This is a genomic window from Dehalobacter sp. (genome assembly GCF_030063005.1).
Taxonomy (GTDB): domain Bacteria; phylum Bacillota; class Desulfitobacteriia; order Desulfitobacteriales; family Syntrophobotulaceae; genus Dehalobacter; species Dehalobacter restrictus.
In genome coordinates this window covers 1-41,983 of sequence record NZ_JAPDHR010000043.1, presented here as the reverse complement: position 1 = coordinate 41,983, position 41,983 = coordinate 1, and the positions used below count along the sequence as shown (strand labels likewise).

General features: G+C 44.3%; 41 protein-coding genes and 1 rRNA gene. 29 read left to right on the top strand and 13 right to left on the bottom strand.

The features are described from left to right. A 5S ribosomal RNA gene (rrf, locus tag OKX56_RS11725) occupies positions 1-82 on the top strand; the annotation flags it as partial. 325 nt (positions 83-407) lie between these two features. Continuing rightward, positions 408-1,697: a methyl-accepting chemotaxis protein gene (locus OKX56_RS11720; protein ID WP_019226776.1), complete on the top strand. Its 1,290-nt coding sequence runs from the start codon at positions 408-410 to the stop codon at positions 1,695-1,697. 115 nt (positions 1,698-1,812) lie between these two features. On the opposite strand, the gene OKX56_RS11715 is transcribed toward OKX56_RS11720, so the two are convergent. From OKX56_RS11715 to OKX56_RS11670, 10 genes are all read right to left on the bottom strand, one after another. Beyond that, the gene (locus OKX56_RS11715) at positions 1,813-2,577 is read right to left on the bottom strand and encodes a hypothetical protein (RefSeq protein ID WP_019226775.1); all 765 of its coding nucleotides are present in this window, start codon (positions 2,575-2,577) and stop codon (positions 1,813-1,815) included. A 277-nt stretch (positions 2,578-2,854) separates the two neighbouring features. Then, positions 2,855-3,205 carry a DUF192 domain-containing protein gene (locus OKX56_RS11710; RefSeq protein WP_019226774.1) on the bottom strand — a complete coding sequence of 117 codons (351 nt, stop codon included), beginning with the start codon at positions 3,203-3,205 and terminating at the stop codon, positions 2,855-2,857. Positions 3,206-3,279: 74 nt separating this feature from the next. Then, a complete protein-coding gene (locus OKX56_RS11705) occupies positions 3,280-4,221 on the bottom strand; it encodes a type II secretion system F family protein (RefSeq protein ID WP_019226773.1) in 942 nt (313 codons plus the stop codon). 11 nt (positions 4,222-4,232) lie between these two features. Beyond that, positions 4,233-5,180, bottom strand: coding sequence for a type II secretion system F family protein (locus OKX56_RS11700; protein ID WP_025205431.1), 948 nt, complete (start codon positions 5,178-5,180; stop codon positions 4,233-4,235). Between the two features lie 31 nt (positions 5,181-5,211). Then, positions 5,212-6,582, bottom strand: a complete 1,371-nt coding sequence (locus OKX56_RS11695) for a TadA family conjugal transfer-associated ATPase (RefSeq protein ID WP_019226772.1) — start codon at positions 6,580-6,582, stop codon at positions 5,212-5,214. 4 nt (positions 6,583-6,586) lie between these two features. Further along, a complete protein-coding gene (locus OKX56_RS11690; protein ID WP_019226771.1) occupies positions 6,587-7,807 on the bottom strand; it encodes a CpaE/TadZ family protein in 1,221 nt (406 codons plus the stop codon). A gap of 16 nt (positions 7,808-7,823) precedes the next feature. Next, positions 7,824-8,570, bottom strand: a complete 747-nt coding sequence (cpaB, locus tag OKX56_RS11685; protein WP_019226770.1) for a Flp pilus assembly protein CpaB — start codon at positions 8,568-8,570, stop codon at positions 7,824-7,826. A gap of 10 nt (positions 8,571-8,580) precedes the next feature. After that, positions 8,581-9,525 carry a pilus assembly protein TadG-related protein gene (locus OKX56_RS11680; RefSeq protein WP_019226769.1) on the bottom strand — a complete coding sequence of 315 codons (945 nt, stop codon included), beginning with the start codon at positions 9,523-9,525 and terminating at the stop codon, positions 8,581-8,583. A gap of 11 nt (positions 9,526-9,536) precedes the next feature. Then, entirely contained in the window at positions 9,537-9,932 is a 396-nt protein-coding gene (locus tag OKX56_RS11675; protein ID WP_019226768.1) for a TadE/TadG family type IV pilus assembly protein, read from the bottom strand. A gap of 188 nt (positions 9,933-10,120) precedes the next feature. Next, on the bottom strand, positions 10,121-10,306 hold the full coding sequence (locus OKX56_RS11670) for a Flp family type IVb pilin (protein ID WP_019226767.1): 186 nt from the start codon (positions 10,304-10,306) through the stop codon (positions 10,121-10,123). A gap of 346 nt (positions 10,307-10,652) precedes the next feature. On the opposite strand from OKX56_RS11670, the gene OKX56_RS11665 reads away from it, so the two are divergent. The 17 genes from OKX56_RS11665 (at position 10,653) to OKX56_RS11585 (ending at position 29,974) form a co-directional block, all read left to right on the top strand. Beyond that, positions 10,653-13,070 carry a DNA translocase FtsK gene (locus tag OKX56_RS11665; protein ID WP_051408095.1) on the top strand — a complete coding sequence of 806 codons (2,418 nt, stop codon included), beginning with the start codon at positions 10,653-10,655 and terminating at the stop codon, positions 13,068-13,070. An 87-nt stretch (positions 13,071-13,157) separates the two neighbouring features. Beyond that, entirely contained in the window at positions 13,158-14,201 is a 1,044-nt protein-coding gene (gene mnmH, locus OKX56_RS11660) for a tRNA 2-selenouridine(34) synthase MnmH (RefSeq protein WP_019226766.1), read from the top strand. A gap of 32 nt (positions 14,202-14,233) precedes the next feature. Beyond that, positions 14,234-15,031, top strand: a complete 798-nt coding sequence (locus OKX56_RS11655) for a helix-turn-helix domain-containing protein (protein ID WP_019226765.1) — start codon at positions 14,234-14,236, stop codon at positions 15,029-15,031. A gap of 265 nt (positions 15,032-15,296) precedes the next feature. Next, positions 15,297-17,432: a YgiQ family radical SAM protein gene (locus tag OKX56_RS11650; protein ID WP_345787671.1), complete on the top strand. Its 2,136-nt coding sequence runs from the start codon at positions 15,297-15,299 to the stop codon at positions 17,430-17,432. A gap of 60 nt (positions 17,433-17,492) precedes the next feature. After that, complete coding sequence (rimO, locus tag OKX56_RS11645; protein WP_019226763.1) at positions 17,493-18,818, top strand: 30S ribosomal protein S12 methylthiotransferase RimO; 1,326 nt, start codon at positions 17,493-17,495, stop codon at positions 18,816-18,818. Next, positions 18,815-19,378 carry a CDP-diacylglycerol--glycerol-3-phosphate 3-phosphatidyltransferase gene (gene pgsA, locus OKX56_RS11640; protein ID WP_019226762.1) on the top strand — a complete coding sequence of 188 codons (564 nt, stop codon included), beginning with the start codon at positions 18,815-18,817 and terminating at the stop codon, positions 19,376-19,378. Before rimO ends, pgsA begins: the two co-directional genes overlap by 4 nt. 329 nt (positions 19,379-19,707) lie before the next feature. Then, positions 19,708-20,952: a competence/damage-inducible protein A gene (locus OKX56_RS11635; protein WP_019226693.1), complete on the top strand. Its 1,245-nt coding sequence runs from the start codon at positions 19,708-19,710 to the stop codon at positions 20,950-20,952. A gap of 133 nt (positions 20,953-21,085) precedes the next feature. Then, complete coding sequence (gene recA / locus OKX56_RS11630; RefSeq protein ID WP_019226692.1) at positions 21,086-22,126, top strand: recombinase RecA; 1,041 nt, start codon at positions 21,086-21,088, stop codon at positions 22,124-22,126. Continuing rightward, entirely contained in the window at positions 22,116-22,646 is a 531-nt protein-coding gene (locus tag OKX56_RS11625) for a regulatory protein RecX (protein WP_019226691.1), read from the top strand. Before recA ends, OKX56_RS11625 begins: the two co-directional genes overlap by 11 nt. A 249-nt stretch (positions 22,647-22,895) precedes the next feature. Beyond that, the gene (gene rny / locus OKX56_RS11620; protein WP_176714405.1) at positions 22,896-24,464 is read left to right on the top strand and encodes a ribonuclease Y; all 1,569 of its coding nucleotides are present in this window, start codon (positions 22,896-22,898) and stop codon (positions 24,462-24,464) included. A 286-nt stretch (positions 24,465-24,750) separates the two neighbouring features. Further along, positions 24,751-25,263, top strand: a complete 513-nt coding sequence (locus OKX56_RS11615; protein ID WP_019226690.1) for a hypothetical protein — start codon at positions 24,751-24,753, stop codon at positions 25,261-25,263. Positions 25,264-25,296: 33 nt separating this feature from the next. Beyond that, positions 25,297-26,067: a TIGR00282 family metallophosphoesterase gene (locus OKX56_RS11610; RefSeq protein WP_019226689.1), complete on the top strand. Its 771-nt coding sequence runs from the start codon at positions 25,297-25,299 to the stop codon at positions 26,065-26,067. A gap of 152 nt (positions 26,068-26,219) precedes the next feature. Beyond that, a complete protein-coding gene (locus OKX56_RS11605; protein ID WP_015042391.1) occupies positions 26,220-26,480 on the top strand; it encodes a stage V sporulation protein S in 261 nt (86 codons plus the stop codon). Positions 26,481-26,670: 190 nt separating this feature from the next. Then, complete coding sequence (locus tag OKX56_RS11600; RefSeq protein ID WP_019226688.1) at positions 26,671-27,624, top strand: dipeptidase; 954 nt, start codon at positions 26,671-26,673, stop codon at positions 27,622-27,624. Between the two features lie 23 nt (positions 27,625-27,647). Further along, the gene (locus OKX56_RS11595; protein ID WP_019226687.1) at positions 27,648-28,490 is read left to right on the top strand and encodes a PHP domain-containing protein; all 843 of its coding nucleotides are present in this window, start codon (positions 27,648-27,650) and stop codon (positions 28,488-28,490) included. Further along, complete coding sequence (locus OKX56_RS11590; protein ID WP_019226686.1) at positions 28,487-29,656, top strand: aminotransferase class I/II-fold pyridoxal phosphate-dependent enzyme; 1,170 nt, start codon at positions 28,487-28,489, stop codon at positions 29,654-29,656. The genes OKX56_RS11595 and OKX56_RS11590 overlap by 4 nt, the downstream gene beginning before the upstream one ends. A 63-nt stretch (positions 29,657-29,719) precedes the next feature. Beyond that, complete coding sequence (locus OKX56_RS11585) at positions 29,720-29,974, top strand: hypothetical protein (protein ID WP_015042395.1); 255 nt, start codon at positions 29,720-29,722, stop codon at positions 29,972-29,974. Positions 29,975-30,106: 132 nt separating this feature from the next. On the opposite strand, the gene OKX56_RS11580 is transcribed toward OKX56_RS11585, so the two are convergent. Continuing rightward, entirely contained in the window at positions 30,107-30,622 is a 516-nt protein-coding gene (locus OKX56_RS11580) for an HDOD domain-containing protein (protein WP_242837048.1), read from the bottom strand. 217 nt (positions 30,623-30,839) lie between these two features. On the opposite strand from OKX56_RS11580, the gene phoU reads away from it, so the two are divergent. From phoU to OKX56_RS11530, 10 genes are all read left to right on the top strand, one after another. Further along, positions 30,840-31,493, top strand: coding sequence for a phosphate signaling complex protein PhoU (gene phoU / locus OKX56_RS11575; protein ID WP_019226684.1), 654 nt, complete (start codon positions 30,840-30,842; stop codon positions 31,491-31,493). A 168-nt stretch (positions 31,494-31,661) separates the two neighbouring features. Beyond that, on the top strand, positions 31,662-32,885 hold the full coding sequence (locus OKX56_RS11570) for a hypothetical protein (protein ID WP_019226683.1): 1,224 nt from the start codon (positions 31,662-31,664) through the stop codon (positions 32,883-32,885). A 48-nt stretch (positions 32,886-32,933) separates the two neighbouring features. After that, positions 32,934-33,473: an RNA 2',3'-cyclic phosphodiesterase gene (gene thpR / locus OKX56_RS11565; RefSeq protein WP_019226682.1), complete on the top strand. Its 540-nt coding sequence runs from the start codon at positions 32,934-32,936 to the stop codon at positions 33,471-33,473. 46 nt (positions 33,474-33,519) lie between these two features. Further along, positions 33,520-33,978 (top strand): N-acetyltransferase, encoded by a 459-nt coding sequence (locus OKX56_RS11560; RefSeq protein ID WP_019226681.1) that lies wholly within the window; start codon positions 33,520-33,522, stop codon positions 33,976-33,978. Positions 33,979-33,986: 8 nt separating this feature from the next. Beyond that, entirely contained in the window at positions 33,987-34,433 is a 447-nt protein-coding gene (gene rnhA, locus OKX56_RS11555) for a ribonuclease HI (RefSeq protein WP_019226680.1), read from the top strand. A gap of 239 nt (positions 34,434-34,672) precedes the next feature. Further along, entirely contained in the window at positions 34,673-35,947 is a 1,275-nt protein-coding gene (locus tag OKX56_RS11550) for an ATP-grasp domain-containing protein (protein ID WP_019226679.1), read from the top strand. A gap of 9 nt (positions 35,948-35,956) precedes the next feature. Beyond that, the gene (locus OKX56_RS11545) at positions 35,957-36,247 is read left to right on the top strand and encodes a hypothetical protein (RefSeq protein WP_019226678.1); all 291 of its coding nucleotides are present in this window, start codon (positions 35,957-35,959) and stop codon (positions 36,245-36,247) included. A gap of 105 nt (positions 36,248-36,352) precedes the next feature. Continuing rightward, positions 36,353-37,249, top strand: coding sequence for a succinate--CoA ligase subunit alpha (locus tag OKX56_RS11540; protein ID WP_019226677.1), 897 nt, complete (start codon positions 36,353-36,355; stop codon positions 37,247-37,249). A 128-nt stretch (positions 37,250-37,377) separates the two neighbouring features. After that, complete coding sequence (locus OKX56_RS11535) at positions 37,378-38,259, top strand: HpcH/HpaI aldolase/citrate lyase family protein (protein ID WP_019226676.1); 882 nt, start codon at positions 37,378-37,380, stop codon at positions 38,257-38,259. Between the two features lie 346 nt (positions 38,260-38,605). Continuing rightward, positions 38,606-39,862, top strand: a complete 1,257-nt coding sequence (locus OKX56_RS11530) for an NAD(P)-dependent malic enzyme (protein ID WP_019226675.1) — start codon at positions 38,606-38,608, stop codon at positions 39,860-39,862. Between the two features lie 356 nt (positions 39,863-40,218). Here OKX56_RS11530 and OKX56_RS11525 read toward each other — a convergent pair whose 3' ends face one another. Together OKX56_RS11525 and OKX56_RS11520 are read right to left on the bottom strand one after the other, a co-directional pair. Further along, a complete protein-coding gene (locus tag OKX56_RS11525) occupies positions 40,219-41,775 on the bottom strand; it encodes a PucR family transcriptional regulator (RefSeq protein ID WP_019226674.1) in 1,557 nt (518 codons plus the stop codon). Positions 41,776-41,784: 9 nt separating this feature from the next. Further along, the coding region (locus tag OKX56_RS11520) for a hypothetical protein (protein WP_287896505.1) at positions 41,785-41,983 on the bottom strand (199 nt) is incomplete at its 5' end.

The following is a 41,983-nucleotide window of genomic DNA, read 5'->3' as shown; positions in this document are numbered from 1 at the left end:
ACCACCCGTTCCCATCCCGAACACGGAAGTTAAGACCTCCTGGGGCGACGATACTGCAAGGGAAAATAGCACGTTGCCAGGTAATTAAGAACAGAGCATCTATTTTGGTGCTCTGTTTCTTATTTGCAAAGGGTGTTCAATTAGGAAGTTTGAGTATCCTTCTGGGGCACGATACTGCAAGAAGATAAGACGTTGCGACGGTAAACTAGAGACTACATCGTAGGATGTAGTCTCTTCATAATTAATTCAAAACATTACTTCAAAAAAAGTAATATTTACATTATAATGTAATTGATAGAAAATATAACTATCGCCTGCTCATTGAGATTGTTGCGAAATAACAATAAACGCAGCAAGATTTTCTAGTTTTGGCGACAAAGATTTTTGCTTAAGAGGAGCGCAGATTAATGAAAAAATCAAAGAACCATCAATTTAGCATTAGAAAGAAGATTTCCTTATTTGTTATTATTCTGGCAATTGTTACTTATTCTACAAGTGCATTTTTTATCTATTTTGTTCAACCCAATTTTGTTCCGAATATTAATGAGGTTATATTTACGATTGCGACTTTAGTACTAGGGGTTTTCTGGTCGGGTTTACTTTCCTTCTTTATGGCAAGTTTTATCATTAAACCTTTGCAGAAGTTAGAAAAAGCTGCAAATCAGGCATCTGAAGGGGATATCGGTTGTGATGTTGAAGTATCAAACACTGATGATGAGATTCGTTCATTAGGAATAGCTTTTAACAATATGCTTTATAATCTTAGGGAAATTGTCCAGAGTATTGAAACAAATTGTGCGAAGACCAATGAGAATATGTTTGAAATTTTAAAAGCGTCATCGGCTGCTTCTCACCAAGCCGACTCTATTGTACATACCATCACAGAAATATCTGCAGGTGCAGAAACTTCCTCGATTGCGATTCAATCAACTGCAGAATCAGTTGAAAAGGTCACTCTTATTGCCAAAGAAGTACAAAATTATGCCAAGTCTTCTGAAAAAGTCTCGGCAGAAATGTTAATGGAACTAACAGAAAGTAAAGAAGTAATTCGTTCTTTAGTTGAGGGAATTAATAATCTAGCCAAAGGAAACCAGCAATCACTTGAAATTGTTAAAAGTCTCGAAGATAATGCTAAGAAAGTTGGTCAGATCATCCAGTTAGTAGGAGACATTGGGGAACAAACAAATTTACTTGCATTGAATGCTTCCATTGAAGCTGCTCGAGCAGGACAACATGGCAGAGGATTTGCGGTCGTTGCCGAAGAGGTACGAAAATTAGCCGATGAAAGCGCAAATGCCGTTCAAGGAATTTCAAGTCTTATTGAGAATATCCAGGCTGAAGTGTTAAATGTTGTGAATCAAATTACAATACAAGTTCAAAATGCAGATATGGAAGCGCATAAAGGATCCAGGACGAATGAAGTAATAGAAAAAATGACAAAAACAATTCTTGAAGTGGCACGTAGCGTTGAACAAATATCAAAACTTGTCGATCATCAAATGGAGGGCATTGACAAAAGCGCACATCAGTCTCGCGAAGTAGCCCAGATTGCAGAAAAAACTTCAGAAAGTGCAATGGAACTTGCTATTGCTACAAAGCAACAAGCGGAAATCGTCGATCAGGTTGAAACCCTTGTAGATAATTTAAGAATACAGTCAGAAATTTTGACAACTGCAATTACCCGCTTTCGCAAATAATTGGTAGGTTCTACTAAATTTATAGAGAAATACTCTGTTCCAACTAATCATAGGCGTACATGTACGCCTATGATTATATTATCGTGAGCTTGTTGTTTGAAGAAAACGAGAAGTCCTATTGTATAAGTACGACTTTACCGGAATCAATAAAGTAAAGTTCGGAAATACCATCGATATAACTGATATCCGCTTTGGCTTTGACACTGTCGGTTTCCGCAGGCTGAGTACCTTGCTGTCCTTTATACGAAGGATCGTAGAAAAAGATTTTAAACTTGCGAAGATTGCTGTTTGAAAGCTGATCCCGCTGTTCTCTAATAATACCGGTCAGAACATTTTCATCAATAGAAGGTGGCTGGATATATAAGACCTGAGAGTTCGTTTCAGACTGCGTATACAGGATAGTGTAAGTAAGCTTTGCAGAAGAGTTTACTGTAAAGTCCCCGTCAATCGTAAAATCTGCACGATTTGCATTGGCCATGGCCAATGATGTCAAGCTGGTACTGGATCTCGGTAATAAGCTTTTTATTAAAAGGGTATCTGTACCTTGAATTTTGTTGCCGCTGTCCCGGTACGTAACATACACTTTTCCGGAGAATATATACTCTGAAGAGTTGGAAACAGATATGTTCACTTTTCTTTGATTTTTAGAATTTAAGTACTGAAAGTCTGCAGATGCTGAGATATCTTTGAGATTAGCTGATAATATCAGCTGCTGGCTGTTTTCATTATTGGGCGTTGATGGCTGAGTTTTTGAAGATAAGCTGGAACTACTGGCCACTGCTGAAGAATCAGTCTGTTGAGCAGTTGTTGTCGGCGCGTTTTTAGAACAACCAGATAATAAAAGTAGGAAAAGGCAGGCTAAAATTATCGTATTTTTCATTGAGAGCTCCTTTAGTACCAAGAATTGCTTTTATTAATTCTATTATATAGTAAAATTGATTTTGGAGCGAAATAACAAGTGAATAAATTGTAATTGCATATAGTTAGGACAGAGCATTACGCTGCTCTGTCCTTTTGCGGCAAGGCAAGTGAAACTGGAAAAGCTCTGAATACGAGCTATCATTAATAACACTAATAACACTTTTGCAGACACTTATTTCTTTTGATAAAGCGATATATTCCTAAAGACAATAAGACAAGAGAGAAATACGAGAGAATTAAAACTGCATTTCAAGCTTGTCACCTTCCATGCTTCCAGTGGAATCTGCCCAGTTATGTGGGAACTCTAACACAAAAGCGGCATTCTTGATGCATGGGGAGACCTTTTTCGGAGAGAGATCATCAATGATTTTGACAATTTTCAGATCCTTGCTGACAAACCAGACAGAGAGGGGATAGCGCATCCCGATCATGTGGACCTGGTTGCAGGGATTAATCAACATACCATGAAAATCATCCAATTGCCTGGTTCCCAGCAGACCTCTCAGTCTGGTGAAAAAGGTGTCAGCCACTAGAACCGTCCCAAGATTCTTTTGTGTTCTTTGGTTGATAACAGTTAACTCTTTCATTAGTCGATTTCCTCGTTTTTCTTAGAGAGAATCTTAGATTATTCTTTGAATATTCTTCGTCCACAGACAAAAAATTATTTACCCAAAATATCCATGATATTAATGATTGCCGGGCCAAGTATCACGATGAAAAGGCTTGGAAAAACAAAGAAAACAAGTGGAACCATCATCTTTACGGGGGCTTTTTGCGCAGCTTCTTGTATGCGTTGTTTTCTTCTCAGACGGATTTGTGCCGACTGATTCCTGAGGACATTTCCCATAGAGATACCGAGCTGGTCAGCTTGAACCAATGAGGCAATTACATTGCTTAAATCTTCTACGTCATTTTTTTTGGCCATGTCTCTCAAAGCTTCCCGGCGTGGTTTGCCGATTTTGATTTCCTGCAGAACCAGGTTGAACTCTTCAGCAAGAATGCCTTTTTGTTTTTCTACGACTTTCATCATCGCTGCATCAAAGCCAAGTCCGGCTTCGACACTGACCATAACGAGATCTAGGATGTCAGGAAGCGTACGAAGAATCTCACTTTTACGTTGTTTGATCTTTGATTTAAGCCAGAAATTGGGAGCAATATTTCCAATAACAAAACAAAATAATGGAAATTCAATTTTTGTTAGGATTGGAAAGCTTAATATAAAGCTTAAAGCAGCAGCTGCTATTGCAAAGCATAGGCCAAGGATGAACCTAAGCGCTTTCCATTCAGCTGACGACCACCCTTTTAATCCGGCTGCAATTAATTCCTGGTCGTTCTGGTCCGTTTCTTTGTTATTCTTTGAGAAGACAGTAATTAATCTGCGAAAAAAACTGCTCTCGGATTTTTCTTGCTTGTTTTTATCTTGCTTGCTTTTGTCTTTTTTGGATTTTTCTTTTTGATTTTCTTCATTTTCTGTTGGCACTGAAGATCTTCCAAGGGAACGCATAATCCTGCTCTGGGAAAGAGAAGGCTGTTTCCTGGACAGAATCGCCAGAACTAAGAAGAAAATAAGGCAAAAACCACTGAAAATCAAGATTGACTCCATGACAATCTCCCCTAGAATTTAATATTAACAATCTTTCTGATGGCGATAAAACCGATGATTTCCAGAACAGCGCCACAGCATAATAACATAATTCCGAGTGGATCCTGGAACAGCGGCATCATAAATGAAGGCTGCATCATCGTGATAACCAGGCCAATTAAGATAGGCAAAGCACCAATAATATATCCCGACAATCTGCCTTGAGCAGTAAGTGTTTTGATCTCGCCTTGAATCTGTAAACGTTCCTGAATCGTATCGTGAATATTGATTAAAATTTCGGCTAGATTACCACCAATTTGCCGTTGAATCAGGATGGCAGTTACCATTAATTCCAGGTCTTTGCTTTCAACCCGCTGCGAGAGATTTAACAAAGCATTTTCGGTAGATTCCCCATAGGCCATTTCTTTCAGGGTGATTTTGATTTCGGAGGAGAGCGGATCTGGCATTTCTTGGGCTGCCATTTCCATGGCTTGAAATAAACTAAAACCGGCTTTTAAGGAATTAGCAAGGGTCAGAAGTATATCCGGCAGCTGGTTATTGAATTTTTTTATTTTTTTATTTTTAGCACTGCTGATATATAGCTTGGGAAAGATCAAACTTAACAGTGGCAGAACAATAAAAACAGCACTCAAAGGCAGGAGAATTAAGGCGATAAGGAAAGTAAGAATGAACAAGAAAATTTGCATTACGATGAATTCTCTGCCAGTTAACCCAATGTCACCGCTGTAAAGATCTTTATCAAGTTGTTTGCCCCATTTCCGAGGTGTATATTTGGACAGGGAAGTCAGATACTCTTTCCAGGAAGCAGCCTTTTTGGCTTTAACCGGGGTATCTTCTTTTTCTGCCACCAGTCGCTTAACTTTATCTTCAACGCTTTCATTTTTTGGTTTCAGGGCCATGATCAGTGAGTATATTAGGATAAATCCCATAATCGAGGCCACGACGATGACCTTTGTCATATAAATACCTCCGACGGCCATAGATGGCTAATCAACTAACAAAAATATTGTCCGGCAGGATTTGGCCCGTGGCAGCCAGCGTATCCATAAAGCGGGGGCGGACACCGGTAGCCTTAAAGCCACCGAGGACGTGGACATTGGAATCAACACCTTTTTGTTCAAATTTGTAGATATCCTGGGTGACAATGGTGTCTCCTTCCATACCAAGGACCTCAGTGATATGAGTAATTTTCCGGGTGCCGTCCCTGAGCCGGCTTTGCTGAACAACTAAGTCAATCGCACTGGAAATTTGCTCACGGATGGCCCGGATCGGCAAATCCATGCCTGCCATTAAAACCATGGTTTCGAGACGGGAGAGCATGTCCCTCGGGGTGTTAGCATGACCTGTGGTCAGGGAACCATCGTGTCCAGTATTCATGGCCTGCAACATATCCAAGGCTTCTCCGCCGCGGACTTCACCGACGATGATCCGGTCAGGCCTCATACGCAGCGTGTTTCTGACCAAGTCACGAATGGTGATGGCACCTTTTCCTTCTATGTTTGGCGGCCGGGTTTCAAGCGTTACCAAGTGGCTTTGATCAAGCTGCAGTTCAGCAGCATCTTCAATGGTAATGATCCGCTCGTGGTCCGGAATAAAGGAAGATAGGACGTTTAAGGTTGTGGTCTTACCTGACCCGGTACCGCCGGAAACGACAATATTCAGTCTGGCCTTGACGCAGGCTTCCAAGACAAGTGCCATATCTCTGGTCATTGTGCCAAAATTAATCAGATCTTCGACACGATAGGGGTCACGTGAAAATTTTCGGATCGTGATGGTGGGCCCTTTAAGCGCCAAAGGCGGGATAATTGCATTTACCCTGGAACCATCCGGCAGACGGGCATCTACCATTGGCTGACTTTCATCAATTCTTCGGCCAATCGGCGCGACAATTTTTTCAATAATATGCTGAACATGCTGGTCATCATTAAAAGTTACATTGGATAGTTCGACAATCCCATGACGTTCTACGTAGACCTGACTTGGTCCGTTGACCATAATCTCTGAAATACTGTCGTCATTTAATAGCGGGGAAATGGGGCCAAAACCAAGGATCTCATCTACCACTTCCTGAACGATTCTTTGCCTTTCATTCCGGGGCAGAAGGGCACCGTTGGCTTCAACATACTGGTCTATGACTTTTTGAACGATCGGCTCGACTTCTTGAGGATCAACATCATTGAGTTGAATATTTTTGATGGTTTCCTTATGGATAATGCTTTTGAGCTCCCTCCAGGGATCAACGGGCTGAGAGGAAGGAGAAGAGGTAAAGGCTTGTCTGATTTCAATCAGGCTTTGTTTCTCTGATCCGGTTCTTTCGCGTTCTTTACCTCTTTCCTGTTCTAAACGGCTAAGGAGCGACATGCGATCAACCTCCAAATCTTAAAAAGGAAAGACGGCTGGTTTCTTTGCTGTCCTGACCTTTTTTAGTAATTTCCGAATTAACACCTAGCGTACTCACCATTTTTTTAATTTCCAGAGCGGGAGCCGAACGGGCTAAAGCCTCAACAAACGGTACACCTTTATTAAGCACAGATGTGAGCTGCTCTTCATAAGGAATAAGATAGGTTACATTGAGGCCGAGACTGCTTTCAATATCCTTCATGCTGATACCGATTTTCTTTTCAAATTTATTTAGAATTAACTTGATTTTTGGGGAATACTCAAGCGTGTGCATGATTTCCAGCGCCAGCTTGGTATTTTTGATTGACGGAATGTCCATGCCGGCCACAACCCAGATCTCGTCTGCGGCCTCTAAGCCGGCAAGGCTGATATCATCAAAACGGCTGGTATTGTCAAGAATTACAAAATCATAATGGGGTTTAATTTCTTCCAGGATTTGCTCAATATGTTCTGTGGTTACTTTTTCTGCATATTCAGGGCGATTCGTAGCCGCCAGGATTTCCAGTCCGGAAGAATGGCTAAGGGTATGAAGCCGGATATCTTCTTCTTTGATCGAACCGGCCTGGACCAGATCGGTAATGGTTCTTTTCGGAACAAGATTTAAGAAGGAGGCGATGTCCCCAAATTGCAGGCTCAAGTCTAATAAAAGGACTTTGGATGACTTCGCCAATTCAACACCGAGGTTCACAGCGGTCGTCGTTTTGCCTACCCCTCCCTTGGCGCTGAAAATACTGATTACTTTTGCTGCAGTGTCGGATGTTTTTACAGCGGAATCGGGGGACAGAGGGGAATTGATCATTTCTCTTTTGCGGCTTTCCTTGTGATACACGTTCAGGATTGTACTGGTAAGTTCTTTGCCGGTAAACGGTTTGACGATATAAGATTTGGCTCCGGCCATCATGGCTTTGGTCATATGGTCGGGGTCGTTTTCAACGGACATCATAATAATGGAGGTATTTGGAATGCGGAAAGAAAGCAGTTCTGTTGTTTTTATCCCGTCAATGTCGGGCATGCTGATATCCATTAAAATAATTTCCGGTTTCAACAATTCTGCCAGACGGATTGCTTCAGAACCGCAGCCTGCTTCGCCGATGACTTCAAAGCCGGAATCAAGAGCAAGGATCCGGCGAATGTTTTCGCGGGTATTTCTGATATCATCAACAATGAGAATCCGTATACCTTGCATGCGCTATACCTCCTTTTTATTTATAATGACTGAAATAATCGGCGTTTGTATAGACATTAGGATCAATGGGTGCTTCGGTGTAAGTTTCTTTATTGGCGGGGTTTCTCAGCAGTAAGCGGATGGAACCTTTTTCACTGCCCAGTGTTACGGCCATAGACTGGGAAACACTCATAGCAAGGACATAAGAGCCAGGATTTTCGGCAGTTTCTCCTTCTTTGAGAATGGTATCACCCGTGTTTAAGACCAAAACATCCTGGGCAGCTAAAGAAGTAATTGTTCTTTGATTTCCCTGGCTATCCTTAATATCCATGGTAATCAGGATATCCACATGGTCACCGGGCTTTACCTTATAGCTGACACTGCCCACCAGATCGACAGGAATAGCAACGGCTCTTTTACCTGAAGGAACAGTCAGTGAAAAGCTGTCGGCTGAGGCACCTGAACTGCTGCCGGTTTGGTACGGATCTCCAAGCATAGGACTCAGCAGTACATCACCCTGACTGACGTCAACCAGGAGTACCCGGCCTGTCAATTCTTTCACGGTAGAGGCCCCCCCCTGAGGATAGGCTGAAAGCGGAACTTGTTTGATTTGGAGCTGATCAGCCTTTAGGATACTTCGGGAGGAAATATCCGCTGCTGCAACAACCAGTGGTTTTAAGTCTTGGCTTGATGCTCCCGAACCATAGTTTAGGTAGAAAAAGACAGCCAAGCTAAAAATCAGTCCTGAGATAATCGCCATAAAAACATAGAATTTTCTTTTCACTAGTCATCCCTCAATTCATTAGCAGTTTTATAGAATATAAACCGTAATCCTGTACGGGGTTATTTCCGTCATCAATAATTGAACTTGTTTCTTTGCCGAGTGTGGAACAGGTCTTTAAAAAACGCCCCGTGATAAAACAGTCATTGCCATTTCGGGTCACATTTTCAATAAAAAAGGCTGCAAATCCAAGAATCTTGACTTCCTGGATGGATTCACCTGATCGAGTGAGGACTTCTACGATAGGGATAAAGACAATCTCGGGAGCATTGCTGTCATGATCAGTAAAAGTATTCCCAGGGACACGCGTATCGGAAGCAAGCCGGGTATCAAGACCTTTTCGTGTCGGACCGCTCATATTACCGGTTTCTATCTGCAGGGTCTGGCCGACAGATAGCGGGGTATTATTTCCGTAGGCGAGTGCATCTTCGTAGGTGCTGGCACCTGATCCATCCAACCTGACAGGACCATACCAGCCGGTTTCACCTTCCGGAGGGGCATTTTTCAGTGTATATTCCTGGCCATAGACAAAGTCCTGTATCGTAACACTTAAAGGAGCGGCTCCGGCGATACTGCGGACAGGGTAAACACCTGCCTTGGAACGTGCACTGACTTTTCCTTTGGTAATACCCAGTGCTTTGGCCAAAAACATGGAATGTTCTTCAGAAGCAGATACCTCAATTTCCCGGTTATGATTGGATATCGAAATTGAGGGAAGGGAGACATCATTATTGGCAGCATATTCTGCAGCAGTTAGATAAGCGTCCTGCGGACTATCCGGTAATTTTTGAGCGCCTGCTAACGCTGCTGCATCTACCGCATTCTGTAACCTTGCTTTTTCCACATAGAGAACGGCCATATCTGTACATAGGGCACCAAAGCCCAGAAGAACAACTAAAAGTACTGCCGTAAGAACGGCAATACTGCCTTTTTCATTTTTGAAGGGATGATTCTTCATAGCAAATACTCCTATTCAATGCGCATGGACAGGCTCGCATGGATCACAACCGGATCCGGAAGAATATGATTTAATACCGGAGTCGTAAGAGATACAGGATAAGAGGCAGATACCGTAACATTTGAGCCGGAATGTCTGCTGGACTCAATTGGGGTGATCTGAATGGTCAGCAGGTTGCGGTCTAACAAGGGGGCGGAATCAGCCACTGAAGCCTGGATAGCGCTATCCAATCCGCTTAAGCTGGCTGTCCGGGCACCGCTTCGGACAGCGTTATTGAGAGTCACGTAGGAATAGCCGAGCCGCCCAAACTCAACCACGCCAAAGACAAGGAGCAGAAAGATGGGCAGGACCAGCGCAAATTCGACAAGAGACTGGCCATTGGAGGATTTTATTAATTTTTTTAGCATTTTTCAATACCCTCCCAATGCAGATTCTAATAAACGTTCGCCCCATCAACCCAAATATCACTGAGCAGATATGGGAAAATTAACAATTCAAAGACTGTTTGAATACCTGATAAGAGAGGTAACCTTTCTTAGTTTAAGAAAGCCCTACTGTTCTCTGACAGTAGAGCTTTCTCTGAGAACCCAAAAGATTATGATGCTGGTTTGAGAGCAGTGCCAATTGAATCCAAAATACTATCCAAGTTTGTACCGATAACGGTGACCGCGCCAATTACAACAATTGCAATTAAAGCGATAATAAGACCGTACTCTGTAAGTGCCTGACCCTTTTCATCTTTCTGGAATCTTTGAAGGAATTGAACAAGGTATAACATCATGATAATCTCTCCCTTTAATAATATATTTTCGTTTTTTAGTGTTCTGGTTTGTATTACAAATTTACAACAGTTTGACAATTGAAACAATTCACCGTAAGTCACGATGTGATAGGACTAAAGACTTATTAATATCCTGTGCTTTTTAAGAATCTTATCAAATAAGGGTTGATTGTCCTGAGAATTTCTTGTTTTTGGGTGATAAATACTTTACATTATATATACCATCATATAACCATCATATATAGGTAAAAATGATATCGAGGACTCAACAAGGAATTATTCAAAGGCCTTATATGTTGAATAATTAAAGGAATTAGCTTAGAATTGTGGAAATATTACTGTTGTAATGAAAAGCTGGGGGTTTGGAACGTTGGCGACGAAGACGACAAAAAAGAACCGACGGGGGTCACGTAAAAAAAGACAGTCCGTTCATGATACGATTCGAAATGAGATTATTGGAATCCTGGTGATGGGCTTGGCCTGTCTGGGATTCGTCATGCTCTATTCCAACAGTAAGGGTGCTATTGTCACGCTGATGATTAAAGCACTCAGGATTGCGGCAGGCGATGGCAGTGTCGGGATTTTTATCATCCTCGGAGTTATCGGGATCAGCCTGATGAGCAACAACCGGAGAAGTATGAAATCCAGGATAATCGGTGCGGTTTTATTATGGCTCGTAGCGGAAGGATTCCTGCATCTCGGGTCATCTGCTGCGTATGATACTGCAGGGCTGCTTGAGCTTGGCAAAGCAGGATTAGGAGGTGGCCTTCTTGGCGCGGTGATCAGTATCATGCTGGTCATGCTGGTCGGCGTGACAGGTGGTTATGTGATTCTGGCAGTGCTGGCCTTGATCGGCGCCATCCTGGTAATGAACCGCTCTCTGGTCGGGACGATCAAAGACCTGTTGTCCCTCACAGCAAGTTTCGCACAGATGGTCGATCGTCACATCAGGGATTTTCTGCAAGTACTGGCGGACGGACGCCAAGAAAGACAGAAGCGCAAAGAGGATGACCGGAACAGCATGTTTGCCGCAGCAAAGAAAGGTGAGCCTGTAAAGTCCCCAACCCCGGGTGATTATTTCGATTCAAAGCAGAGTAGCCCGGTGATCGAAATTTTTGGGGAAGAACGGAATCGAGGAGAAGAACGGAATAAAAAAAACAAGCAGGTTCCGCAGTCGGAAACGGATCATTACCTGATTAACACAAGGATGGACGATTCAGCCGAAAGAAGGACTGGAAATTTAGGGGATTCAGCAGGAGGCATGGAGACTGCAGCGGCACCGCCGGGCAAGCTTACCGGGACGCCTATTTCCAGACAGACCGAGAAGAACGAACATTACAGGCTGCCACCTTTGAATCTTGTCCATAAATCAATGAAAAAAGGCCAAAAAAGCGGCAAGGACATTGCCGATAATGTCCGTCTGCTGGAAGATACGCTGGCCAGTTTCGGGGTCAGGGTCAAAGTCACAAGAGTCACACAGGGGCCGACGATTACCCGCTATGAGGTTCAGCCTGCACCTGGTGTCAAAGTCAGTAAAATTACCAGCCTCTCAGATGATATTGCACTGAGCCTGGCAGCCTCCGATGTGCGGATGGAAGCGCCGATCCCGGGAAAGTCTGCAGTTGGGATAGAGGTCCCGAATAAGGAGATTGCCATTGTTCATTTCCGGGAAGTGCTGGAAACGGAAGATTTTCAGGACTCACCAAGCAAGCTTAGTTTGGCGCTCGGCAAAGATATCACTGGCACGCCAATTATCGGCGATCTGACGAGAATGCCACACCTACTGATTGCCGGAGCGACCGGAGCAGGAAAATCGGTTTGCATCAATACGATTATCGGAAGTATCGTTTATAAAGCAAAACCGGATGAAGTAAAACTGTTGCTGATTGATCCCAAAGTTGTTGAACTGGCCAATTACAATGGAATTCCGCATCTGATCTCTCCTGTGGTAACAGAGCCACAGAGAGCCGCCGGAGCTTTGAAGTGGATTGTTACCGAAATGGAGACAAGATATGAACTTTTTGCAGCTTCCGGAGTTCGCGATATCGTCAGATATAATTTCCTGGTTAGTGAAAAAAAGGATACTGAATCGAAGCCGCTGCCGTATGTTGTCGTCATCATCGACGAGTTAGCCGATTTGATGATGGTTGCTCCGGGAGAGGTTGAAGAGTCTATCTGCCGGCTGGCCCAGATGGCCAGGGCAGCAGGTATTCATCTGATTGTTGCGACGCAGAGACCCTCGGTTGATGTCATCACCGGTCTGATCAAAGCCAATATTCCTTCCAGAATCGCTTTTGCGGTTTCTTCCCAGATCGATTCCAGAACTATTTTGGATATGGGCGGTGCAGAAAAACTGCTCGGCCGCGGGGACATGCTCTATCATCCAATCGGGATCAGCAAGCCGATTCGGGTCCAGGGTTGTTTCCTGTCAGACAAGGAAGTCAAAAATATTGTGGATTATCTGCTGGAACAGGCCAAGCCGGAGTATTTTGAAATTCCGGAGGTGAGCTTGAGTTCCGGAAATTCTGAGGAGCCGGAAGATGAACTTTTCTACAAGGCTGCAAATATCTTTATGGAGAGCAATACGGCATCCGTGTCCTTGCTTCAGCGCAGACTAAAGATTGGCTATTCCAGGGCGGCTAGAATCGTTGATATGCTTGAGGAAAAAGGGGTCGTCGGCCAGCATGAAGGCTCGAAACCCAGGGAAGTTTTGATGACCAAAGGCCAATTTGAACAAAAATTCGGGAAAAACTTAAATTCTTAGCCATGATTACCAAATATTTGCGCTTTTTGGTTAATTTCAGGAAGGATTAGTTAAAATACTGTAGAATAAAAAAGATTGGGGAAGATTATGCTGCGTGAAATTTCCATCGATGAATGTTCTGAGCTATCAGATGCATTATATATAGATGTGAGGTCAAAAAACGAATTTGAGGAAGGAACGATTCCCGGAGCGGTAAACATACCAATCTTCAATAATGAAGAGAGAGCCGTCATTGGAACGATATATACCAAAGAGTCTCCCCAAAAAGCCAGAGATATCGGATTAGAGATTGTCAGCCGAAAACTGCCGGATTTATATAAGCAAGTTGAAGAAGCTGCCGGGAAAAGACCGATTCTGCTCTTTTGCTGGCGCGGAGGAATGAGAAGCAAGTCTTTGGCTGCAGTACTCGACCTGATGGGGTTGCCGGTATTTCGGCTGATTGGCGGATACAAGGCCTATAGGCATTCGATTGTTTCCTTTTTTGAGACTGGATTTCATCATCAGGTTGTCGTCCTGAAAGGGAATACCGGAACCGGAAAAACAGAGTTGCTGAAAAAACTCAAGGGAGAGGGTTATCCGGTCATTGATCTTGAGGGGCTATCCAATAATCGCGGTTCAGTTTTTGGCTGCATTGGTCTTGGTGCTCAGCCTACTCAAAAAACGTTTGAATCTTTGCTTTACGAGGAAATTCATCGCTATAATCAAGATCTGTATTTGGTGATGGAATGCGAAAGCCGGCGCATCGGCAAAATCACACTCCCTGACGCAGTTTTTAAGGCCATGCAGCAGGGAACTTCCGTTCTTGTTTATGATTCGCTGGACAACAGAGCCAAACGGTTGATGCTCGAGTATACGGATAACCCGGGAATAACTGAAGAACTTAAAACGGCTCTGGACAGACTGACGAAAAGACTGGGACGAAAGAAGATTGATCAGCTTTATGATTCTCTGCAGAAACAGGCTTACGAAGACTTTGCCCGGTATCTTATTATGGAATACTATGACCAGCTGTATGGTTATCCCAATCAGGAATCTGAAGACTATGCCTTATGTATTTCTCAGGAATCTATGTTATTATCACTGGAAATACTGAAACAATTTTTGAATGACCGGTTTGCTTATGGTAATTGATTTAAATTAAATATTAATAGGGTGGTGTAGAAATGGCTGGTGAAGGGGCCGTTCTTAAGAAGGCCAGAGAAGAAAAAGGTTTAAGTTATCAGGAGGTTGAAGACAGCATTAAGATTAGAGTGCGGTATCTGGAAGCTCTGGAGAATGAGAACTATGGCGTGCTACCCGGAACCACCTATACCAGAGGCTTTTTACGGACGTATGCTAAACATCTTGGCATTAATCCGCAGGAGATTATAGATAGCTATAATGCTTCTTTGGTCAAAGAAGTTGAGCCTGACATTGAGCCACGCTTAAGTCCGATTCCAAGCAATCAGGTATGGTTCAGACCTGTCGTCCTTGCAGGAATGGCCATCCTGGCTGTGATCATTGTCGGCGGGATTATCTTTGTGTCAAACTTGGGCAACAAATCCGGTACTTTTCATTATACACCCACCCCTTTGCCGGCTGCACCGAAGGCGAGCGATCAAAATACTGCCGATTCCGGTACGGGGCAGAATACGAATACTGCCGGGCAGGAACAAAATGCCGGGCAGCCGTCTCAGCAGCCTGAACAATATGAGGGCATTGTCGCCGAGCTTACGTTTACTGCTGATTGCTGGGTCGTGGTCAATGTGGACGGCAAGCAGGCTTTGAGCGGGACGATCCCTTCAGGAACAATACAAACGCTGCAGGCTGACAAGCAAATTGAATTTGTATCGATCGGCAACGCCGGCGGACTGTCACTCAAAGTGAACGGACATAACGTCCCGCCGCTCGGGAAGACCGGTGATGTCCTTCGAAGCTACATCATTGATGAGAATAAAGTGAAAGAGCTTGCAGGAAGTTAGTTTTACACCAAGCTGATAAGATAAGATTGTTAAGAGGGTATACCGGAAGACCAGGATACCCTCTTCCTATGTTTGCGAATCACGTCAAATCGATTTAGAATAAATACGGCTGCAAAGATTAGAATCCAATAGATTAAATGAAGGACAAAAGAATATTTGAATAATCAGTTTGATATTAGATAACTGCATGGCAGTAAGCTAATGCTGATATAGTTAGGAGCAAAATCAAGTGCCTGTAAATTATCTGCCAGTGAACAGAGAAGATATGGAATGCCGGGGATGGGACCAGGTGGACTTCGCCCTGGTCAGCGGGGATGCCTATGTCGATCATCCCAGTTTCGGTCCGGCTATCATTTCCAGGGTCCTTGAAGACGCAGGATACAAGGTTGGAATTATTCCTCAGCCGGACTGGAAAAAGACAGAAGATTTTCAGAGACTTGGGCGTCCCCGGCTCGGATTTTTGGTGTCAGCAGGCAATATGGATTCTATGGTCAATCATTATTCAGTCAATAAAAAAATACGCGAAAAAGACTCCTATTCACCCGGCTGCAAAATGGGTTTACGGCCGGACCGGGCGACGATTGTCTATTGCAATAAAATCCGGGAAGCCTATAAGAACGTTCCGATCATCATTGGCGGTGTAGAAGCCAGTTTGCGGAGATTTGCCCATTATGACTATTGGAGCGATACCGTCAGAAAATCAATTCTGATTGACAGCAGTGCGGACTTGTTGGTCTATGGCATGGCGGAAAAGCAGATTGTGGAGATTGCCGCGTATCTGAATGACGGTTTGGAAGTGAAATATATCCGCCATATCCCCGGAACCTGCTATATGGCGGATTCTCTGGAAGAGGTAAGCAACGGCTATATTGAGATACCTTCCTTCAAAAAGACGGCAGAAGACAAAACAAAGTATGCGGAAGCTTTCAAGATCCAATATCAGGAGCAGGACCCGGTCAGAGGGAAAACCATCGTCCAGCAGCACGGCATAAAATATCTGGTGCAGAATAAACCGGAGATGCCTTTGTCTCAGGCGGAGCTGGATAAAGTCTATGGTCTTTCCTATCTAAAAAACGCACATCCAATGTATGATAGAGACGGGGGAATACCCGCGCTGGAGGAAGTTAAATTCAGTATTGTCAGCTCCCGGGGATGTTTTGGAAGCTGTGCTTTCTGCTCGCTGACCTTTCATCAGGGCAGAATCGTTCAGAGCAGGAGCGAGGAATCGATCTTACACGAAGCTGTGGGAATCACCAATTTGGAAGACTTCAAAGGATATATTCATGACGTTGGCGGACCGACAGCAAACTTTCGTCAGCCAGCCTGTCTTAAGCAATTGAAAACTGGCGCATGTAAGGAAAAACAATGCCTGCATCCCTCGCCATGCAAAAGCCTGCATATCGACCATCAGGAATACCTCGGGATTTTACGGAAACTCAGAAAACTGCCTAAAGTCAAGAAAGTATTTGTGCGCTCGGGGATTCGCTATGACTATATCATGGCGGATAAAAGCGAGCATTTTCTTAAAGAATTGCTCGAACACCATGTCAGCGGTCAACTAAAGGTAGCTCCGGAGCATATCTCACCTAAGGTCCTGCACGATATGCGTAAACCGGCCGGGAAAACCTTTGAACAGTTTAGGGAAAAATTCTTTAAAATTAACGAGCGTCTTGGCAAGAAGCAGTTTATTGTTCCTTACTTTATGTCCAGCCACCCAGGGAGTACGCTGGAAGCAGCCGTTGAACTGGCCGAATACTTGCGGGACATTCATTATCAGCCGGAACAGGTCCAGGACTTTTATCCGACTCCGGGAACGCTGTCTACGGCAATGTTTTATACAGGGCTCGATCCGCTGACTATGCAGAAGGTTTATGTTCCAAAAAGCAAAACGGAAAAAGCAATGCAGAGAGCGTTGCTGCAATTCAGAGAACCAAAAAAATATGCACTGGTCCACGCTGCCCTTGTTGAAGCAGATAGGACGGATTTGATAGGGTTCGGTCCCAAATGTCTGATCAGGCCCAAAGGCAAAACCGCCTATTCCGATCAGAACAAGGAACAAGATTCCGGTTATAACCAAAATAAACAGAAAAATATTGTTAAAGGCAAGCTCAATAAAGAGCAAGTAAATAAAGACCTTTTATCTAAGGCACGAATAAATAAGGAACATAAAAAAAAGATTACAGAGGACAGCAGAAAATCTCGGCGAACCGTAAAAAACGAAAAGATGGAAAAAGAAAGACAACAAAGAAGCCTGGGGAATAAGAAAAGAAATCTCAAAGAAAATCAAAAAGAAAAGCACCAGGGAAGTCGCACAGAGGCGTCAGGCAAGGTGACAGGGAAAGTCAAAAGGATGTCTCCGGGGAAGCCATCAGGGAAGGTAAAGAGAAAGCATTCGTTTTGACAGCAGGTCGGAACCTGATATATACTAAAGTGATAAAAAACGATTTCAGAGGGTTGGAAATTGAAGAAAAAAGTTGCAGTGATTAACCTTGGGTGCCCGAAGAACCAGGTTGACAGTGAAGTAATAACCGGCATGCTGGCGAAAGGCTTCGAGATAACAGCCGAACCGTCTGAAGCCGATATGATTGTTGTAAATACCTGCGGTTTTATTGAAGATGCCAAAGCAGAATCGATTGACACCCTTTGTGAAATGATCAATTTGAAAAATAGCGGTGCTCAGAAGAAGGTCTATGCTGTGGGATGTCTGGCTCAGCGTTATGGTGAAGAGCTGTTTAAAGAACTTCCTGAGCTTGATGGTGTGCTCGGGGACGGGGATCTGGATAAAATCCCCGAGGTCCTGGAAAGCTCCGGCAGCGAGAGAGTATACAGGAAAAAAGAAAAGCAGGACTATCTTTATGACAATGAGATGCCGAGGGTCCGTTTCAGCCCTTCTTTTTTTGCCTATGTCAAAATAGCCGAAGGCTGTGATAACCGCTGCAGCTATTGTGTCATTCCGCAGATCAAAGGCAGCTACCGCAGCAGGACAATGGAGTCAATCGTACAAGAAGTAAGGAAGCTCGCCGGCGAGGGTGTGAAGGAAATTGCGCTGGTAGCCCAGGATACAACCCGTTACGGCATTGACCTGTATCACGCTTACCGGCTGCCGGATCTTCTGGGGGAACTAGTAGAAATAGACGGTATACAATGGATTCGGCTGATGTATTGTTACCCGGAGGCAGTATCTGATGAACTGATTGACCTGATTGCGACGGAACCCAAGATATGCAATTATATCGATTTGCCCCTTCAGCATGCCGATAACGCCATACTTTCAAAAATGAACCGCAGAAATACAGCCGAAGAAGCAGAAACGCTGATCGGAAAGCTCCGTGAGGCTGTACCGGGTATCTTTATTCGTTCAACGTTCATTACCGGATTCCCTGGGGAAACCGAAGAACAGTTCGAGCATTTACTGTTATTTGTTAATAAAATGAAATTAGACCGCATTGGGGTTTTTGCTTATTCTCAGGAGGAAAATACACCTGCTGCGAACATGGCGAGCCAGGTGCCGCCTGAGATCCGGGAAGCCCGCAAAAATGCTGTTATGGCAACCCAAACGGAAATTGCAGATCAGATCCAGCAGCAAAGGGTCGGGCAAATCATCCGGGTCATTCTCGAAGAACAGACTGCCCCCGATGAATGGGTCGGACGGAGCGCGGGGGATGCCCCGGAGATTGACGGTCAGATTTACCTCAAGGTTCAGAAGAAACATTTGGCTGGTGAAATCATACAGATCAGAATTACAGAAGCGGACAGCTATGATATGGGAGGGGAGGAGCTCGAGTGAATCTGCCTAACACGCTGACTCTGATTCGAATTGCCATGATACCTTTGTTTATGGCCTTTTTATTGGTAAAAATGCCTGACGGTACTGCTTATTTTCCTTATCAGGACTTTGTAGCCGCGGGGATATTTAGCCTGGCGTCTGCGACAGACGGTTTGGACGGTTATTTCGCACGCAAGCTGAAACAAGTGACCAATCTCGGTAAATTTCTGGATCCGCTTGCCGACAAGCTTCTGGTTTCAGCCGCGCTGATTGCCCTGGTCGAGTTAAACCTCGTTTCAGCCTGGATTGTCTGGATTATCCTGGCCCGGGAGTTTGCAGTCACAGGGTTAAGAGCGATTGCTGCCGCCGAAGGCGTAGTGATCAGTGCCAGCAAGCTTGGAAAACTGAAGACGGTCACTCAGATCATTGCCATAGCACTGTTGATTCTGAGAGATTGGCCATTATCAACCCTTAACATACATATTGCCCAGCCTATGATCTATCTTGCGCTGATCATGACCATCATCTCCGGCGTGGATTATATCATGAAATCAAAACAGCTGTTTGTGCGTTCCAAATAAAAAGAGTAGTTCTAACTGTTCCGGTTTTGAATTTACCTGTTTAGTTGCCGGCGTAACAGCTAAGGGTGTCAACGGCTGCGATGATCTAGTTAAGTATCTAGGGTTGGTCTGGGTGTCACAATTCCGCTTACGGCAGATAGCGCCCTCCCTGGCGCTAACAGCCGCGCTCCGCATCCATGCTCCGCTTGACGCTGGAACTTGTGGCACCCAGACCTAATATGGGGTAATCAGGCTTGAATGAAATTATTTGAGCCATGAATTGAGAGGTAACAAAGTTCGGGGATAAGATTCTCCCGCGGTGAGATAATGACTGAGGGAGTGTGAAAAAAATGAAGGCCGAAATTATTTCCACGGGAACAGAATTACTGCTCGGAAAAACGCTGAATACGAGTGCCCATTATCTTACAGGACAACTTTCGGATCTCGGGATAGAAGTCCTCTACCATACGACGGTAGGAGACAACAAAGAACGGCTGACCGAAACACTAAAGAATGCGCTGCAGCGTTCCGGACTTGTGCTTGTCAGCGGAGGGCTTGGACCAACGGTAGATGACCTATCCAAAGAAATTGCTGCTGAAGTCTTAGGCCTGAAAATGAGCTATGATCCTGAAAGCATGCAGTCGCTGACGCAGTTTTATATCAATGACCGGATGCCACCAAGTACGGAAAAACAGGCTTATTTTCCGGAAGGTTCGATCCTGCTGCCGAACGATAAAGGAACTGCACAGGGGGCCCTTATCTGCAAAAATGACCAGTTTTGCGCGATCCTTCCCGGACCTCCTTCCGAAATGGAGGTTATGTTCCAAAAATATTTGCTGCCCAAACTGGAGCAGATCATCCTTCAGGATTCCGGACGGATGCAGGTGCGTATTCTAAAAATATTTGGACTCGGGGAACCGGAACTGGAACGGGAACTAACCGTTCTGATGCAGCGTAAATCCCCGTCTCTCACTTTGCTGGACAGGCATACCTACATGGATGTCAGGCTTACGGTCCGAAGCGGGGATGTCAGTCAGGCTGTCCGGCTCCTGGATCAGACGGAAGCAGAGATCCGCAGCAGGCTTGGGGACGGGGTATTCGGAAGCGGTACGGATACCCAGGCCGGTATAGTTGGAAAACTGCTTCTGAAAAACAACCTGACGCTGGCAACAGCTGAATCCTGTACCGGCGGTCTTCTGGGCGGAAGAATCACCGCCGAAGCCGGAAGCTCGGCGTATTATCTTGGCGGCGTTGTGAGTTATGCGAATTCAGCCAAAGAGACTTTGCTCGGGGTGAAAAGCAGCAGTCTGCTGCAGGAAGGTGCGGTCAGTGAACTTGTAGCCGGGGAAATGGCTGAAGGGACGAGGAAGGCCCTCGGCGCAGATCTTGGGATTGCGACGACCGGAGTTGCGGGACCCGGAGGCGGAACTGCGGACAAACCCGTCGGTCTGGTCTATATCGCCCTGGCTCATCCGGAAGGTATCGAGATCACTAAAAACCAGTTTGTCGGGAGCAGGGAATCCGTCAGAAATATGATCGTAGAAACTGCCTTGAATATGCTGCGGCTGTATTTGCTTAGGAAATGTAAGCAGTAGATGCTTGCCAAACGAGACAAGACTAACCGCTATGTAAAAATTTTACTTTTAAACGGATTGACAATAGACAGTCAGAAAAAGTATAATAGAAACCGAACATATGTTTTGTATAATCAAGAGGAGGCACGAAAAAATGGCTACTCCAGATAAACTAAAAGCATTGGATATTGCGCTGAGCCAAATTGAAAAGCAGTTTGGCAAGGGAGCGATTATGAAACTCGGCGAAGCTTCGGACAGAATGGCTGTTGAGACGATTTCAACAGGTTCATTGGCACTGGATTTGGCTTTAGGCGTTGGCGGAGTTCCCAGAGGCCGGGTAATAGAGGTATATGGACCGGAGTCTTCGGGGAAAACCACCGTAACGCTGCATATTATTGCTGAAGCACAAAAAACAGGCGGCGTTGCAGCTTTTATTGATGCAGAGCATGCCCTTGACCCAGTATATGCCCGTGCGCTGGGTGTGAATGTCGACGATCTGCTGGTTTCTCAGCCCGACACCGGCGAGCAGGCGCTGGAAATCTGTGAAGCCCTTGTTCGCAGCGGCGCGGTTGATGTCATTGTTATTGACTCGGTGGCGGCACTCGTGCCACGGGCTGAAATCGAAGGGGAGATGGGCGATTCCCATATGGGGCTGCATGCCCGTCTGATGTCCCAGGCGTTGCGCAAACTTACCGGGTGCATCAGTAAAAGCCATACCTGTGTCATCTTTATTAATCAGATCAGGGAGAAAGTCGGCGTGATGTTCGGCAACCCGGAGACGACGACCGGGGGACGAGCGCTGAAATTTTATGCTTCAGTCCGGCTGGAAGTCAAAAAGCAGGATGTCATCAAGCAGGGGCAGGAAATCATCGGCAACCGGACCCGCGTAAAGGTCGTCAAAAACAAGGTTGCACCGCCGTTTAACTTTGCTGATTTCGACCTGGTTTATGGCGAAGGGATATCCAGGGAAGGCAGTATTGTCGATATGGGATCGGAAACAGGTGTCCTTATGAAATCGGGCGCCTGGTATTCCTACAATGGCGAAAGGCTTGGACAGGGAAGAGAGAATGTCAAGGACTTTCTGCGTCAGCATCCAGATATTGCTGCAGAGATTGAGAGCAAAGTGCGCAATCTGGTTCTGGTCTCGAAAGACAAGACCAAGGGCGCTCAGGACGACAGCATGAATGATGAGTAGAAAGCAGGCCTCATCGAAAAAAAGTGTGCTAGGTGCTGCGCTGGATTTCTTGAGCCGCAGGCGGCTGTCTGCCAGCCAGCTTGCCGGCAGACTGGAGGCTAAAGGCTATTCCGCAGAGGAAAATGCTGAAGCTCTCCGAAAGCTAGAAGAATGGAAATATATTGATGACCGGCAATATGCCTTGTCTTATATTAAAAGTAAGGAAACAAGGTTTTCCCGGACCAGAATATGTATTGAACTGCAAAAAGCTGGTCTGGACGATCGGATGATCTCTTGCGTCATGGATGAATACTTTCCCGAGCAGCAGGAGGTTGAAAACTGCCTGCTGCTTGGCCGTAAAATGTTTGAGCAGGAGTATAGGAAATACCAGAAAAAATCCCTAAACGATCAAAACAGAAGTATCCCTCCAAAAGAGTTATACTTAAGGAAAAAGGTCGGGGACAAGCTTTTAGCGAAGGGCTATCAATTGGATATAGTCAAAAAAGTACTTGGAGAGATTATTATTTTCGATAATCTGTAAGTATTTAGTATACTTTGTTATCCCACCAACTTGACATTATTTGCACATTTCATTAAACTAATATTAAATGGATCTGTTTCTAGTAAATTTTTAACCTTTCAAGGTTTTCTCTTATATTAAACTGAACATCTCAGCTGCACCGGGTATCGGTGTAGCTATATTTAAGGGAAAAATAATCGAACGAGGGTTATAGATTTTACGGAACTGGTCTGACCAGTTTTTTGTTATTTTTACGAAATATTTAATACTATAATTAAAGGAGGTGAAGCTTTGGAAATATCAGGCTTAATTGCAGTTGTTATTGTACTCGCCGGATTGGCGATTGGCAGTCTGATCGGCTGGTTCATACGCAAATCATCTGCGGAAAAAATGATTGGATCTGCTGAAATAGAAGCAAAAAGGCTTTTAAAGAATGCTGAGGCAGAAGCTGAAGCCAAAAAAAGGGAAAAAATCGTTGCAGCTAAAGAAGAGGTTATGCAGCTTCGCAATGATATTGAAAAAGAGACCAGAGAAAGACGTAGCGAGATCCAACGTATGGAAAGACGCAATCTTCAGAAGGAAGAAACCCTTGAAAGAAAAACCGAAGCTCTGGAACGTAAGGAAGAAAATTTACATCGCAGAGAATCAGACGTTGAAAAACAAAAACTTGATTTAAATGAACTCCTGGCTAAACAGGTAGCTGAGCTGGAGAGGCTTTCCGGTCTGACTCCTGAAGAAGCCAAACAATTGCTGCTAAAAAGTGTCGAGGAAGAAGTACGTTACGAATCGGCAATCATGATTAAGGAATATGAGACCCGGACAAAAGAAGAAGCTGAAAAACGCGCTAAAGATATTATTTCTTTGGCTATACATCGTTGTGCGGCAGACCATGTCGTTGAAAGCACAGTTTCAGTGGTTGCCCTGCCGAACGATGAAATGAAAGGCCGTATCATTGGCCGAGAGGGCCGGAATATCAGAGCTCTTGAGACTTTAACGGGCATTGATTTGATTATTGACGATACGCCTGAGGCCGTTATTCTGTCAGGATTTGATCCGATCAGAAGAGAAGTTGCCAGAGTCGCTCTGGAAAAACTGATTTTGGACGGACGTATTCATCCGGCCAGAATTGAAGAGATGGTTGAAAAGGCGCAGAAGGAAGTTGACCAGAAAATCAGGGAAGAAGGGGAACAGGCAACCTTCGAAACCGGGGTTCACGGTATACATCCAGAACTGATTAGACTGCTTGGCCGGCTGCGTTTCAGAACCAGTTACGGACAAAATGTTTTGAGACACTCTATCGAGGTATCCCATCTGGCCGGGTTAATGGCTTCCGAACTTGGTGTTGATGTCCAGACCGCAAAACGCGCCGGACTTTTGCATGACATCGGCAAAGCCGTTGACCATGATACCGAAGGCACGCATGTCGAGATTGGCGTTGATCTCTGCAAAAAGTACAAGGAATCATGGGATATCATTCACGCGATTGAGGCCCATCACGGCGACACTGAACCCAAGACAATTGTCGCAGTACTTGTTGCCGCTGCAGATGCGGTATCAGCTGCCAGACCTGGTGCCAGACGCGAAACTTTGGAATCCTACATTAAAAGGCTTCAGAAGCTTGAGGAAATTGCCGAGACATTTGAAGGCGTTGAAAAATCCTACGCGATTCAGGCCGGCAGAGAGATTCGCATTATTGTGAATCCGGAGAAGATTGATGATGCACTTGCACCAAGGTTCGCGCATGATATTGCAAAGAGAATTGAAGAAGAACTGGAATACCCCGGACAGATCAAGGTTGTCGTAATGCGGGAGACCCGCGCAGTAGATTACGCGAAGTAATCTGTCGCAACGTCGGTGCCACAGAGATACCATGCGTATAAGATGATGATGATGTTAAGATTTTGATACGTTACGTATAACAAAGCAGGTGTTAGGCCTGCTTTGTTTATGTATCAGAAAGTTAAGTACTCTCTGAACCAGCCAAATTTTCTTTATATTGGTATGTTGGGACAAAATAGGTTATAATTGCTAGGGCACACCGGGAAGGACTTCGCGTCTCCTTGAAGAATTACTATATGTTTTGGAGAAAGCTCTACTATTTCACATTCGGGAAAGGATTATCAAGATGGCCGCTTCAGAAGTCATAACTGCTGAATCAAATTATCTGAATTACAGTACGGGATTACTTGTTTCTATTTTGCTGTGCTATCCGGAAGTTGTAACGATCAGCTGCAATCAGGAGCAGCAGACCATGATACTTAAATTCCTGGTCGTCAAGGAGTGCGGCTTTGAAGCGCTTCAGAATAAACTTCGGCAGGCCTTGGAATTGTTTCATCAGATTGAAGGTCGGAAAATTCAGCTTTTAAGTATTGAAAAATTTGAACAGGAACTGAACCTGATTGTGATCAGCAGAGATTTAAGCAGTATTACCCACACCGAAATCAACCTCATAGTAGAAATCATGAAAAGCGAGCTTGGCGCTAAGCTGATTACTGATGAATGCAGCCTGCCTGAAGAAGAGATCATACTGCAGGAAGAAATCATTAATCATATGATGGCAGCTGTACGTTCTAACGGAACAGAAAAAAACATTACAGCGGTACGGGAAGACGGCAGAGTACTTGTTTTCAATGGTTGAACCAAGGGGTTAGTGCAAGTAAAGGAGTACCTTATGCAGATTCTTTTTATCGGTGATATCGTCGGCAGACCGGGAAGAGAAGCGGTGGCTGCTTTTCTTCCCGAACTCCAGAAAGAGCATAAACTTGATCTGGTGATTGCCAATGCTGAAAATGCCTCAGGCGGGCGGGGACTTACCAAAGAAGTCGCCTATGAGTTATATGATTACGGAATCCACTTTTTGACGATGGGCAACCATGTCTGGGACCAAAAGGAAATTATAAAGTTTATTGATGATGAAACCAAGCTGATCCGGCCTGCCAATTACCCGAAAGGGGCACCGGGAAAAGGCTATGGTTTTGTTATTCGCAACGGAATAAAGACGGGGATTATCAATTTATCAGGCAGAATCTTCCTGCCTCCGTTGGAAAACCCTTTTACGATGGTCAATCAAATTATCAATATGATGGCTGTGGAGACCCCGGTGATCATTGTCGATTTTCATGCCGAGGCGACCTCGGAAAAAGTTGCGCTTGGCTGGTTTCTTAACGGCAAAGTAAGTGCAGTTCTTGGTACACATACCCATATCCAGACTGCGGATGCCAGGGTACTGGACCAGGGCACGGCATATATTACAGATGTTGGAATGACCGGCCCGCGTGATTCGGTCTTGGGAGTCAAAAAAGAGATCATTATTAATAATTTTCTGACGCAGATGCCGGCGAGATTTGAAGTGGCCGACGGGGTGAACCAGCTGAATGCTGTGGTGCTTCAAATAGATGAAAAAACCGGCAAAACACAGCGTATTATTCCTATCCAAAAATAGACATCCTGCACCAAATAAGGTGCAGGATTTTTCACACAGAAAATACCAAATCAGACATTTCTAAAAAGAGGATTTTTTTACTATTACGCGAATAGTATATAGCATCAAAGTGGAAATACATGTAAAAAGGATCGATTGGGAGGTATTAGATAATGGATGTGTTAAAAGTCTCAGCAAAATCAAGTCCTAATTCAGTAGCTGGAGCGTTAGCAGGAGTACTTAGGGAAAAAGGCGGAGCTGAATTGCAGGCAATTGGCGCAGGCGCATTAAACCAGGCAGTAAAGGCAGTTGCTATTGCCAGAGGTTTCGTTGCTCCGAGTGGTCTTGACCTGGTTTGTATTCCGGCTTTCACCGATATCCTGATTGAAGGAGAAGAGAGGACTGCGATCAAACTGATTGTCGAACCCAGATAAACCCAATGATTCTAAACCTGCCTGCTTGGGGGCGGGTTTTTTTAATATATCAGAAAGTATTTGTACTTTCTGATTTAGCTAAGTGCAACTAAGGCAGTCGCTAAAGGATTGGTATCAGTCAAGCTTTCCAAATAAGTAGCCTTCTGCCCGATTATCCTTTAGAATACAAATAAAGGAGCAAAATTTGACCATGAAAAATATATGGATTGCCGACGGTCATTGCGACAGCATTGGAGATTATGCTGCCGGAAAAAGAAATTTGAAAGAAACAGCAAAATTTGGACACTGGGATTTGACTAGGGCAAAACAGGCCAATCTCGGTCTGCAGTTTCTGGCTGCCTATATTGAAAGTGAATACAAACCGTTTCAGGCGGCCTGGAGGGGACTGGAATTACTCGAAGCCGCACTTAGGTTCATTGATCATAATTCCAGTGAGGTATTTTTAGTAAGAACCCAAGAAGACGCAGCCCAGTTAGGCCGGACCAATAAGCTGGGCCTGCTTATCAATATTGAGGGCGGAGAAATTCTTGGCGAAAACATTTTTATGCTTGATCTGATTTTCAGGCTCGGAGTCAGAAGCATTGGCCTTACCTGGAATGAAAGGAATGCGATCGGCAACGGCGTCGGGGAAAGCGAAGGAAGCGGCGGTTTATCTAGTTTTGGCTTTCAGGTAATCGAAAGAATGAATCAGCTTGGGATGGTAATCGACGTCTCCCACCTAAATGAGGCAGGTTTTTGGGATGTGCTGCGGCATTCTGAACGTCCGGTCATCGCTTCCCATTCCTGTGCCAAAGCGTTATGCGGCCATCGCCGGAACTTGACTGACCACCAGCTGCGTGCGCTAGGAGACAAGAAAGGTCTGGTTGGGGTCAATTTCTGTGAGGATTTCCTGAGTGATACCGGAAAAGCAACTATAGATGATGTTGTCCGGCACATTTGCCACATCGCAGAAGTAGCGGGAGTCGATGCCGTTGGCTTCGGATCGGATTTTGACGGAATTGAGACGACGCCGGAAGGGCTGGAAAATGTCGGTACATTCCCGTATCTAGTGGAAAAATTGTCTCAGTGTGGTTTTAATCAGAACGAAATAGCCAGAATATGTTATGGGAATTATGTCAGGTTTTTGAGCGATGTCTTAATGTGAAAATTCTTAGAGGTAAACATATCATGAAATACCAGACAAGATTTGAGGCCGACCTGCATTGTCATACGACTGCTTCAGACGGGATCCTTACACCGGAAGAAGTCGTTAAGTCTGCGGCAGAAGTCGGATTGAAAGCTTTGGCCATCACGGACCATGATAGCATCAATGGCTGGGCGGAGGCAGAACAGGCTGCAGCTGAGACGGGGATCTGTCTGGTTAAAGGCATAGAGATCAACACCGACTGGGTGGGCAAGGAAGTCCATATCCTCGGGTATGAGTTACAAGAGGGCAATGAGGTTCTTCATACCAGGTTGCAGGAACTGCGGGAAAAAAGAGTGCAAAGAATAAGAAAGATCCTTCAGAAGCTGGAACAGCTCGGAATCACCCTGACCTTTGAGGAAGTAAGTCAGTTTGTCAATGGGGATTCTGTCGGCCGGCCCCATGTGGCTCAGGCCATGATCAGGCATGGGGATGCCGCCAATCTGAAAGACGCTTTCGAGAGATTTTTAAAGATAGGAAGGCCGGCTTACGTTCCCAGGTATAAGCTTGACCCTGTGGAAGCTATTGCAATTATAAGAGAAGCCGGAGGCGTAGCCGTGCTTGCGCATCCGGGCAGCCAATGTACGGAACCCGAGATTGCCGCATGGGTCGACTCCGGGCTGCAGGGGATTGAAGTCTATCATCCCGACCACGGTGTGGAGGAACGAAATTACTTTAAAGCATTGGCAGAAAGAAAGAGCCTTCTGATTACAGGCGGATCTGATTTTCATGGTCATGCGATTAAGCCTGGCATAAAATTAGGCTCTTGGGGAGTTGGTATGGAGGCCATTCAACAAATTGAGCAGCTGAGGAGGAAGATGACATGAAGCTCGCAGTAAGAATGGGAAGTCTGCAAACATCCATTTTTTCACAATTGGCGTCGTTGAAAGAAGAGCTTAAACGTGAAGGCAAAGCGCTCGTTGATCTAAGTGTAGGAAGCCCTGATTTGCCTCCGTCTCTGGAGATCAGAAAAATAATTAGTGAGCAGAGCCTCGATGAAAAGGCGTATGGGTATACACTGACCAGAGGAATTCCGGAGTTCCGGGAAGCTTGCTCATTATGGTATAAAAGAAGATTTAACGTCGATATTGATCCTGCGACGGAAGTGCTTCCGGTCATGGGCTCCCAGGACGGTCTAACGCATATTTTCTGGGCGTTTATTGATAAAGGCGACGCTGCTTTCATCCCTGATCCTGGTTATCCGATTTATTCAGACGGATTGGCGCTGGTCGAAGGTGAAAAGGTTGTACTGCCGTTATTGGAAACGAACGATTTTCTGCCGGACCTCAATCGGATCCCCCCCCAGACCGCTGACCGGGCTAAACTGATGGTCCTTAACTATCCTAATAATCCAACCGCTGCTGTTGCACAGGAGACTTTCTTTAATGAAGTCGTCAGGTTTGCCTCCAAACATGAAATTGTGGTTTGTCATGATGCTGCCTATACAGAACTGGCTTTTGACGGCTACAGGCCATCAAGCTTTCTACAGGCCAAAGGAGCAAAGGACGTAGGGGTAGAGTTTCATTCCCTTTCCAAGTCGTATAATATGGCCGGAGTGAGACTTGGCTTTGTGGTAGGCAATAAAGAAGTCATCAGAGCACTGGAAACTATCAAATCCAATATTGACTATGGGAGTTTTCAGCCTGTATTGAAGGCCGGAGTTGCTGTCTTAAGCGGCGGTGATCAGACCATCCTCGCCAATCAGCAGACTTATAAAAACAGAAGGGATATCTGGGTCGACGGATGTGCCAGAGCCGGCTGGAAGATGAACAGGCCCAAAGGATCCATGTTCGTCTGGGCCCCGGTGCCCACGAAGCAGGATTCGTTATCCTTTGCGTTTGAATTGGCCAGCGAGGCTGGCGTTCTTGTCGTGCCGGGCATTGCCTTTGGCCGGTATGGCGAGGGATATGTCAGGGTTGGGCTGGTTCAGGATGAGACGAAGCTTCAGGAAGCGGTTCAGCGGGTTGGAACTTTTTTAGCCGGGAAGGATTAAAAACAATCTGAAGCGTATAGAATAGCTGTATAAGAATATAATTCTGTTCCGGGAGATGAAAGTTTGAGCACGAATGAGGAAACCGTCCTGTTGACTCATAGAATTATGGAACTGGAAAAACAGCTTGATAATCTGCGTTTAAGCAGGAGAGTCCTCATGGACCTGCTTGAGCAGATTGAAAAGGAAAATAAGATCCTTACGCAAAAGCTTGATCAAAAAAGCAGACATCTTCAGAAATACAAAAAGATAAACCAGCATAAATCGGTTTATTCGCAGGATTTTGAATTATATGAATTTAAGGATTATTTGAAAGAATAAGCAGTATAAAGTCTTTGCTCGGGTTAGTCTCCGTAATGGATGGCCACTTTCGGTAAGTTGCATCTGTAGTTTGTGAAAGCTTGTTTTAATCGTACAAGTTGCTTTGGAATTGCTGTACAGGTAACTTGGAAACTAGTGCCTGTTATCAGCCGAGTGAAGGATTTCTTCCATAGAATTTTGTGGGGTATGGTGGTTATGGATTAAGCGCTGGATTTCGGGAGAGAGTCCTGCCCGGGCAGCCAGTCGTTTCCCCCAAGCAGGATGCTGTGTGTAAATCACCAGCGTCTTGCCGAAAACTGATTTGCTTTGGCGAATGATGTTTTTGATCCGCTCCGGTAAATAATCAAAGACAACAATAAATATTCTCTGCCACAGAAGCAGATGGATCACTGATTTTCCGCAGTCATGGAGAAGCGCACCACTTAATAGGTTATGGTAAACTTCTTTTCCATAACCATTTTCAATAAGACTGCTCTGTTCCTGGATATCCCGAGCGACATCGAGTGCATGCCTTTGCTCTGTAAGGGTCTGCTTCAGAAACAGCTGTCTTTCCCGCTCCGACAGTACGGCATTTAGCCAGGAGTATTCATTCTCATTTACAACCGGGTGCAGCGCACTGCGTAATTGTTTGATCCGATAGAACATCATTCAGTTCCTTTTTATTTTGACTTTAATCTCATTCTTATTCTATTATACCCTTACGATTTATAATTTCTAGTGTCTTAATAAGCTTAGGCATAATCATGGATCGTCCTAGATAGCTTTCTTTATTAAGTAAATTCTATTGTTATCATTTGTACATTAGGTTATGCTATTTTGTATTACATTACACATTTTGCAGAGGAAGTCACACCGGGGGGATACGATGCGCCATAAATTTGAAGCCCAGCTTCAGGAGCTGAAGAAAAAAATAGTAGAGATGAGCGTGTTAGTTGAGAAGGCGCTAGAACAGGCCATGGAAAGCTTGAAGAACAGGGATATGGCTCTGGCGGAAAAGGTCATCCGTGATGACGGCCAGATCAATGATTCTGAGCAGGATATCGAGCTGCTCTGTACCCACCTTGTTGCAACCCAGCAGCCGTTTGCCTCGGATCTCCGCAATATTGTTGCAAGCTATAAAATCATTTCCTCTCTGGAAAGAATGGGCGATCTCTCTGTCGATATTGCCAAAGTATCCTTGCGGATCGGACCAGATCCACTGATCAAGCCGTTGATTGACATGCCGAAAATGGCTGAGATAGCAGTCCAAATGATGCGTACGGCCGTCCAGGCTTTTATCTGTGAAGATGTTGAACTTGCACGGTCTCTGGCTGAGACCGACCACAAAGTGGATCATTACTATAAACTGATTTTTAACGAACTGAATGAGATGATGGCGAAAGACTCGGCAATATCAGGCCAGGCGGTCTACCTGCTTCTAGCGACCCGCTATATCGAAAGAATCGGCGATTACTGTACAAATATCGGGGAAGAAGTTATTTATATGCAATTAGGCGTTAGGGAAAATTTAAACAAATAGACAGAAATATACATGGAATTCTATATTCTATTTTGACCATCTGCTAAAGAACCCGGGCGTTGCCGGGTTAATTTTTTTTATAATTTTATGATTGGAAAGATACCTTGTCATTTCCTGCCTTTATCAAGCGTAATAATAAAAAAACAGCTTGTAAAGGGAGGATTTGACTTGAACATAAAATGGAAGGAATTATGGGATGCTAATCCGGACATTTTCAGTGTATCCGGATGGGAAGAATGTCCAGAAGAAGTCAGGAAAGGTTGGCATCTGCCTTCCCAATTTGATTATTTCAGTGCCGGGGATATCAGCTTCAGAGTTGGAATCATCGCTGCGCAGGGAGTCTACCGGGAGGAAGACTTTCTTTTGGGCGGGATTCTGTGGGGAAGGCATCTAGGAAATGGCAGCAGGACTTTGATTTATTATGTGGCAAAAGAATTTTCTCCTGTATTTTTAGGTGCGGTTTCTCAAATAGGAGGCATGCTGTTTGCCAGGACGGTATTTTGGCGGGAAAAATTAACCCCAAATTTATATGTCCTGGCAGAAAAAGATTACGATAAAGGCTTTTTTCGGTTGGATACAGGAGAGTTGCACCCCGGTTGGGAACACTGGCAAAGAGAATTAAATCCGGTGGCCTGGAATCACCTGACGGTGATCAACCGCTATTTTCAAAGCCTGGCCAAGAGAAGAGTCCGGGCAGTATCCGAAAAGAATAAAATCACCTATTGCTGGGGAAATATTCAAATTGCCGAGTTTAAAAAGAAAGGGAACAAGTTTGAACTGTCTACTAAAGTAAAATGGACCAGGAATAAAAATATTGCTTCCAAATTTCTAAAGTTGGGGTGGGTCGATTTCTCCGGAAATCTTAATGATGAATTTTGCAGAGCCATTAATGGGATACTGGAACTGCTGGAGAATATGGAGATCAATGGCAGCCTTGATTCCAGGGAATTATTAGATCTTAAGATCATCTATGACAGGGAATTTATCCCCCAATATTTTGGAAAGTACCTGGAGGTTCCCTGGTATCCAAAAGACTTCAGTGATTTGATTGAAAGCCGGCAACTGTATTTTTTCCAACGGGATCAATCTATTAGGATGATTAAACCTGTTTTGGAGAAACCATCGCTAAAAGTTGTACAAACGTTGCTGGCATTTTCAGCTTTTGAAAACTATACGAAGCATCACCAAGGTTTCCCGGGATATCCGCAACTGGAGTGGAACCACAAAATATTCCTTTTTTGCGAAGCCGATTACATGGAAGAATTGCGTCTGTGCCAATCCTGGCTGAAGCAGCCCGACAACTATCCATTGATCATTATGCCCAAAGAATGGCGGACGGAGGGCTTTAAAGGAGTAAAAGATAACTTCATTGCATTCGGCATCGATGCATAGTAAGATTGTGGTAAGGAAAAAATGCCACATACGATGGAGCCGTGCTGCATGCGATTATTTATCAGCCTGAATTTTAGTGAACACAGTCTTGACCAATTCGAAAAATGGCAGGATGAACTTAAGGTTAAAGGTCTCCGCGGCTATTGGCGCAGACGTGATAACTTGCACCTGACGCTGCGTTTTTTAGAAGAAGTGGAAGAAAAGGATCTTGATGCTTTGCAACAGACCCTGACGGGTGTTTCGGGACGTATCGGTGAATTTGCGGTTGCTTTTGATTCCCTTGGTGTCTTCCCGAATATCATACAGCCTCGGATACTATGGGCCGGGATAAGAAAAGAACCGAAGCTGATTCAGCTGCAAAAGCAGATCCAGCACGCGACGAGCCAATTTGGAGCACCGCCTGATACCAGGCCTTTTAAACCTCATCTTACTTTAGCGAGCGGCGGCATCAAGGGTATCGACCAAAATATCCTAAATTGGGGCAGTACGCTTGATCTTAAAGAGACTGCCGTCCATTATGCTTTAATGCAAAGCAAAGTGGAGAAAGGCATTCGGCAATACCTGACAGTTGCCCGGTACCGGATCTGATCATTCCATCATTTGTCGGGAAACATGGACAGATAAAGGAGAAAAGATGGTAACCTATAGACATGCAAAGCTAAGCGATGTGGAAGATATTATTAGCCTGATCAATTATTATGCAGAACAGGGACTCATGCTGCCCAGAACCCGAAGTGCGCTGTATGAAGGAATCAGGGAGGTCATTGTAGCGGTAGAGGATGACCGGATCGTCGGAACCGGCGCTTTACATATTACCTGGGACGATCTCGCTGAGATCAGGGCACTGGCGGTTGAGGAAAGCTACAGAGGGAAGGGGTTAGGCCGCAAGATTGTTGAGCTACTTTTGGAAGAGGCCAAGGAGCTCCATTGCCCCAAGGTATTTACCCTGACGTATCAGGTAGATTTCTTCAAACATATGGGATTCGAAATCACCGAAAAGGATTCAATGCCCCATAAGGTCTGGAAAGAATGCATCAATTGTGTTAAGTTTCCTAATTGTGATGAAAATGCCTTGATTCTTTACTTAAAATAGGGGGTTCAATGACTGTAAAAAGTGTAAAAATTTATACGGACGGAGCCTGTTCAGGCAATCCCGGGCCGGGAGGTTGGGCGGCAATCCTGAAGTATGGTGAACATGAAAGAGAGATCAGCGGCTTTGAGGGCAATACAACCAATCAGCGCATGGAGCTGACAGCGGCAGTCCAAGGACTTGCTGCCCTGAAAGAAAGCTGCAGTGTCCAGGTCCACAGTGACAGTGCCTATTTAATTAATGCATTTGAACAAAACTGGCTTTCTCGCTGGCAAAAGAATGGCTGGCAGAGTTCGCAAAAGAAACCGGTTGAGAACCGTGATCTCTGGGTATCGCTTGTGGAACTCACGGCAAAGCATGACGTTGTCTGGGTTAAAGTCAAAGGTCATTCCGGACATCCCGAGAACGAACGATGTGACGAACTTGCCCGCAAAGCGATTGCCGAAGCTTTGGCCTAAATCAAGTTCTAAAAGATTGGTTTTTCCCTAATAAATCATGCAATTCGGCTTATTTAGTCTTGTTTTTGCAAATAATTTCGTTATAATAATTCATAAGGCAAGTTAATAGCGATACATAAGATTACTTTAATAATGAACAAAAATTAAAGGAATAACCATATATTCCTTTAATTTTTTGAGTTTTCTTTCAGTATATACAAGGTACTAGAATCAATATGACGATATGGAAGGGATTATGGATGGCAAAATTTCTAGAGTATCAAGGTAAGGAATGGCTTGCCAAGGCGGGAATACCCGTACCGAAGGGCAGGTCGGCATCTTCTCCGGAAGAAGCACAGCAAGCGGCAGAATGGATTGGCAAGTCCGTAGCTGTCAAAGGTCAGGTCCAGGCAGGAGGACGAGGAAAAGCCGGGATTGTAAAACTGGTCGAAACTCCGTCCGAAGCTTCGGCGGCAGCTGCTGAAATACTGGTAAAGACAGTCAAAGGACTCCCTGTCAGACAGGTTTTAATTGAGGAGAAACTGGCGATCAAAAAAGAATACTATTGTTCATTTGTCATTAACAATGCGAGAGACGCCCGCTGCCCGATGCTGATGTTCAGCTCAGAAGGCGGCATGGATATTGAAAGTGTTCCTGAAGAACTTATTTTTAAGATGAATATTGACCCTATTTTTGGTCTGCAGATTTACGATGCGATCGATTTTTGTGTCCGAGCTGGCATTCCAAATAAAGAATTGAGTAAGTTTGCTTCTTTCCTGACGAAGCTGTCCCAAGTCTACAAAAAGTATGACTGCCAGACACTGGAGATCAATCCGTTTGTCATGACGGAGGATGGAAGCCTGATTTGCGCAGACTGCAAAATGGAGATTGATAACAGTTCTGTGGGCCGACATCCGGAATTCGGCATTAAAATTGCCCGCGATTTGCCTGGTGAAGTCACCGAACTCGATATGATCGGCTGGAGCATTGAAGAAACAGATGCCCGTGGAACCGGCTTTCTGATGAATATGGGTTATGACGAAGTAAGCCCCGGCTATATTGGCTATCATCCGATCGGCGGCGGTTCGGCGATGATGGGACTTGATGCGCTGAATCAGGTAGGACTCAAACCTGCCAACTATGCCGACACGAGCGGCAATCCTGTTGGATCCAAAATCTATCGCGTTGCCAAGAGCGTACTGTCGCAGCCCAATATTGACGGTTATCTTCTTGGTGGTTTTATGATGGCGAATCAGGAGCAATGGCACCATGCCAATGCGATTGTCAAAGTACTGTGGGAAGAGCTTCCGAAGAAGCCCGGCCTGCCTTGCGTTCTGTTACTCTGCGGCAACCGCGAGGATGAATCCATGGAGATTCTGCGCAAGGGTCTGGCAGAGCTTATGACTTCGGACGGAATTGGCAAAAGAATTGAAATATACGGAAAAGAGCATGTCACGGATACGAAGTTTATCGGTCAAAGACTTCTGGCTCTGGCCAAAGAATACAGAGCGGAAAAAGATGCTCAGGGAAAGTAGGAAAATGCCATGCTGGAAATCAAAGAAAAAAGTATTACCATAGGCATCGATACCAACAAGTGTGACACATGTGAAACCAAAGCGTGCGCAGCAGCTTGTAAAAAATATGCCAGAGGGTTACTTCAAATTGTTGACGGGAAACCATCCGTCGAGCATCTGAGCGCAGAGGAAGTTCTCCGGCTTGGAACAGAATGTCTGGCTTGTGAGATCGCCTGCAAGTTCGAAGGGAATAAGGCTTTGACCATCAATATTCCGATTGCGGGTCTTGATGTCTATCTAACCAAACGCGGTTTACAATAGTTCATTTGCATATCAGAAAGTATAAATTACTTTCTGATATATCTAAGTGCAGCTAAGGCTGTCACCAGCCAATTTTCTTTTACAAAATTAAAATGAGGGATAAGAATGGGTATTTTAATCAGTGACCGGTCTAAAGTCATTATCCAGGGAATTACCGGCCGTGAAGGATCTGTAAGAACCAAATACATGAAAGAATATGGCACCAAAGTCATCGGCGGAACCAGCCCAGGGAAAAAAGGGGACGAGGTTCATGGCATCCCCGTCTATAATACGGTTAAGGAAATTGCCAAAGAACACGATGAAATTGACTTTAGCGTCATCTTTGTGCCGGGCAGTGTTCTGAAAACCGCTGTTTTTGAAGCTGCCGACGCGGGTGTCAAAAATGTTATTCCGTGCGTTGAAGGAACACCCATCCATGATATTATGGAAATGGTCGCTTATTGCAAGTTGAGAGGAACCCGCTTAATCGGCCCCGGATCCATTGGCATTCTGACACCGGGAGAAGCAGTTGTTGGCTGGCTTGGTGGCAATGTCGAGTGGGCTAACAAGTTCTTTAAGAAAGGTAATATCGGTGTCTTTTCGCGCAGTGGCGGACAATCAGGGACCATTCCTTGGGTATTAAGAGAAGGTGGTTTCGGCGTAAGTACGGTTGTGCATACCGGAACCGAGCCTATACTTGGAACATCTATGGCTGATTTGCTGCCCTTATTCGAAGCAGATCCTGAAACAAAAGGTGTAGCCGTCTATGCTGAGATCGGCAGCTCTCAGGAAGAGGAATGTGCCGATGTTATTGCGGAAGGCAAATTCACAAAACCTTTCGTAATCTACGTAGCCGGAGCCTGGGCTCCCGAAGGCCAACGTTTTTCCCATGCTTCCAATATTGTCGAACGCGGCCGCGGGTCAGCGAAGAGTAAAATTGAAGCTGTCCTTAAAGCGGGCGGTTTTATCGCTGAAACGCCAATAGATATCCCCATTATTTTGAAGGATAAAATTAAGGAATAATGATTGATTCTTGGTATCGTCCGGTCAGACGAAAATTCCCTCAGTGATTTAATGCATTTTAGAGTTGACAAAGTACTTAGCATTGTTACCCAAAAATCTTAAAGGTAAAAATAGGAGGCATATTCAAAATGGCTGTTATGAGATCGATTCTTTATGTACCGGGAAATAACCCGAAGATGGTTGAGAAAGCGCCAAGCTTTCCTGCTGATATCATCACGCTGGATCTGGAAGATTCCGTACCGCCGGCAGAAAAGGAAAATGCACGCAAAATTATTGCCGAGAATCTGAAATACGCCGGTTCCAATGGTTCCCAGGTTTATGTCAGAATTAACAACTGGGAAACAGAATTAACCAACGATGACCTTGAGGCTGTCGTTTGGGAAGGTCTTCATGGCGTAACGCTTGCCAAGACTGGACATCCAGATGATGTCAAGCGTCTGGACTGGAAGCTCGAAGAGCTGGAGCGCCGACGTGGTCTGGAAGTGGGTTCCGTCAAAATTTCTATGCTACTGGAAACAGCAAAAGGAATCATGAATGCATATGAGTGCTGTATGGCCAGCAAACGTAACGTGAATGCTATTTTTGGCGCTGTAGATTATTGCCGCGACATGCGGATTAAACTAACCTCTGAAGCGAATGAGCAGCTGTGGGGACGCGCCAAAGTCGGTGTTGCCTGCCGTGCAGCCGGTATCGTAGCAATTGACGCACCGTTTGTTGCTTACCAGGATATTCCCGCTTTCGAGAAGAACGTTGCCGATGGCAAACAGATGGGCTATGAAGGTCGTATGATTATTCATCCGGGCCAGGTCGAACCGTCCAACCGTCTGTATGCTCCGGACCCGGCCGATGTAGAATGGGCTAACGGCGTTGTCAAAGTGTTTGAAGAAGAGGGTATTGCCAAAGGAAAAGCAGCCGTATCCTACAACGGAAAAATGGTGGATACTCCCGTATACCTGAATGCCAAAGATATTCTGGCTGCTCAGGCTGAGATTGAAGCGAAAGAAGCTTGAGCTAAGGTTGCTCTAAAGTTTTATATGACTCGCGTGACACAATGTCTGGCTGCCCCTGTAGGGGCGGCCAGACATTGTGAGCTATTTAATCCGCTTCAAATCAATATAACGTATTGATCCCAACATCCGAGGACAATTTCACCGATTCTGATACTTACTTTCAAAAACAAAATGGTTGATTTTTTGTTTTCATTCATGAGATAATTTAACGAAACGCCTTTATAATTTGTTTACATAAGTAATGTGTCAAATAACGACAATGTATTACTTAAAAAAGCATACTGAATAAAAAAGACTTAAGCCAAAAATAAAACGAAAAAAACCACAAAGTGAGAGGAAGATGTGAATGTCCCGGATTAAAAACCTGCGTGAAGAGGCTTTGGCGTTTCACGCTGTAAGGCCTGGTAAACTTGAAGTAAAAGTAACGGTTCCTGCCAATGACAGGGACGATTTGACGCTGGCCTATTCCCCCGGAGTGGCTGATCCTGTGAAAGAAATTGCAAAAGATTTAGCGAATCTCGATGTTTACACCAACCATGCCAACTATGTCTGTATCGTTTCCGATGGAACAGCCATTCTCGGGCTTGGCAACCTCGGTCCAGCAGCGGCTATGCCTGTCATGGAAGGAAAAGCCCTTCTGTTTAAAGCCTTTGCCGACGTTGACGCCTTCCCGATTTGTGTAAATACAAATGATATTGATAAAATTGTTGAGCTTGTCGAGTTAATGGCCCCGACTTTTGGCGGTGTTAACCTTGAGGACATCAAAGCTCCCGAATGTTTTGAAATTGAAGGAAAGTTAAAAGCCCGTAATATTTTCAAAGGACCGATCTTCCATGATGATCAGCATGGAACGGCTGTTGTTACCTTGGCGGGTCTTTTTAATGCGCTGAAAGTCGTCGGCAAGCGTATAGATAAAATCAAAGTCGTAACGAACGGCGCCGGAGCCGCCGGGATTGCAATCATCAAGCTGATGATGAGTATGGGACTGAAAAACGTCATTATGTGCGATACCAAAGGTGCGATCTATAAAGGACGCCCTGAAGGTATGAATAAATATAAGGACGAAATCGCTGAAAAGACAAATTATGAAATGTGCACAGGCAGCCTCAGAGACGCGATCAAGGGTGCGGACGTCTTTATCGGCGTATCAGCTCCAGATTCTATTGACGAAGAGATGATTAAATCCATGGCCAAAGATCCGATCGTCTTTGCTCAGGCCAATCCGATTCCAGAAATCTGGCCGATTGAAAGAGCCATCAATGCCGGCGCTGCTGTCATCTCGACCGGACGTTCCGACGTTATCAATCAGATCAACAACGTTCTGGCTTTCCCGGGCATGTTTCGCGGTGCGATTGATGTCCGCGCAACCGATATCAACGATGCAATGAAAATTGCTGCCGCTCAAGCAATTGCCAACTGCGTTAAACCGGAAGAATTGTGTGCCGACTACATCATCCCAAGTGCTTTTAATCCTGAAGTTGCCGCTGCTGTCGCTGCTGCAACAGCCAAAGCTGCAATGGAATCCGGTATTGCCAGGAATCCGATTGATCCTGCCTTAGTGGCAGAAAATCTGAAGAAGAGACTGGCGAACCAGTATAAATAAGATTGCGGTTTGACGCTTACACCGCATGATATGTTGTCAAGCCTCTCGGCGTTAATCTTCGATATCAAATAATTTCTGGATTTGAAGAGGCTCTATCATAACTTGAGCGGTGCAGCCATGCACAGATCACAGCTCTCCCGTTCCCGCAGCTAAAAAACTCTGCAACAACAGATAAAATTCTATATGGATGTTATATCGGGGAATTTGCATAGTCCTTCTTGTATGCTTCTGATTCCTTACAATTTATTCATAGGCAGAGAGATCTATTATGTTTCTGTCCATATCCTTTAGCCGTAAGGCTTGATGCTGATACCGAATACATAATTGGAAAATTTATTATATGTATGCGCATACTCTTAGTTTTTATTTGTTAATATCAAACAAGTTATATATAAAATCAAGAATTGTTCTTCATTTATCTCTCTTAAATCAGTTTCCAAAATATCTTCGATTCTGTTAATTCTATACATCAATGTATTTCTGTGAATGTATAGATTTTTAGCAGTTTGTGAAATGTTGCATCCACTTAAAAGATAGCTTCGTAAGGTTGTTAAGAGCATGTCGCCATTTTTTTTATCATAGGCAGAAATTTTGAGGATTTGCTGATTGCATAAACTTTTTAACCCAGTAGATTCATTCAGTGAACTAATGATGTGTTTACTATAACATTCTTCAAAAAAACAATATCTTTTATGGGAAAAAGGCGCTCCTTCTTTTAATGCGGCTTTACTTTGTTTATAAGCATATTTTATACTCATAAAGTCGTAAAATTCCATGCTTATACCAGCGTTTACGTTCATTTCTGATAATAGTTTTTCAAATTCCTTAAAATCAGCTTCTCCTTCGCCTTCATAAACTAATTTATTTTCTTTTGTTTTTACGATTACAACAATTCCGTTTTCATATCTAAATAAAATACAGTTTTTAAAAATTACTTTCAGACGAAACATAATAAAGTAAAGTTCCTGATGAGACTTGGAAAGATCTTGTCCGCTTACATAAAAAAGCTTGAATGTATCATTCATTTTCCAACCTTGCTTCTTTAAGTAATACTCCACGATGCCCTCTTCAACAGAATACCCACTTAGTATTCGATCAATAAAATAAGGGATATCTCTATCGGGGATAGTAGTTTCTACGATATTTTCAAAATATATCCCCATCATCTTCGCAAAATAGGTAACAATTGAGCACTCTCCTTTTGTAAAATCACAATTTATGTCAGTTGCCCCTAAAAATCCATTCAGATGGTTTTGACTAAAAACAGGACCTAACAACCAGCAATTGTCTTGAAATTCTTTAGGAGGGCGAATAAGAAAACTGGAATCAGATCCTTCCAGTTTTTCATAAAACATGTTTCTATAAGTATCGGGAAAAATATCTACAGGAGCATATCCCTTCGTAAAGGCGGTTTTCCATATACTTCCTTCAATTGTTTTAGAATTCAAGACTCCACCTTGACCAATAAATTTAAATGAAATATCGAAAAGCGCAATCGGATTGGATAAAGGCTCTGCCCCTTTATCAAGGATGATCTGGAGAGATTTGCGCTGTAAAATATATTCCATCATAGTTTCTCCCCAACAATTATACTTGTCAAAAATGTCCTGGATTTGTTGAAAAACGAGCTCTGAATTAATATTTCCGTCTATGATAATTGCCTGATAACCGTAAGCCAGTATGGTACTTTTATCAATCTTACCTAATACAACAATGTTAAGTTTTTTTGGATTAACATCTAGAGACGGGATTTCTTCAGGAAACAACAGATATAAATAATCCGTGGTGATGTTCTTTTGATCCAGAGGTAAACGTCGAACTCCGCATAAATTTAACGGGAATTCATCATCTGCGATTATTTGAGGATGATACCGTTTTAATTCATCATAAAGAATAAAAATATTGATTTTCATAATCTTATCCTACCGTTCAACATTCTGGTAAATTTTATCTGCCTTTTCAAGCCCAATTATTTCCAGCTCGCTTAACTGGCTTTCATATAAAGTCCCATTCCTTTCGCTGTGCTCAAGGCACAAAAATTTAATGAAAGTTCCCCCTGTGGTATAATTTAATAGGATAAGCAGATACACTACAGAGCACGGGGAGGTGAGTGGTGTAGGG

Coding starts and splice junctions, on each gene's coding strand:
- OKX56_RS11720 (WP_019226776.1), top strand. CDS start 408: ATGAAAAAATCAAAGAACCATCAATTTAGCATTAGAAAGAAGATTTCC.
- OKX56_RS11715 (WP_019226775.1), bottom strand. CDS start 2,577: ATGAAAAATACGATAATTTTAGCCTGCCTTTTCCTACTTTTATTATCT.
- OKX56_RS11710 (WP_019226774.1), bottom strand. CDS start 3,205: ATGAAAGAGTTAACTGTTATCAACCAAAGAACACAAAAGAATCTTGGG.
- OKX56_RS11705 (WP_019226773.1), bottom strand. CDS start 4,221: ATGGAGTCAATCTTGATTTTCAGTGGTTTTTGCCTTATTTTCTTCTTA.
- OKX56_RS11700 (WP_025205431.1), bottom strand. CDS start 5,180: ATGACAAAGGTCATCGTCGTGGCCTCGATTATGGGATTTATCCTAATA.
- OKX56_RS11695 (WP_019226772.1), bottom strand. CDS start 6,582: ATGTCGCTCCTTAGCCGTTTAGAACAGGAAAGAGGTAAAGAACGCGAA.
- OKX56_RS11690 (WP_019226771.1), bottom strand. CDS start 7,807: ATGCAAGGTATACGGATTCTCATTGTTGATGATATCAGAAATACCCGC.
- OKX56_RS11680 (WP_019226769.1), bottom strand. CDS start 9,525: ATGAAGAATCATCCCTTCAAAAATGAAAAAGGCAGTATTGCCGTTCTT.
- OKX56_RS11675 (WP_019226768.1), bottom strand. CDS start 9,932: ATGCTAAAAAAATTAATAAAATCCTCCAATGGCCAGTCTCTTGTCGAA.
- OKX56_RS11670 (WP_019226767.1), bottom strand. CDS start 10,306: ATGATGTTATACCTTGTTCAATTCCTTCAAAGATTCCAGAAAGATGAA.
- OKX56_RS11665 (WP_051408095.1), top strand. CDS start 10,653: ATGAAAAGCTGGGGGTTTGGAACGTTGGCGACGAAGACGACAAAAAAG.
- mnmH (WP_019226766.1), top strand. CDS start 13,158: ATGCTGCGTGAAATTTCCATCGATGAATGTTCTGAGCTATCAGATGCA.
- OKX56_RS11655 (WP_019226765.1), top strand. CDS start 14,234: ATGGCTGGTGAAGGGGCCGTTCTTAAGAAGGCCAGAGAAGAAAAAGGT.
- OKX56_RS11650 (WP_345787671.1), top strand. CDS start 15,297: ATGGAATGCCGGGGATGGGACCAGGTGGACTTCGCCCTGGTCAGCGGG.
- OKX56_RS11635 (WP_019226693.1), top strand. CDS start 19,708: ATGAAGGCCGAAATTATTTCCACGGGAACAGAATTACTGCTCGGAAAA.
- recA (WP_019226692.1), top strand. CDS start 21,086: ATGGCTACTCCAGATAAACTAAAAGCATTGGATATTGCGCTGAGCCAA.
- OKX56_RS11625 (WP_019226691.1), top strand. CDS start 22,116: ATGATGAGTAGAAAGCAGGCCTCATCGAAAAAAAGTGTGCTAGGTGCT.
- OKX56_RS11615 (WP_019226690.1), top strand. CDS start 24,751: ATGGCCGCTTCAGAAGTCATAACTGCTGAATCAAATTATCTGAATTAC.
- OKX56_RS11610 (WP_019226689.1), top strand. CDS start 25,297: ATGCAGATTCTTTTTATCGGTGATATCGTCGGCAGACCGGGAAGAGAA.
- OKX56_RS11605 (WP_015042391.1), top strand. CDS start 26,220: ATGGATGTGTTAAAAGTCTCAGCAAAATCAAGTCCTAATTCAGTAGCT.
- OKX56_RS11600 (WP_019226688.1), top strand. CDS start 26,671: ATGAAAAATATATGGATTGCCGACGGTCATTGCGACAGCATTGGAGAT.
- OKX56_RS11595 (WP_019226687.1), top strand. CDS start 27,648: ATGAAATACCAGACAAGATTTGAGGCCGACCTGCATTGTCATACGACT.
- OKX56_RS11590 (WP_019226686.1), top strand. CDS start 28,487: ATGAAGCTCGCAGTAAGAATGGGAAGTCTGCAAACATCCATTTTTTCA.
- OKX56_RS11580 (WP_242837048.1), bottom strand. CDS start 30,622: ATGATGTTCTATCGGATCAAACAATTACGCAGTGCGCTGCACCCGGTT.
- phoU (WP_019226684.1), top strand. CDS start 30,840: ATGCGCCATAAATTTGAAGCCCAGCTTCAGGAGCTGAAGAAAAAAATA.
- thpR (WP_019226682.1), top strand. CDS start 32,934: ATGCGATTATTTATCAGCCTGAATTTTAGTGAACACAGTCTTGACCAA.
- OKX56_RS11560 (WP_019226681.1), top strand. CDS start 33,520: ATGGTAACCTATAGACATGCAAAGCTAAGCGATGTGGAAGATATTATT.
- rnhA (WP_019226680.1), top strand. CDS start 33,987: ATGACTGTAAAAAGTGTAAAAATTTATACGGACGGAGCCTGTTCAGGC.
- OKX56_RS11550 (WP_019226679.1), top strand. CDS start 34,673: ATGGCAAAATTTCTAGAGTATCAAGGTAAGGAATGGCTTGCCAAGGCG.
- OKX56_RS11545 (WP_019226678.1), top strand. CDS start 35,957: ATGCTGGAAATCAAAGAAAAAAGTATTACCATAGGCATCGATACCAAC.
- OKX56_RS11540 (WP_019226677.1), top strand. CDS start 36,353: ATGGGTATTTTAATCAGTGACCGGTCTAAAGTCATTATCCAGGGAATT.
- OKX56_RS11535 (WP_019226676.1), top strand. CDS start 37,378: ATGGCTGTTATGAGATCGATTCTTTATGTACCGGGAAATAACCCGAAG.
- OKX56_RS11530 (WP_019226675.1), top strand. CDS start 38,606: ATGTCCCGGATTAAAAACCTGCGTGAAGAGGCTTTGGCGTTTCACGCT.
- OKX56_RS11525 (WP_019226674.1), bottom strand. CDS start 41,775: ATGAAAATCAATATTTTTATTCTTTATGATGAATTAAAACGGTATCAT.